General features: G+C 72.8%; 50 protein-coding genes and 1 pseudogene (1 of these 51 only partly in view). 32 read left to right on the plus strand and 19 right to left on the minus strand.

Annotation, left to right across the window (positions count from 1 at the left end; all coding sequences use genetic code 11):
* A partial coding sequence (locus tag HHX41_RS40780) for an RICIN domain-containing protein (protein WP_259401167.1) occupies positions 1-764 on the plus strand: 764 nt, incomplete at its 5' end.
* A gap of 62 nt (positions 765-826) precedes the next feature.
* Here HHX41_RS40780 and HHX41_RS20635 read toward each other — a convergent pair.
* Positions 827-2,059, minus strand: a complete 1,233-nt coding sequence (locus HHX41_RS20635; protein WP_259401168.1) for a PP2C family protein-serine/threonine phosphatase — start codon at positions 2,057-2,059, stop codon at positions 827-829.
* A gap of 134 nt (positions 2,060-2,193) precedes the next feature.
* Positions 2,194-2,892 carry a class I SAM-dependent methyltransferase gene (locus HHX41_RS20640; RefSeq protein WP_182907299.1) on the minus strand — a complete coding sequence of 233 codons (699 nt, stop codon included), beginning with the start codon at positions 2,890-2,892 and terminating at the stop codon, positions 2,194-2,196.
* A 188-nt stretch (positions 2,893-3,080) separates the two neighbouring features.
* Between HHX41_RS20640 and HHX41_RS20645 the strand changes: the two genes are divergently transcribed.
* Positions 3,081-3,278 (plus strand): hypothetical protein, encoded by a 198-nt coding sequence (locus HHX41_RS20645; RefSeq protein ID WP_169988421.1) that lies wholly within the window; start codon positions 3,081-3,083, stop codon positions 3,276-3,278.
* Here the strand turns inward: HHX41_RS20645 and HHX41_RS20650 are convergent.
* Together HHX41_RS20650 and HHX41_RS20655 are read right to left on the minus strand one after the other, a co-directional pair.
* Positions 3,275-3,412 carry a hypothetical protein gene (locus HHX41_RS20650; protein ID WP_169988419.1) on the minus strand — a complete coding sequence of 46 codons (138 nt, stop codon included), beginning with the start codon at positions 3,410-3,412 and terminating at the stop codon, positions 3,275-3,277. The genes HHX41_RS20645 and HHX41_RS20650 overlap by 4 nt on opposite strands.
* Before the next feature lie 41 nt (positions 3,413-3,453).
* Entirely contained in the window at positions 3,454-4,233 is a 780-nt protein-coding gene (locus tag HHX41_RS20655) for an IclR family transcriptional regulator (protein ID WP_182907301.1), read from the minus strand.
* Positions 4,234-4,506: 273 nt separating this feature from the next.
* On the opposite strand from HHX41_RS20655, the gene HHX41_RS20660 reads away from it, so the two are divergent.
* Together HHX41_RS20660 and glpK are read left to right on the plus strand one after the other, a co-directional pair.
* Positions 4,507-5,343 carry an MIP/aquaporin family protein gene (locus HHX41_RS20660; protein WP_182907302.1) on the plus strand — a complete coding sequence of 279 codons (837 nt, stop codon included), beginning with the start codon at positions 4,507-4,509 and terminating at the stop codon, positions 5,341-5,343.
* A gap of 69 nt (positions 5,344-5,412) precedes the next feature.
* Positions 5,413-6,930, plus strand: a complete 1,518-nt coding sequence (gene glpK, locus HHX41_RS20665) for a glycerol kinase GlpK (RefSeq protein ID WP_182907303.1) — start codon at positions 5,413-5,415, stop codon at positions 6,928-6,930.
* Between the two features lie 228 nt (positions 6,931-7,158).
* Here the strand turns inward: glpK and cpt are convergent, their stop codons facing one another.
* Genes cpt through HHX41_RS20680 form a run of 3 tightly spaced genes read right to left on the minus strand, consistent with a single transcriptional unit; the run spans position 7,159 to position 9,611 of the window.
* Positions 7,159-7,695: a chloramphenicol phosphotransferase CPT gene (cpt, locus tag HHX41_RS20670; protein ID WP_182907304.1), complete on the minus strand. Its 537-nt coding sequence runs from the start codon at positions 7,693-7,695 to the stop codon at positions 7,159-7,161.
* Between the two features lie 60 nt (positions 7,696-7,755).
* Positions 7,756-8,433, minus strand: a complete 678-nt coding sequence (locus HHX41_RS20675) for an HAD hydrolase-like protein (protein WP_182907305.1) — start codon at positions 8,431-8,433, stop codon at positions 7,756-7,758.
* 35 nt (positions 8,434-8,468) lie between these two features.
* Positions 8,469-9,611 carry an ROK family protein gene (locus HHX41_RS20680; RefSeq protein ID WP_220504287.1) on the minus strand — a complete coding sequence of 381 codons (1,143 nt, stop codon included), beginning with the start codon at positions 9,609-9,611 and terminating at the stop codon, positions 8,469-8,471.
* 104 nt (positions 9,612-9,715) lie between these two features.
* Between HHX41_RS20680 and HHX41_RS20685 the strand changes: the two genes are divergently transcribed.
* From HHX41_RS20685 to HHX41_RS20715, 7 genes are all read left to right on the plus strand, one after another.
* The gene (locus HHX41_RS20685; RefSeq protein ID WP_169988408.1) at positions 9,716-10,444 is read left to right on the plus strand and encodes an amino acid ABC transporter ATP-binding protein; all 729 of its coding nucleotides are present in this window, start codon (positions 9,716-9,718) and stop codon (positions 10,442-10,444) included.
* Between the two features lie 22 nt (positions 10,445-10,466).
* The gene (locus HHX41_RS20690; RefSeq protein WP_169988407.1) at positions 10,467-11,396 is read left to right on the plus strand and encodes a glutamate ABC transporter substrate-binding protein; all 930 of its coding nucleotides are present in this window, start codon (positions 10,467-10,469) and stop codon (positions 11,394-11,396) included.
* A complete protein-coding gene (locus HHX41_RS20695; RefSeq protein ID WP_169988405.1) occupies positions 11,396-12,040 on the plus strand; it encodes an amino acid ABC transporter permease in 645 nt (214 codons plus the stop codon). The genes HHX41_RS20690 and HHX41_RS20695 overlap by 1 nt, the downstream gene beginning before the upstream one ends.
* Positions 12,037-12,867 (plus strand): amino acid ABC transporter permease, encoded by an 831-nt coding sequence (locus HHX41_RS20700; RefSeq protein WP_169988404.1) that lies wholly within the window; start codon positions 12,037-12,039, stop codon positions 12,865-12,867. The genes HHX41_RS20695 and HHX41_RS20700 overlap by 4 nt, the downstream gene beginning before the upstream one ends.
* Complete coding sequence (locus tag HHX41_RS20705; RefSeq protein ID WP_310742102.1) at positions 12,854-13,804, plus strand: asparaginase; 951 nt, start codon at positions 12,854-12,856, stop codon at positions 13,802-13,804. The genes HHX41_RS20700 and HHX41_RS20705 overlap by 14 nt, the downstream gene beginning before the upstream one ends.
* Positions 13,805-13,815: 11 nt before the next feature.
* A complete protein-coding gene (locus HHX41_RS20710; RefSeq protein WP_182907307.1) occupies positions 13,816-14,562 on the plus strand; it encodes a copper homeostasis protein CutC in 747 nt (248 codons plus the stop codon).
* A gap of 65 nt (positions 14,563-14,627) precedes the next feature.
* Positions 14,628-15,344, plus strand: coding sequence for an alpha/beta hydrolase (locus tag HHX41_RS20715; RefSeq protein ID WP_182907308.1), 717 nt, complete (start codon positions 14,628-14,630; stop codon positions 15,342-15,344).
* Positions 15,345-15,355: 11 nt separating this feature from the next.
* Here HHX41_RS20715 and HHX41_RS40785 read toward each other — a convergent pair whose 3' ends face one another.
* The 3 genes from HHX41_RS40785 to HHX41_RS20730 form a co-directional block, all read right to left on the minus strand.
* Positions 15,356-16,750 carry a lectin gene (locus tag HHX41_RS40785; protein ID WP_182907309.1) on the minus strand — a complete coding sequence of 465 codons (1,395 nt, stop codon included), beginning with the start codon at positions 16,748-16,750 and terminating at the stop codon, positions 15,356-15,358.
* 207 nt (positions 16,751-16,957) lie between these two features.
* Positions 16,958-18,625 carry an MBL fold metallo-hydrolase gene (locus tag HHX41_RS20725; protein ID WP_182907310.1) on the minus strand — a complete coding sequence of 556 codons (1,668 nt, stop codon included), beginning with the start codon at positions 18,623-18,625 and terminating at the stop codon, positions 16,958-16,960.
* 26 nt (positions 18,626-18,651) lie between these two features.
* Positions 18,652-20,115 (minus strand): MFS transporter, encoded by a 1,464-nt coding sequence (locus HHX41_RS20730; protein WP_182907311.1) that lies wholly within the window; start codon positions 20,113-20,115, stop codon positions 18,652-18,654.
* Positions 20,116-20,192: 77 nt separating this feature from the next.
* Between HHX41_RS20730 and HHX41_RS20735 the strand changes: the two genes are divergently transcribed.
* The 3 genes and pseudogenes from HHX41_RS20735 to HHX41_RS20745 all read left to right on the plus strand — a co-directional run.
* Positions 20,193-20,858, plus strand: a complete 666-nt coding sequence (locus HHX41_RS20735) for a helix-turn-helix domain-containing protein (protein ID WP_182907312.1) — start codon at positions 20,193-20,195, stop codon at positions 20,856-20,858.
* A 116-nt stretch (positions 20,859-20,974) separates the two neighbouring features.
* Positions 20,975-23,662, plus strand: coding sequence for an exo 1,3/1,4-beta-D-glucan glucohydrolase (locus HHX41_RS20740; protein ID WP_182907313.1), 2,688 nt, complete (start codon positions 20,975-20,977; stop codon positions 23,660-23,662).
* A 103-nt stretch (positions 23,663-23,765) separates the two neighbouring features.
* Positions 23,766-24,995 (plus strand): annotated as a pseudogene (locus HHX41_RS20745) (acyltransferase family protein); the annotation flags it as partial.
* Between the two features lie 96 nt (positions 24,996-25,091).
* On the opposite strand, the gene HHX41_RS20750 reads toward HHX41_RS20745, so the two are convergent.
* A complete protein-coding gene (locus tag HHX41_RS20750) occupies positions 25,092-26,276 on the minus strand; it encodes an MFS transporter (RefSeq protein WP_310742103.1) in 1,185 nt (394 codons plus the stop codon).
* A gap of 20 nt (positions 26,277-26,296) precedes the next feature.
* A complete protein-coding gene (locus tag HHX41_RS20755) occupies positions 26,297-27,487 on the minus strand; it encodes a monooxygenase (protein ID WP_182907315.1) in 1,191 nt (396 codons plus the stop codon).
* A 245-nt stretch (positions 27,488-27,732) separates the two neighbouring features.
* On the opposite strand from HHX41_RS20755, the gene HHX41_RS20760 reads away from it, so the two are divergent.
* On the plus strand, positions 27,733-29,448 hold the full coding sequence (locus HHX41_RS20760; RefSeq protein WP_182907316.1) for a DEAD/DEAH box helicase: 1,716 nt from the start codon (positions 27,733-27,735) through the stop codon (positions 29,446-29,448).
* A gap of 108 nt (positions 29,449-29,556) precedes the next feature.
* Here the strand turns inward: HHX41_RS20760 and HHX41_RS20765 are convergent, their stop codons facing one another.
* Positions 29,557-31,194 carry a GH39 family glycosyl hydrolase gene (locus HHX41_RS20765; RefSeq protein ID WP_182907317.1) on the minus strand — a complete coding sequence of 546 codons (1,638 nt, stop codon included), beginning with the start codon at positions 31,192-31,194 and terminating at the stop codon, positions 29,557-29,559.
* 265 nt (positions 31,195-31,459) lie between these two features.
* Between HHX41_RS20765 and HHX41_RS20770 the strand changes: the two genes are divergently transcribed.
* Complete coding sequence (locus tag HHX41_RS20770) at positions 31,460-32,470, plus strand: LacI family DNA-binding transcriptional regulator (RefSeq protein WP_259401170.1); 1,011 nt, start codon at positions 31,460-31,462, stop codon at positions 32,468-32,470.
* On the opposite strand, the gene HHX41_RS20775 is transcribed toward HHX41_RS20770, so the two are convergent.
* Complete coding sequence (locus tag HHX41_RS20775) at positions 32,430-34,331, minus strand: bifunctional copper resistance protein CopD/cytochrome c oxidase assembly protein (protein ID WP_182907319.1); 1,902 nt, start codon at positions 34,329-34,331, stop codon at positions 32,430-32,432. The genes HHX41_RS20770 and HHX41_RS20775 overlap by 41 nt on opposite strands.
* Before the next feature lie 978 nt (positions 34,332-35,309).
* On the opposite strand from HHX41_RS20775, the gene HHX41_RS20780 reads away from it, so the two are divergent.
* The 3 genes from HHX41_RS20780 (at position 35,310) to HHX41_RS20790 (ending at position 38,685) form a co-directional block, all read left to right on the plus strand.
* Positions 35,310-37,070 (plus strand): lectin, encoded by a 1,761-nt coding sequence (locus tag HHX41_RS20780; protein ID WP_259401171.1) that lies wholly within the window; start codon positions 35,310-35,312, stop codon positions 37,068-37,070.
* A gap of 181 nt (positions 37,071-37,251) precedes the next feature.
* A complete protein-coding gene (locus HHX41_RS20785) occupies positions 37,252-37,845 on the plus strand; it encodes an MFS transporter (RefSeq protein ID WP_182907320.1) in 594 nt (197 codons plus the stop codon).
* A 102-nt stretch (positions 37,846-37,947) separates the two neighbouring features.
* Complete coding sequence (locus HHX41_RS20790; protein ID WP_182907321.1) at positions 37,948-38,685, plus strand: YcnI family protein; 738 nt, start codon at positions 37,948-37,950, stop codon at positions 38,683-38,685.
* A 121-nt stretch (positions 38,686-38,806) separates the two neighbouring features.
* Here the strand turns inward: HHX41_RS20790 and HHX41_RS20795 are convergent, their stop codons facing one another.
* The 4 genes from HHX41_RS20795 to HHX41_RS20810 form a co-directional block, all read right to left on the minus strand.
* Positions 38,807-40,009, minus strand: coding sequence for a Dyp-type peroxidase (locus tag HHX41_RS20795; RefSeq protein ID WP_182907322.1), 1,203 nt, complete (start codon positions 40,007-40,009; stop codon positions 38,807-38,809).
* Complete coding sequence (locus tag HHX41_RS20800) at positions 40,002-40,541, minus strand: copper chaperone PCu(A)C (RefSeq protein WP_182907323.1); 540 nt, start codon at positions 40,539-40,541, stop codon at positions 40,002-40,004. Before HHX41_RS20800 ends, HHX41_RS20795 begins: the two co-directional genes overlap by 8 nt.
* Before the next feature lie 186 nt (positions 40,542-40,727).
* Positions 40,728-41,291 carry an MFS transporter gene (locus tag HHX41_RS20805; protein ID WP_182907324.1) on the minus strand — a complete coding sequence of 188 codons (564 nt, stop codon included), beginning with the start codon at positions 41,289-41,291 and terminating at the stop codon, positions 40,728-40,730.
* A gap of 133 nt (positions 41,292-41,424) precedes the next feature.
* A complete protein-coding gene (locus HHX41_RS20810; protein ID WP_182907325.1) occupies positions 41,425-42,372 on the minus strand; it encodes an AraC family transcriptional regulator in 948 nt (315 codons plus the stop codon).
* 96 nt (positions 42,373-42,468) lie between these two features.
* Here HHX41_RS20810 and HHX41_RS20815 point away from each other — a divergent pair, with 96 nt between their 5' ends.
* The 11 genes from HHX41_RS20815 (at position 42,469) to HHX41_RS20865 (ending at position 54,185) form a co-directional block, all read left to right on the plus strand.
* Complete coding sequence (locus HHX41_RS20815; RefSeq protein WP_182907326.1) at positions 42,469-43,419, plus strand: SDR family NAD(P)-dependent oxidoreductase; 951 nt, start codon at positions 42,469-42,471, stop codon at positions 43,417-43,419.
* A 118-nt stretch (positions 43,420-43,537) separates the two neighbouring features.
* The gene (locus HHX41_RS20820; RefSeq protein ID WP_169988364.1) at positions 43,538-44,287 is read left to right on the plus strand and encodes an SDR family oxidoreductase; all 750 of its coding nucleotides are present in this window, start codon (positions 43,538-43,540) and stop codon (positions 44,285-44,287) included.
* A 99-nt stretch (positions 44,288-44,386) separates the two neighbouring features.
* Positions 44,387-44,611 (plus strand): hypothetical protein, encoded by a 225-nt coding sequence (locus HHX41_RS20825; protein WP_169988362.1) that lies wholly within the window; start codon positions 44,387-44,389, stop codon positions 44,609-44,611.
* Between the two features lie 85 nt (positions 44,612-44,696).
* Complete coding sequence (locus HHX41_RS20830) at positions 44,697-45,701, plus strand: BadF/BadG/BcrA/BcrD ATPase family protein (RefSeq protein WP_310742104.1); 1,005 nt, start codon at positions 44,697-44,699, stop codon at positions 45,699-45,701.
* 147 nt (positions 45,702-45,848) lie between these two features.
* On the plus strand, positions 45,849-47,318 hold the full coding sequence (locus tag HHX41_RS20835; RefSeq protein ID WP_182907328.1) for a glycoside hydrolase family 3 protein: 1,470 nt from the start codon (positions 45,849-45,851) through the stop codon (positions 47,316-47,318).
* A gap of 149 nt (positions 47,319-47,467) precedes the next feature.
* Entirely contained in the window at positions 47,468-49,288 is a 1,821-nt protein-coding gene (locus HHX41_RS20840) for an ABC transporter substrate-binding protein (protein WP_182907329.1), read from the plus strand.
* Positions 49,285-50,319: an ABC transporter permease gene (locus HHX41_RS20845; protein WP_169988355.1), complete on the plus strand. Its 1,035-nt coding sequence runs from the start codon at positions 49,285-49,287 to the stop codon at positions 50,317-50,319. Before HHX41_RS20840 ends, HHX41_RS20845 begins: the two co-directional genes overlap by 4 nt.
* Entirely contained in the window at positions 50,316-51,248 is a 933-nt protein-coding gene (locus HHX41_RS20850) for an ABC transporter permease (RefSeq protein ID WP_249350840.1), read from the plus strand. Before HHX41_RS20845 ends, HHX41_RS20850 begins: the two co-directional genes overlap by 4 nt.
* A gap of 5 nt (positions 51,249-51,253) precedes the next feature.
* Complete coding sequence (locus HHX41_RS20855; RefSeq protein WP_249350839.1) at positions 51,254-52,297, plus strand: ABC transporter ATP-binding protein; 1,044 nt, start codon at positions 51,254-51,256, stop codon at positions 52,295-52,297.
* Complete coding sequence (locus HHX41_RS20860) at positions 52,294-53,313, plus strand: ABC transporter ATP-binding protein (RefSeq protein ID WP_182907330.1); 1,020 nt, start codon at positions 52,294-52,296, stop codon at positions 53,311-53,313. Before HHX41_RS20855 ends, HHX41_RS20860 begins: the two co-directional genes overlap by 4 nt.
* Positions 53,310-54,185, plus strand: a complete 876-nt coding sequence (locus HHX41_RS20865; RefSeq protein WP_182907331.1) for a GNAT family N-acetyltransferase — start codon at positions 53,310-53,312, stop codon at positions 54,183-54,185. Before HHX41_RS20860 ends, HHX41_RS20865 begins: the two co-directional genes overlap by 4 nt.
* A gap of 2 nt (positions 54,186-54,187) precedes the next feature.
* Here the strand turns inward: HHX41_RS20865 and HHX41_RS20870 are convergent, their stop codons facing one another.
* Positions 54,188-55,294, minus strand: a complete 1,107-nt coding sequence (locus HHX41_RS20870) for an exo-beta-N-acetylmuramidase NamZ domain-containing protein (RefSeq protein WP_182907332.1) — start codon at positions 55,292-55,294, stop codon at positions 54,188-54,190.
* Positions 55,295-55,323: 29 nt separating this feature from the next.
* Between HHX41_RS20870 and murQ the strand changes: the two genes are divergently transcribed.
* The gene (gene murQ / locus HHX41_RS20875; protein ID WP_182907333.1) at positions 55,324-56,226 is read left to right on the plus strand and encodes an N-acetylmuramic acid 6-phosphate etherase; all 903 of its coding nucleotides are present in this window, start codon (positions 55,324-55,326) and stop codon (positions 56,224-56,226) included.
* Between the two features lie 4 nt (positions 56,227-56,230).
* Positions 56,231-57,147, plus strand: the 5' portion of a protein-coding gene (locus HHX41_RS20880; RefSeq protein ID WP_182907334.1) for a serine hydrolase. Its footprint extends 109 nt past the window's final position; 917 of the gene's 1,026 nt are visible here — the first part of the coding sequence; it begins with the start codon at positions 56,231-56,233; its stop codon lies off the right edge, out of view.

The raw sequence follows: 57,147 nt of genomic DNA on the forward strand, positions 1-57,147 counted from the left end.
GGGCGATGTACCCCGGCTACACCGGCCGCTACCCCCGCATGCAGCTGTGGCACGGCACCACCGACACCACCCTCGCCTACCCGAACTTCGGCGAGGAGATCAAACAGTGGACCAACCTGAACGGGCTGAGCCAGACCCCGTCCTTCACCGATTACCCGCAGTCGTCGTGGACCCGCACCCGCTACGGCAACACCGGCACCCAGGCCACCGTCGAAGGCATCAGCATCTCCGGCGTCGGCCACCAGCTGCCGATGAACGGCCAGATCGCCTACGCCATCTCCTTCCTCGGCCTCGACGGCACCACGCCGTCGTCGTCCCCCAGCCCGTCACCCGTCGGTAGCCCGTCCCCCAGCCCGACCGTGACCCCGACCTCCGGCGGCGGTAGCGGGCCGATCAAGGGGACGAGCTCCGGCCGGTGCCTGGACGTGACCGGCGCGAGCACCGCGGACGGCACGCAGGTGCAGCTGTGGGACTGCAACGGCCAGACCAACCAGACCTGGACGTCCACCTCCGCGGGCGAGATCCGGGTGTACGGCAACAAGTGCCTAGACGCGGCCGGCACCGGCAACGGGGCCAAGGTCCAGATCTACAGCTGCTGGGGGGGCGACAACCAGAAGTGGCGCGTCAACTCCGACGGCAGCATCCAGGGCGTCCAGTCCGGGCTGTGCCTCGACGCCGTCGGAGCCGGCACCGGCAACGGCACCAAGATCCAGCTGTACTCCTGCCACGGCGGCACCAACCAGAAGTGGACCTGGAACAGATAGGCCACACCCCGCGAGCCTCCGGTGCGGCACGTCCCGCACCGGAGGTCTCCCTCCGATCGCGCTCAGGCGCTGAGCTTCTCGTGCGCGCTGCCGTGCCACTCGACGAGCAGCACGGTGGCGTCGTCGTGCAGCCGGTTGTCGTGATACTCCATCACGGTCCGGATCAGGCGGCGCAGCGTCTCGGGCACCGGCAACCCGGCGGCGTTCTGCTTGATCATGAACTCGACGAACCGGCCCAGGCCGAACTCTCCGCTGTCGGGGCTGCGCATCTCGGTGATGCCGTCGGTGTACAGCAGGATCCGGTCGCCGGGCTCCAGCTGCTCGCGGCAGAGCGTGACGGGCAGGCCGAGGTCGAGCCCCATCGGGTGCGCCGGCGGGCAGTTCAGGGTGGAGGTCCAGCGGCCGTGGCGGATCAGCACCGGCGCGTGGTGGCCGCGGTTGACCCAGGTGAACACGCCGGTCCCGAGGTCGAGGTCGCCGACGACCGCGGTCACGAAGCGGTCGCCCCGGCCGAACTCGTCGATCAGAATTCTCTCGATCGCCTCGCTGTTGCGCACCAGGTCCATGTCCTGCCGGCGGTGGTTGCGGCAGGCGGCCACGGCGAGGTTGGCGGTCAGCCCGGCCGACACGTCGTGACCCATCGCGTCGAAGATCCCGACGTGCGCGACGGCGCCGGAGGTGGAGTAGTCGAAGGCGTCGCCGCCGATCTCGTACGCCGGTTCCAGCACGGCGCCGATCGTCACCGCCGGCGTGGCGAAGGTCAGCGGCGGCATCAGGTTCCACTGCATCTCCGCCGCCACGTGCATCGGGCGGCTCCGGACGAGACGCGCGTGCCAGTCGCTGAACGAGCGCTTGCTCACGATTATCAACGCCATGAGGGACGCCACGTGCCGCATGCGCTCCTCGAGTCCGTCGTCCTCCGATCCGGGGGCCATATGGAGCACGCCGAGACGCTCGGTGCCGTCCAGCAGGGGGACCCACCACTGCCCCGGGGCGTCGCCCTCCGGGCCGCCCCGTAGCGTGCGCACCTCCTGGAGGGCACGCCCGGCGAGCGTGGTGTCGATCTTGAGCTCCTCCGGCTGGGCGTCCTCCTCGCCGGGGGCGCACAAACGGCGCAGGACGGTCTGCTGCAGGTCGGCGAGGTAGACGCCGATCTCCTCGAAGCCCACTTCGCGTTTGTAGCGGCCGATCAGCGACGGGATGTCCTCGAACGCCATCAGATGGCTGTCCTCCAGCATCCCGGCCAGGGCGCGCAGCAGCCCCCGGTCCCGGGAATCGGGGATGCCCTGCTCCATCTGTCCACCCCCGTGGTCGCACACCATCTACCCACGATGCTGCACAACTCGTGGAGCGAACCGGATCGGGAGAACATCTTGAGCAAGGCATTACCTCACTCCCCAGCGGCAGGCCCTCACGAACCGGCGCCCGCTCAGTCGAAGAAGCGGGCCAGCCGCCGCTCCCCGCCGGGCTCCCGGCCGCCCTTCGCCGGGACCAGGTCCGCGAAGACCGTGGACTCGTCGCGCGTCACCAGCAGTGGATACCAGCACCGGCCCGCGTCGTCGGGACGGCACAGGTGCTTGAACGTCTGCACGTCGATCAGCCGGACGTGCGTGGGGTCGGCCACCGCGTTGACGTGCCGCCACCAGGGCGCGAGGACGTGCAGCACGCCACCGGGCCGCAGGACGCGGTGGCACTCGCGCAGCAGGGGCAGAAAGTCGGCCAGGTGCTCCAGCACGTGCACCACGAAGACCTGGTCCACCGACTCGTCCGCCAGCGGCACCCCGCGCGCCAGGTCGGCCAGCACGTCCACCGCCGGGCCGGGGTGAAGGTCGACGCCGAGATTGTCGCGGTGCTGCTTGGTGCCGCCGCAGCCGAGGTCGACGACCCGGGGCATGACGCCCGAGACCCGCACCCTGTCCCACACCGCCAGCACCCCCGCCAGACGGCCGAGGCGCTCGCGTAGCACGGCGAGATCGTCGGCGGCCCGCACGTCGCCCTCGACGTGCGCCACCCCGCCGTCGAAGCGGACCCGCATGTCCAGGCCGCGCAGGCGGGAATCGTGCGCCAGCAGGTCCGCCGCCGCCTCCTCCAGGTCCCGGTCGACCAGGTCACGCCGCCGCCTGTCCATCCCGTCCACTCCTCGCCGCTCGGATCACCTGTCGTCTACCCGGGGGAGGCCGGGCCGTACGCATGAGGGGCCTTTGCGAGGATGAATGAAGGCCGTACGACGGGGGCAGGTGAGCGGTCATGCGCGATCCGCGGACCGGGGGGACCGGCGGACAGCGGAGAGGACACGTGGGAGGAGACGCGGACGTGGTGGCGGACAGATCCGGAGCGCGCGACGCGAGGGGCACCTCGCCGGAGCCGCTGACGCCCGAGCCGGACGACGGCGGCCTGGAGGAGATGATCGGCGGTGCGTCCGACCTCGAGACGCCGGCCGCCGAGACGCCGCCGGCGACCGGCGAGGAGTCGGCGATGCCCGAGCCCGAGCCCGACATCGGCCCGACATCCTAGGTCCGGTCCGGCGTCCCGCGACGAGGCGTGGCGGCGGGCTTGATCCAGTCGAGGGCGCGCTCGGCCGCCCGCCGCCGGTTGTAGTTCTCGCGCCGCCGGGGGTCCATCCCCGGTGTGACATGACGCTGGGTCACGGCGGCCTGCCACCGGGCGGATGCGTGTGGGGCGGGGAGGGTCACCAGCGGGAGGCGCCGAGGTCGCGGGAGACGGCCCGCGCCGCGTCGCGCACATAGCCCACCAGCTCGGGACGGGGACGCCGGGTGGAGTCGCAGATCCGCTCGGTGGCGCCGGAGATGCCCATCGCGCCCACCACGCGTCCCCCGTACCCCCGGATCGGGGCCGCCACCCCCGCCTCGCCCATGCCCGTCTCGTCGGCGTCGGACGCCCAGCCGTGCTCGCGCACGGCCGCGAGCACGCGGGACATCTCCCTCTGCGTACGCACGGTGCGGCGGGTGAACTGCTCCAGCTCCCCGCCCCGCACCGCGTCCTGGAGGGCGGCGGCCGCGTTGGCGTCGTAGGCGAGCAGCACCTTGCCGATCGCCGTGGCGTGCATGGGCAGGAGCATGCCGACGTCGAGCGTCTGCAGGCTGTCGTCGGGCCGGAAGACGTGATGGACCACCAGGACCTTGCCCTGGAGGTGGGTGCCGATCCGCACCGCCTCGCCGCTGCGCGCGGCCAGGGCGTCGGCCCAGTTGATCGCCCGCGAGCGGAGCTCGTTCACGTCGAGGTAGCTGGCGCCCAGGTGTAGCAGCGCGGCGCCGAGCTGGTACTTGCCGGTCGCCTCGTCCTGCTCGACGAAGCCGACGAGCTGGAGGGTGCGCAGGATGCCGTGCGCCGTGCCGCGGGCCAGCCCCAGGGAGTTCGCGATCTCGGTGAGGCCGAGCCGCCCCGATCCCTGGGCGAGGAGCCGCAGGACGGCGGCGGCGCGCTCGATGGACTGGACCGGACCCGGCACGCCCCGGATCCTAGCCGCGTCGGCGGATGTTCGACACTGCCGACATTCCGCCGAGCTCTACTAAGCGTCTCCCGTCGCCGGACGGGCCTGCGCGAGTCGTGAGGTTTCGCGTCATGCCGGAGGAGCGTACGGCGATCCGAGTGTGACCAGTGTGTTCGACAATGCCGACGATCTTTCGTTGACGCTTCCTTGGAGGGCGTTTAACGTCCGGACAACGGGCGGCGCTCACATCCGGCATTTCGGAGACGTGACGGGCATTGTCAAGGAGGAGACATGGCGGAAGGGCGAGGCGAACGGCGGCTGCTCAATCCATTCGCGGGTGAGCTCGCGGCCGAGTTCGCGGGCACGGCGATCCTCATCCTGTTCGGTGTCGGCGTCGTGGCCCAGGTGACGGCCGGAGGCATCGGCGACCACGACAGCATCGCGTGGGCGTGGGGGCTGGGGGTGACCCTCGGCGTCTACACGGCCGCCCGTCTCAGCGGCGCCCACCTCAACCCGGCCGTCACGGTCGCCCTCGCCGTCTTCAAGGGCTTCTCCTGGCGCAAGGTCCTGCCGTACGCGCTGGCGCAGACGGCGGGCGCCTTCGTGGCGGCGCTGCTCGTGCGGTGGAACTACGCCGAGGTCCTGGCCAAGGTGGACCCCGGGCACACGATCAAGACGCAGGGGGTCTTCTCCACCCTCCCCGGCAACGGCACGCTGCCGGTCACCCAGTGGGGTGCGCTGCGCGACCAGATCATCGGCACGGCGATCCTGCTGTTCCTGATCTTCGCGATCTCCGACGAGCGCAACTCGGCGCCGCTCGCCAACCTCGCGCCGGTCATCGTCGGCCTGCTCGTGGTCGCGATCGGCATGGCGTGGGGGACCGACGCCGGCTACGCCATCAACCCCGCTCGTGACTTCGGCCCGCGCCTCGCCTCGTTCTTCACGGGGTACGGCTCGGCGTTCCGCGACCAGTACGGTGGGCTCTACTTCTGGGTGCCGATCATCGGCCCGCTGGTCGGCGGCGTCGTCGGCGCCGGGCTCTACCAGCTCCTGGTCGCCCGATTCCTGCCGCGTACGGACGCGCCCGAGCCCGGCCGTACGCCGGAGCCCGCCGCGCAGGCCGGCTGATCACCCCCAGGCCGAGACCAGCAACGCCCGGCTCACCCGAGCTCACACGAGACGAGAGGCGTAACGAGAATGGCAGACTACGTCGGCGCGGTCGACCAGGGGACGACCAGCACCCGCTTTATGATCTTCGACCACGGCGGCAACGAGGTCGCCCGCCACCAGCTGGAACACCAGCAGATCCTGCCGCAGGCGGGCTGGGTCGAGCACAACCCGACCGAGATCTGGGAGCGCACCCGGGCGGTCGTCGAGACCGCGATGCGGACCGCGGGCCTGCAGGCCTCCGATCTCGTGGCGCTCGGCATCACCAACCAGCGCGAGACCACCGTCGTCTGGGACCGGCGGACCGGCCGCCCGTACTACAACGCCATCGTCTGGCAGGACACCCGCACCGACCGCATCGCCTCCGCCCTGGAGCGGGAGGGCAAGGGCGAGGTTATCCGGCGCAAGGCCGGCCTGCCGCCCGCCACCTACTTCTCCGGCGGCAAGATCCAGTGGATCCTGGAGAACGTTCCCGGTGTCCGCGAGGCCGCCGAGCGCGGTGACGCGATCTTCGGCAACACCGACACCTGGCTGCTGTGGAACCTGACGGGCGGCGTCGACGGCGGCGTCCACGTCACCGACCCCACCAACGCCAGCCGCACGATGCTGATGAACCTGGAGACGCTCGACTGGGACGACGAGCTGCTGTCGTTCTTCGGCGTCCCCCGCCGGATGCTCCCCGAGATCCGTCCCTCCTCCAACCCCGACCTGTACGGCGTGACCCGCGCGGGCGGCCCGCTCGGCGGGGAGGTCCCCCTCGCGGGCGACCTCGGCGACCAGCAGGCCGCGACCGTCGGCCAGGTGTGCTTCGAGCCCGGCACGGCCAAGAACACCTACGGCACCGGCAACTTCCTGCTGCTCAACACCGGAACCGAGCTCGTGCGCTCCCAGCACGGCCTGCTCACCACGGTCTGCTACCAGTTCGGCTCGGCCGAGCCCGTGTACGCCCTCGAGGGATCGATCGCGGTCACCGGCTCGGCCGTGCAGTGGCTGCGCGACCAGCTCGGCATCATCTCCGGGGCGTCGCAGAGTGAGGCGCTCGCCCGGCAGGTCGAGGACAACGGCGGCGTCTACTTCGTGCCCGCCTTCTCCGGCCTGTTCGCGCCCTACTGGCGCTCCGACGCCCGGGGGGCCATCGTCGGCCTGTCCCGCTACAACACCAACGCCCACCTGGCCCGCGCCACGCTCGAGTCGATCTGCTACCAGACCAAGGACGTGGTCGGCGCGATGGAGCAGGACTCCGGCGTCGTCCTCGACGTGCTGCGGGTGGACGGCGGCGTGACGGCCAACGAGCTGTGCATGCAGCTGCAGGCCGACATCCTCGGCGTCCCGGTGTCGCGTCCGGTGGTCGCCGAGACCACCGCGCTCGGCGCCGCGTACGCCGCCGGGCTCGCCGTCGGCTTCTGGAAGTCCACCGACGACCTCAAGCGGAACTGGCACGAGGACCGCCGCTGGGAGCCCACCTGGAGCGACGAGCGGCGCGAGCGCGGTTACGCCGGATGGCGCAAGGCCGTCCAGCGGACGCTCGACTGGGTCGACGTCGACTGACCTGCCTGAAGGGGCGTGGAGGCCGACCTGGCGGCGCGGCGCGAGCGGGACGACGCCGCGGCCGACGCCGTACGCCTCGCGGCGGCGACTCCGGCGCGGCACGCGGCCTAGGTGGCCGTTCCACGTGGACTCGGCGGTCCCGGCCCGTTCGCCGTTCAGGTCGAGACCGCCGTGGCGGTCAAGGTCACGGTCACGAGGGCGCGGGCCGTCGCCGGAGGCGGCACCGGCCTACGTCGTCACACGAGCGGCGATGATCTTCGCGCACGTCAGGGAGGCGGTGTGCGTGGTGTCCACTTCCAGGTCGTAGACCACACCTTCGTGAACCATCTTCGCCTGCGTCGCGGCCATTCCCGCGATCCGGTCCCCGCGGGCCCTCTCACGCTCGGTGGCGACCGCGCTGTCACACCTGACGCCGACCCACAGGACGTCCAGTCCGCCGAGAACGCGCTGCCAGCGTCGCTGGGTCGCCGCCGCGCCGAGGAAGACGTCGTCGATGATCACCGGGGCTCCGGCGCGGACCATCGCCGCGATCCCCTCCATCCACGCCGACTGCAGCGCCATGAACTCCGGGCCGACGTCCACCGCGCCGTCGGGGGCGAACTCGATCCCCGCATCCGTGGCCTGCATGGACCGGGGCATCGCCTCGATGAGCGAGTCGACCCCGAAGGCGAGCCACGGGCGCGGCAGGACGGCCTGCAGGTGCCGCACGATCTCGGACTTGCCCGCGCTCGATCCGCCGTTGAGCACGATCACCTGAGTCGTCACGGCGTCCACGGTAGAGGCCCGGTCACCGATACGCGAAGCCGTTTTCCGGCTGACGCCGTGCTACGACGCCACGCCTGCCGGAGGATCGCCCGCCGCCGTCCGCGTGAGCACGTCGAGAAGGCGCGCGGGGGTGTCCGCGACGGCGATGACGCCGGGGGCGGCGAACTCGGCCGCGTCGCCGAACCCCCACGTCACCGCGACGCACCGCACGCCGCACTCGGCCGCGCCGGCGACGTCCTCGCCGCGGTCACCGATCATGACGGCCGCCTCGGGCGGGGCGCCGAGGACGTCGAGCGCGTGGCGGATGACGTCCGCCTTGTGCCGCCGGGACCCGTCCAGCGTCGCCCCGGCCACGTACGCGAAGAAGCCGTCGAGCCCGAAGTGGACCAGGATCTTCTCGGCGTAGACGGCCGGCTTCGACGTCGCCACCGCCAGGGTCCAGCCGCCGGCGACGAGAGCCTCCAGCACGGCGGGGATTCCGGCGATGACCTCGTTCTCGTACATGCCGCCCGCGGTGTAGCGCTCGCGGTACGCGTGGACGGCGTCGGCGACCCGGTCCCGCGGCACGCCGAGCCGCAGGAATCCGTCCTGGAGAGGAGGGCCGATCATGGCGCGGAGCCGCCCGTGCTCCACCTCCGCGACGCCGGCCGCGGACAGGGCGTGCCGCATCGAGGCGACGATGCCTGCCTCGGGATCGGTCAGCGTGCCGTCGAGGTCGAAGAGGCAGTACCGGGTCACGTGAGGGGCGTCCCTTCGGGGTCGGATGAACGAGCTCAGGCGAGCACGGCGTCGAGCAGCAGGGATCCGGCGCCGAGCAGGGCGGCGTCGGGGCCCGACCGGGTGGTGGAGATCTCCAGGTCGCGGGTGGCCAGCGGCAGGCATCGCTCGTACACCGCCGCGCGGATCGACGCGATCAGCGGCTCGGCCGGCGACAGGCTGCCGCCGACCACGATCGCGTCGGGATTGATGAAGTTGACCAGTACGGTGAGCACCTCGCCGATGAGCCGCCCGGCGTTGCGTACGAGGGCGGTGGCCTCGGGCACCCCGTTCTCGACCAGCGCGACGACGTCGGCCGGCCGGCGGACCTCGATGCCCTGCTCGCCCAGCACGCTCATGAGGGCCGCGCCGCTGGCGTAGGCCTCCAGGCAGTCGTCATGGCCGCAGGAGCAGGTGACCGACGAGTCGCTCCTGACCCGTACGTGGCTGATGTCCCCGGCCGCGCCACGCCCCCGGTGCAGCGCGCCGTTCACGATCACACCGCAGCCGATGCCGCTGCCGGCCTTGAGCACCATCAGCGTCTCGCACTTCGGCCACGCCCTGGCCTCCCCGGCCGCCATCAGGTTGGCGTCGTTCTCCACCAGCACCGGCAGGTCGAAGTGCGCGGCGAGGCGGTCCGCGACGGGGAAGTTGTTCCAGCCGGGCATGCGCGAGGGCGCGACGACCCGGCCGGTCGCCGGGTCGACGGGCCCGGGGACGCCGGTGCCGACGCCGCGCAGCGGGACCCCGGGCGGGGCGTGCGCGGCCAGCAGGTCCTCGAACGCGGCGGCCATCCAGTCGATGGTCGCCTCGGGGCCCTCCAGGATGTCGCAGGGGCGCTCCTCGACCACCAGCGGGGTGCCGCTGAGGTCGAGGAGGCCGAGTCGCGCGTGGTGCGCGCCGAGGTCGGCGACCGCGAGCAGTCCCGCGCCGGGGCTGAGCCGCAGCCGCCGGGGTCGCCGGCCGCCGCGCGAGGTGCCCGCGCCCTCCTCCACCAGCAGCCCGCTGCCGATCAGTTCCTCGACGCGCAGCGAGACGCTGGAGGCCGCCAGGCCGGACAGACGGGCGAGCTCGGCCCGCGATTCGGCGTGGCCCGCGGCGACGAGGCGCAGAAGGTCGCCCTGCGCCCCCCGCACCGGCAACCTCTCTTTGCCTGGCATGGAGGAAGGAATACCACGTCTTGACTTTCTGCGCCATCGCGTTGACTTCGCCCAGAATCATCCATTACGGTCCGGCCTATCTTCGATTTCGAAGGAAGTTGGCGATGATTCGGGTACGAGGCCTCAACAAGTGGTTCGGTGAGCACCATGTGCTGCACGACGTCGATCTCGACGTGGCGCGCGGCGAGGTCGTGGTGGTGATCGGCCCCTCCGGGTCCGGCAAGTCGACGCTGTGCCGGTGCCTCAACCGGCTGGAGGCGGCGGACTCGGGCGAGATCCTCGTCGACGGCGTCCCCGTGCCCGAGGAGGGCCGCGCGCTGGCCCGGCTGCGGGCCGACGTGGGGATGGTCTTCCAGAACTTCAACCTCTTCCAGCACAAGACCGTGCTGGAGAACGTGATGCTCGCGCCGATGAAGGTGCGCGGCGTGAGCCGTGCCGAGGCCGAGCGGACCGCCCACGAGCTGCTGGCCCGGGTCGGCATCGCGGAGCAGGCCGGCAAGCAGCCCGCGCGGCTGTCGGGCGGCCAGCAGCAGCGCGCCGCCATCGCCCGCGCGCTCGCCATGCGGCCCAAGGCCATGCTCTTCGACGAGCCCACCTCGGCGCTCGACCCGGAGATGGTCGGCGAGGTCCTCGACGTGATGACGGGACTGGCCGCCGACGGCATGACCATGGTCGTCGTCACCCACGAGATGGGGTTCGCGCGCCGCGCGGCCGACCGCGTGGTGTTCATGGACGGCGGCCGGATCGTCGAGACGGGAGAGCCGAACGCCTTCTTCGACTCGCCCAGCACCGATCGGGCCAGGGACTTCCTGGCCAAGGTACTCACGCACTGATCGCAAAGGATGGTGGACCCCGATGGTGTCCATTAAGCGGGTGGCCGCTGTCGCCGCCGTGGCGATGGCCGGCCTGACGGCCTGTGCCGGAACGGACTCGGCGAGCTCCGCCGTGCCGGGCGCGGCCCCGAGCGAGGGCGGCGGGAGCGGCGTGCTCGCCGACGCGCCGGTGGCCGCCGCCGCGGACATCCTGCCCGGCTCGACGATGGAGAAGATCAAGCAGCGCGGCGAGCTGATCGTCGGGGGCTCGCTCGACGCGCCGCTGCTGTCCCAGCAGAACCCCGCGACCGGCGAGGTGGAGGGCTTCGACGCCGACCTCGGCAAGGCGCTGGCCAAGTACATCATCGGGCAGCCGAAGGTGAAGATCGTCAACTCGGCGTCCGAGACCCGCGAGGCGCTGCTGAGCAACGGCACCGTGGACGTGGTCTTCCAGACCTACACGATCACGCCGGAGCGGGCCGAGCAGGTCTCCTTCGCCGGGCCGTACTACTCCTCGGGTCTGTCCATCGCGGTCAAGAAGGGCACGACGGGGATCTCCTCGCCGCAGGACCTGAACGGCAAGACCGTCATCGCCGGGGCCAACACCCCGGCGATCCCCGCGATCAAGAAGCTCGCGCCGCAGGCGAAGATCATCACGTTCGGCGGCGACCCCGAGTGCGTCCAGGCGCTCAAGCAGGACCGCGGCGTCGCCTACGTCCAGGACGAGACGCTGCTCGTCGCCGACGCCAAGAAGGACCCCGAGCTGCAGGTCGTGAGCAAGCCGTTCACCCAGGACCCGTACGGCATCGGCCTCAAGCACGGCGACGACCAGTTCAAGTCGTTCGTCAACGACTGGCTGAAGAAGATCCAGGCCAACGGGGTCTGGCAGGGCATCTGGAAGAACTCCCTCGGCACCGTCGTGCAGGGTGAGGCCCCGACGCCGCCCGAGATCGGGTCGGTGCCGGGTTCCTGATGTCGGCGCTGCTTGATCACCTGCCCGAGTTCTGGCAGGGGCTGGTCGTGACCCTCCAGATGACCGCGGCGTCGTTCGTCGGCGCCGCGGCCGTGGGGCTCGTGATCGTGGCGATGCGGGTCGGGCCGGTCCCGGTGCTGCGCACGGTCGCGACCGTCTACGTCGAGACCCTGCAGAACCTCCCACTGCTCGTGCTGCTCGTGCTCGCGGTCTTCGGCCTGCCCGAGATCGGGCTCAAGGCCGGCCTGACCACCACCGCCATCGTGGTCATCGCGCTGTACGAGGGCGCCTACATCGCCGAGGCCCTCCGCTCGGGCGTCAACGCGATCTCCTCGGGCCAGGGCGAGGCCGCCCGGGCGCTGGGGCTGACGTTCGGCCAGTCGCTGCGGCACGTCGTGCTGCCGCAGGCGCTGCGCACGGTCGTACAGCCGATCGGCAACATCTTCATCGCGCTCACGATGAACACCTCGCTCGCGGCGGCCGTGGGCGTGGTCGAGCTGACCGCCGCCGCCAACCGGGTGAACCTGCTGGAGGCGCAGCCCATCCCGATCTTCGTCGGAGCGGGCCTGGCGTACGCGGCGGTCGCCGCCTGCGCCGGGTTCGTGACCGGGCGGCTCGAACGGCGGCTGGCGGTGGCGCGGTGAGCAACCTGCTGTTCGACGAGCCGGGCCCGCGCGCCCGCCGCCGCATCCGCCTCGCCACCGTCGCGGGCGTGCTGGTGCTGCTCGCCCTGGTGGCCCTGGCCGTGCGCCAGTTCGCCGCCAATGGGCAGCTCGCCGCCGAGCGCTGGCAGCCGTACGCGACCTGGCCGATGTGGCGCTACCTGCTCGGGGGGCTGTGGTCCACCGCGCTGGCCGCCGTCGTGTCCGCCGCGATCGCGATGGCGGGCGGGCTCGCCCTCGCGCTCGGGCGGCTGTCGCGGCGCCGCGCCGTCCGCCTGCCGGCCGCCGCGTACGTCGAGGCCGTGCGGACGATCCCGGCGCTGCTGCTGGTCTACCTCGTGCTGTTCGCGCTGCCGAGGTACGGCCTGGACCTCCCGCTGTTCTGGAAGCTCGTGGTGCCGCTGGCCGTGTCCAACGCGGCGGCGTTCGCCGAGATCTTCCGGGCCGGGGTCATGTCCGTCGAGCGGGGGCAAGGGGAGGCCGCCCTCGCCCTCGGGCTCACCCACGGGCAGTCGATGCGGCTGGTCGTGCTGCCGCAGGCGGCCCGCCGGGTGCTGCCGTCGATCGTCAGCCAGTCGGTGGGCCTGCTGAAGGACACCTCTCTGGGCTTCGTCGTCAGCTACGCCGAGCTGCTCTACAGCGGCAAGGTCCTCGCCAACTACAACGGCCTGCTCATCCAGACGTACATCGTCGTCGCGCTGGTCTACCTCGTGGTCAACGCGTCGCTGTCCGCGCTCGCCCGTTCCCTCGACCGCTCCGTGGCGGGCAGGGGTGGGCCGCGCAGGAGGATCATCCGTGTCCCTCGCTGAATACGCCCCGCTCGCGGAGGTCGTGCGCTCCGGTTTCGTGGAGAGCGTCCACTTCGGCAGCGCGGTCGCGCTCTCGGCCGGCGGCGAGGTCGCCGTCGCGCGCGGCCCGGTGCACGCGCCGGTGCTGCCCCGCTCGTCGGCCAAGCCGTTCCAGGCCCTCGCCTGCCTGCTCGCCGGGGCCCACCTGCAGGGCCCCGCGCTCGCGATCGCCGCGGGCAGCCACACGGGCGAGGACTTCCACGTGCGGCTCGTGGCCGAGATCCTCGGCGACGCCGGGCTCGGCTTCGGCGACCTGCGCTGCCCGGCCGACTGGCCGGAGGACGAGGCCGCCCGGCAGGCCCTGGTCAGGGCGGGCCTCGGGCCGTCGCGTGAGCGGATGAACTGCTCGGGCAAGCACGCCGCGATGCTCGCCGCCGCCGTCGCCGCGGGCGCGCCCACCGCCGGCTATCTCGACACCGGCCACTTCGTGCAGGAGCGGGTCAGGTCGGTGGTGGAGGATCTGTCGGGGGAGAAGGCCGCCCACGTCGCCGTCGACGGATGCGGCGCGCCGCTGTTCGGGATCTCGCTGACGGGCCTGGCCCGCGCCGTACGCGCCTTGGCCGTGTCCGCGCCGGGGACGCCGCCGCGCGCGGTCGCCGACGCCATGCGGGCCCACCCCGAGTACGTCGGCGGGACCGGACACGTGAACACCCGGCTGATGCGGGCGCTGCCCGGCGCCGTGGTGAAGGGCGGCGCCGAGGGAGTGCTGGTCGTGGCGCTCGCCACCGGGCACGCGGCGGCCGTCAAGGCGATCGACGGCGGCCCCCGGGCGACGACCGCCGTCGCGCTCGCCGCCCTGCGGGCCGCGGGCGCGGACGTCTCGGCGGCGGCCGAGTTCACGACCGTTCCGGTGCTGGGCGGGGGAGTCCCGGTCGGCGAGATTCACGCGACGTTCTGATGGGGGAGAGCATGAGCCTGACGTACGAGATCTGCATCGACAGCACGGCCGGGGCGCTGGCGGCCGAGCGCGCGGGCGCGCACCGCGTGGAGTTGTGCGCCGCGTTGTTCGAGGGCGGCCTGACGCCCACCCTCGGCACGGTCGAGGCCACGCTGGCGGCGGTCTCGTCGATCCGGGTCCACGTGATCATCCGGCCTCGTGGGGGCGACTTCGTCTACGACGAGCACGAGGTCGCGGCCATGGTCCGCGACGTGGCGGCGGTGCGCGACGCCGGGGCGCAGGGCGTCGTGATCGGGGCGCTCACGCCGGCGGGGGAGGTGGACACCGAGGTGTCCAAGCGCCTGATCGACGCGGCCGGAGGGCTGTCTGTCACCTTCCACCGGGCCTTCGACATGACGGCCGACCCGTTCGCCGCGCTGGAGACGCTGGCAGGACTGGGGGTCGACCGGGTGCTCACCTCCGGACAGGACAGCTCCGCCCTGGAGGGCGCGCCGCTGATCGCCGACCTCGTCCGGCGGGCCGGCGACGGGCTTGTCGTCATGCCCGGCGGCGGCATCACCCCGCGCAACGTGAGCCGGGTGGTCGAGGCGACCGGGGCACGGGAGATCCACTTCGCCGCCCTCGTGGACGAGCCCAGCCCGGCCGTCCACCGCAACCCGTACCCCTTCATGGGCGGCGAACTGCGCCAGCCCGAGTACGTCCGCAAGGTCACCTCGCCGGCCCTGGTCGCGGAGGTGATCACCGCCGCCCGCGGCTGAAGCCGGGCCGCATCGCGGTGACCCGCGGGCAGGAGGGGTAGACCCGTGGGCGGGGGGTGAGGCCGATGGCCACGCCGGAGCGGAGCCGGCCCCATCCGGGGCCCGAGGAGGGCGTGCGGCACGGCCGGTTGTCCGCCCGCCCGGTGGCCGTCGCACGGGCGGCGTCCCCTCCCGAACCGGGGGTGCACCGCCTGGACGGGCGCGCCCTGCTCTCCGTGCCGCCCGCCCCGGCGGCCGGGCCGTCCCCGCTCGCCGTCGTGCTGCACGGCGCGGGTGGCACCGCGGAGCAGGCGCTGGAGTGGCTGCTTCCCCAGGCCGGGGATCTCGGCGTGCTGCTGCTCGCGCCGCAGTCCGTCTCCGCCACTTGGGACGTCATCGTCGGCGGGTACGGCGCGGACGTCTCCAGGATCGACGCCGCGCTGGAGGAGGCGTTCTCCCGCGTGGCCGTCGACGTTGGCGCGGTGGCCGTGGCCGGTTTCTCCGACGGCGCCTCCTACGCGCTGTCGCTGGGGGTGGCCAACGGCGACCTGTTCCAGGCCGTGCTCGCGTTCTCGCCGGGATTCATGGCCCCGATGATCCGGCACGGCCGTCCCCGAATCTTCGTCTCGCACGGCGCCTCCGACCGGGTGCTGCCGATCGACGTGTGCAGCAGACGGCTCGTCCCCGAGCTGAGGGAGAGCGGTTACGAGGTGACGTACGAGGAGTTCCGCGGCGGGCACCAGGTGCCGCTGCAGACGGCCGCCGCGGCCGTCCGCTGGTGGATCGGAGGCTCGCCGTCCTGACTCCGCGAGTCTCAGACGCGGGTCCACCTCTGGTTCGCGCCGCCGTTGCACGTCCAGATCTGCACCTTGGCGCCGTTGGCCGTCTGGTTGCCGTTCACGTCCAGGCACAGGCCCGACTGGACGCCGACGACGGTGCCGGTGGAGTTGACCGTCCACTTCTGGTTGGCGCCGCCGTTGCAGTCCCAGATGCCCACCGGGGAGCCCGCCGTGGTCCGCTGGTCGAACACGTCCAGGCACTTGGTCCCGCCGAAGGTGCGTAGCTCCCCGGAGGAGGTGAGGGACCACTTCTGGCCCGCGCCGCCGTTGCAGTCGTAGATCTGCGCGGTCGAGCCGTTGGCGGCGGCGCCGCCGGCGACGTCGAGGCAGCGTCCCGACTGGCCGCCGACGAGTGTGAAGCTCTGCGGGGCCGGCGCGGCCGCCCAGGTGCCGGTCGCCGTGTCGATGGTCCAGGAGTCGTAGAACGCGTTCATCGAGGCGGTGGCGCCGTTGATCGTGAGCGGCAGCCAGACGGGCGTCGAGCTGTTCAGGTCATTGGGGTTCCACCGGTCGCCGACGTAGACGTAGGTGGTGCCCGACGAACCCGAGACGGGCACGACGGAGGAGGTCTGGGAGTCGAACGTGCGGCTGCCGCCGGGGGCGAACGTGGTGAACCCGCTCCACGGCCCGGACAGGGAGGTCGCGGTGGCGTAGACGTTGTCGTTGGTGGACCAGCCCGTCAGGTGCGAGGCGAACAGGAAGTACCGTCCGTTCACCTTGACCATCGCCGGGGACTCCAGGTCGGCGAGCACCGCGGTCGTGCTCACGGCCTGGGTGTAGTCGGCGGAGAGCCGGTCGATGCGCAGGCCGTGGCTGCGGTCCTCGGTCAGCAGGTACGCCGTGCCGTCGTCGTCCTTGAACAGGCCCAGGTCCCGGCTCTCGAACCCCAGCGGACGCGAGGAGCCGCGGTAGGTGTACGACCCGCACGGCGTCGGGCTGGTGGCCACGCCCGCCCGCGCGTCGCCGTAGGAGGAGTTGTCGATGTGCACCCACATCACGTACTGCCCGGTCGTGGAGTTGTAGATCACCTTCGGCCGCTCCACGATGCGCCCGGCCGCGAGGTCGCCGCTGCTCTGCCGGCTCAGCGCGTTGCCCACCCGGGTCCAGGTGGCCATATCGGTGGAGGAGTAGCAGGCGACCGCGGTGAACGTGGCGCCGGCGGTCTTGTCCTCGCCGACCATGTAGTAGGTCGAACCGACCTTGAACACGCCGGCGCCGTGGGCCTGCAACCGGTTGCCCGCCGTGTCGTACCACAGGACACCGGGGCGGAGCGTCGCGGCGGCGGCGAACCCCGGGGCGGGCGCGAGCAGCCCGGCGATCATCAGGACGGCTGTGCCGAGGGCCGTGAACCACGCGCGTATGCGTCTCATGGGTGCCTCACCTGGGTGGACGCGGCTTCGGGCGTCCCCGGACCATAGACACGGTCCGGGGGCGGAGGCAATGCCCGGCTCTTCGCGTCGGCTGTCCCACCCGCGGTGACCTCGGCCTCGGCCGTCCTCCGCGGCCGGACGACCCGAAACTTTCACCAGGCGGTGCCGCCGGCCCGGCATCGAAGGTGCCCGGGAGGATGTCGCCCGTCACTCGGCCGGTTCCAGTTCCAGACCGGCGAGTGAGGCGTAGTGCATGAACTTGAACGGGTTGAGCAGCTGGTTCCGCGCGACCATCGACTCCAGCAGGCTCTGCCGCAGGCCGACGAGTCCGGGAGCGCCGGCGTGGCTGAGCAGTCCCAGGTCGACGACGTGCAGGGCCAGCGGATGCCGGCCGCGCCGGGCGAGCTCGAGGCCCGCCGTGACGAAGGCCGCCGCGCTCCGGCCGCCCAGCAGGTCCAGCGCGCCCGACAGCTCGGCGGACGTGAAGAGCTCGACACCCTCGCCGCTTCGGTGCCAGTAGCCGGTCCGCTGGCGGTGCACGCGCTGGACGAAGTTGTCGCGGGTGACCAGGTAGGGCATGACCGCCGCGGGATGGTCCCTGAGAACGTCCGGCAGGTGGTCGAGTCGCAGGATCTCGGCGAGTGTCAGGCCGTCCGAGATCCCGGCCGTGATGACCCGCTCCAGGTCGCGCAGTGCCGCCAGCAGCCCGGGAAAGGCCTCGATGGGGTAGTTCTCGGTCAGCGCCGGGTGCCCGTGGACGAGCGTGCGCGGCCGCAGGTCGATGACCGCCCGCATGGCGTCGAACAGGCCCTGCGGTGAGCCTTCCGCGAGGGTCGGCGAGCCGAGGTAGGGCATGCACATGTCGCCGACGAAGGCCACTTCCAGATTCGGGAGGTGGATGACCAGCCCGTCCTCGGTCTCTCCTCCCGCGATCGGGATGAGTGTGAAGTCCACGCCGCCGATTGTCAGCTTCTCCACGGCGTCCACCAGCCGGCCGGGGGCGACGTGGGCCTGACGGCCGTGGCCGCGCGGCAGGTAGTAGCCGAGCGGCGGCGGACCGGAGTTCTGGAGCGCGAGCTCGCGGGGGAAGTTCGCCTGGGCGATCACCGTGGCGCCGTCGGCCGTGAGGGCGTCGAGGCCGCCGACATGGTCCAGATGGGCGTGCGTGAGGATCACGTGGGTGACGGGCAGCTCGGTGATCTCGCGGAGTTCGCGGAGCGCCGCGGCCGCGTGCTCGGGCGTACTGGCGGCGTCGACGGCGACCACTCCGGTGCCGGTGACGACGAAGCCCACGTCGGCGAAGTCGTAGCCCTGCGCCACGTGAACGCCCGGTGCGTGTTCGACCAGGCGCGGGGGGACGAAGCGGAACCCGTCCTCGGGATTCGCCCAGTAGTCGGTGATCAGGTGACCGGCCCGGTCGCGGGCCCGCGCGGCGTCCTCGGCGCGCCCGAGCAGGTCGTACGCGCGTGACAGCGCCGCGTGGACGGGCCGCATGAAGCCCGGCGGGAACTGGTCCTTCACCATGAGGACGAACTCCAGATCCGCGACCACGGTCTCCGCGCGGCCCGCGCACCCGGGCAGGCCGGCCAGCGAGATCCCGCGGTAGTAGTGGGGGAGCCCGAGGTCCAGCATGGTGGCGGCGTCGAGCTTGGCGATCGCCGCCTCGGCCTGGCCGTCCAACCGGGACTGGAAGGCGCCGGCGAGCGCCAGCAGGAGCCCGTCGCCCGGCGTCCGGGACGACAGCTCCGCGAAGAATTCGAACCCTTCCGCGTCGAGCCCGGCAGCCGTGAACTGGCTGGCCAGCACGATTCTGATGCGCCGGTCGGCGTTCGGCCACGTGGCGACCCGGGAGAGCGCCGCGATCTCTTCGTTCATGTCTCTTCTCCGATCTGATCGCGCTGTCAGCGCGCCGGGTGCCGGTCGGCGCCGCCGGGCCGCCGGATGAGTGCGAGTGCGAGGGCGGCGCCGGCCGCCGAAGCGATCATGAACCAGCGGACGTCGTCGTGAGCGCTGATCACGGTGGCCGCGGTCGGGGTGCCGAAGACGGCGACGAAGGCGGCGACGCCGAGGGCCGAACCGATCTGGCGGAACATGGTCTGCGCGCCGATTCCGGTGGCCAGCGTCTGCGGCGCCAGGGTGGAGGTCGCCGCGATCGTGAACGCGGGCAGGGCGAGGCCCACTCCGCCGCCGCCGACGAGCATGGCGGGGAAGAACAGCGACCAGTAGGCGGGTTCCACGCCGATGAACGCGACCCACATCACCGATCCGATCCCGAACAGCAGGGCGCCCGCACCGCCCACGAGCCCGGGGCCGACGCGCTGCGCGAGCCTGCCGGCGAACGGCGCGCACACGGCGGCCGCGACGGGGCCGGGGGTCAGCGCCAGCCCGGCCCGCAGGATCGAGTAGTGCCAGGTTCCGGTGAGGAAGAGCACGTTGGCGAGCAGCATCGCCGAGAACGCGGCCGAGAACAGGGCCGCTGACAGAGCGGACAGCGCGAACGCCGGGACGCGCACGATGCTCAGCTCCAGGACCGGGGCGCGGTGCCGCCGGGAGCGCGCGGCGAACACGGCCGCGAGCACGACGGCGGCGGCGAAGCAGCCGATCACCCGTCCGTCCCAGTTCCACGCGTGCCCCTGGACGAGGCCGAGAGTGGCGAGGGAGACAGCGGCGATCAGGACGAGGGTGCCGAGACCGTCGGGCAGCGGCGGGCGGGCGGGGTCGCGGATCTCGGGCAGCACGCGGTACGCGCCGACGAGCACGATCGCGGTCAGGGGGACGTTGACGATGAAGATCCAGTGCCAGCTGAACTGGGTGAGGAGCCCGCCCAGTGACGGGCCCGAGGCGGCGCCGACCGCGCCCAGGGCGGACCAGACGCCGATCGCGGCCGCCCGGCTCCGCGGTGGGATGGAGGGCAGCAGGAGGCCGAGCGAGGTCGGGGTGATCGCGGCGGCTCCGGCCCCCTGCAGGATGCGGGCGGCGACGAGGAACCCGAGGGACGGCGAGGCCGCGCACAGGGCCGAACCCAGGCCGAACGCGAACAACCCGGCGGTGAAGACCCGCCGCCGGCCGACGACGTCGCCGAGTTTCCCCGCAGGCACGAGCAGCGCGGCGAAGACGATCGCGTAGGCGTTCAGGACCCAGGACACCCCGGCCACGGTGGAGTCCGTGAAGTCGGCCTGGATCGCCGGAAGCGCGATGTTGACGATGAACACATCGAGCGTGGAGACGAACACGGCCAGCGCCAGCACGGCGAAGACGGCACGCGGGTCACCGGCGCCCTGTGGCGGAGTGAAGGGGGGCGGAGTGAGGGGAGGCGGCCCGGGAGACGCGCTCGCGGCGACCGCCTGCCTGTCGAGATTGGTCATGACGAACTTCTAAAGCGATAAGACAAGAAAGTCAAGTAAGTGCGTGATGCTTTCAAGTCCATTGATAGGCTGTGGTCATGCGCTCCTATGGTCAGTACTGCTCCGTGGCCAAAGCACTCGACGTCGTCGGCGATCGGTGGACGCTGTTGATCGTGCGTGAGCTCCTGTCCCGTGGTCCGTGCCGCTACACGGACCTGCGCTCCGGACTGCCGGGAATCGCCACCAACCTGCTCGCGGACCGCCTGCGCGAGCTGGAGGCCGCCGGTCTCGTGGAACGCGAGGACGCCCCGCCGCCTGTCGCCACCACCTTGTTCCGGCTCACCGACCGGGGTGCCGAACTGGCGCCGGTGATCGACGCGCTCGGCCGCTGGGGCGTACCCCTGATGCGCGACCACCGGGCCGACGACGCCTTCCGCGGCCAGTGGCTGCGCCTGCCTGTGCGGATGTTCCTCGCCGACCACGAGCCCGATCGGCCCGCGTCCTCGATCCAGATCCATGCCGGGGACCAGGCCGTGGTGATCGACGCCGACGCCGGCCGGGTCTCGCTTCGCCTGGGCGCCGACCCGGACGCCGACGCCACCGTCACCGGCCCGCCGCCGCGCATCCTCGCCCTCCTCAGCGGCAGCCTCGATCTCGCCGACGCCGAGGAACAGGGCCTGCGGGTCGCCGGGTCCCATGAGGCCATCCGGCGTGTCCTGCCCCGCGCCGGAACCGCCGCCGGTGAGCCTGAAGTCACTCCATAAGACCCACCGGGATTGGAGAGCGCTCTCTTGACCGATGGGCCTTACGGGGTGACGATCTGCGCAACACGCCCGTAACACCCGAACTGGTCCTCGTGGCCCATCGAGAACGGACGTTCATGCGCAGAGTCATCACCCGATCGCCCCGGCGCGTCCTCGCCGCCCTGGCCGGTCTCGCCCTGCTGCCGGGCGCCGTGGCGGCGGCGACCCCCGGCGAGCCGTCCGGGAAGCCGCCCGTGGAGTCACCCGCGAAGTCACCCGGCAAGCCCCCGGCCCGGCCGGTGCTCGGCACGCCGGAGATGGACCACGGCTGCGCCCGGATCGACAGGCGCCTGCCCGCGCTGCCCGACTGGCCGGCCGTCAGGAGCGAGATCAAGCGGAACCCGGCCGACGAGAAGCGCATCGCGAAGACCGTCGCGGGGATGACCCTGGCCGAGAAAGTGGGCCAGATGACCCAGCCGGAGATCGCCGCGATCACCCCCGAGGAGGTCGGCCGGTACGGCATCGGCTCGGTGCTCAACGGCGGCGGATCCTGGCCGGGCCGGGACAAGCACGCCTCCCCGCAGGACTGGCTGACCCTCGCCGACGCCTACTGGCAGGCGTCGGTGAACACCCGCACCAAGATCCCCGTGATCTGGGGCATCGACGCCGTGCACGGCAACAACAACGTCTTCGGCGCGACGCTCTTCCCGCACAACATCGGCCTCGGCGCCGCGCACGACCCCTGCCTGCTGCGTGACATCGGCGCCGCCACCGCCGCTCAGGTCCGGGCGACCGGGCAGGACTGGGCCTTCGCGCCGACCCTCGCCGTCGTCAGGGACGACCGCTGGGGCCGCACGTACGAGGGCTTCTCCGAGGACCCGCGCATCACCCGCGCGTACGGCTACGAGGTCGTCCGCGGCCTGCAGGGCGGCGACTCCCGGGGGCTGGGCCGCCGGGGCGTCATCGCCACGGCCAAGCACTTCATCGGCGACGGCGGCACGCTCAAGGGGCAGGACCAGGGGGTCAACCCGTCGTCCGAGGCCGAAATGATCAACATCCACGGCCAGGGCTACTACGGCGCGCTCGCCGCCGGGGCGCAGACCGTCATGGCGTCCTTCAACAGCTGGACCAACGAGGACCTCGGCATCACCGAGGGCAAGGCGCACGGCAGCAGGAAGCTGCTCACCGAGGTGCTCAAGCAGAAGATGGGCTTCGACGGCGTCGTCGTCTCCGACTGGAACGGCATCGGCCAGGTCGACGGCTGCACGAACTCGAACTGCGCCCGGGCGATCAACGCCGGCATCGACGTCGTCATGGTGCCGAACGACTGGAGGGCGTTCATCTCCACCACGGTCGCCCAGGTCGAGGCGGGGGAGATCCCGATGTCCCGCATCGACGACGCGGTGACGCGCATCCTCCGGGTGAAGCTGCGCGCGGGCCTGTTCGAGGCGCCCAAGCCCTCCGCGCGTCCCGGCGCGGGCTCGCAGCAGGCTCTCCAGGCGCGGGCGCTGGCCAGGAAGGCGGTGCGGGAGTCGCAGGTCCTGCTGAAGAACAACCGCAAGGTCCTCCCGCTCTCCCCCCGATCCAAGGTGCTGGTGGTGGGCAAGAGCGCCGACAGCATGCCGAACCAGACCGGCGGCTGGAGCCTCACCTGGCAGGGCACCGGCAACACCAACGCGGACTTCCCCAACGGCACGACCATCCTCGGCGGGCTGCGGGAGGTCCTCGGCGCGGCCAACGTGACCTTCAGTGAGACCGCCGACGGCGTGGACCCGAAGGCGTACGACGCGGTGGTCGCGGTGATCGGCGAGACGCCGTACGCCGAGGGCGTGGGCGACCTCGGGCGGCGCTCGCTGGAGGCCGCCAAGCTCTACCCCGGCGACCTCGCGGTGCTCGACAAGGTCTCCGGCAAGGGCGCGCCGGTCGTCACCGTCTACGTCGCCGGGCGCCCGCTGCACGTGAACAAGGAGCTCAACCGCTCCGACGCGTTCGTGGTCGCCTGGCTGCCCGGCACCGAGGGCGGCGGCGTGGCCGACCTGCTGGTCAGGAGCCGCGAGAGCGGCTCCGGCTATACGGGCACGCTGTCGTACTCGTGGCCGAGGAGCGCCTGTCAGACGCCGCTGAATCCCGGGCAGGAGGGTTACGACCCGCTCTTCCCCGCCGGGTACGGCCTGCGCTACGGCCAGACCGGGTCGGTCGGCGCGCTCGACGAGACCTCGCCCGAGTTCGGCTGCGGCGGCACGGGCGGCGGCGGCACCGCGACCGAGGACCTGGAGATCTACAACCGGCAGGACGTCGCGCCGTACAAGAGCCTGATCGGCTCGGCCGAGAACTGGAGCGGCACGGAGATCGGCGCGGACGGCGAGGCGGCGCACTCGGAGATCACCGTCGTCCCGGCGGACGTGAACGTCCAGGGCGACGGGCTGAAGGTGACCTGGAACGGCACCGGGGCGGCGCAGATCTACATGCAGGACCCGGCGGGAGGCGGCGACCTGCGCGGCTACCTGAACGCCGACGCCGCGCTGGTCTTCGACACGATCGTCCATCAGCCGCCCGCGGCCCGCACGGTCGTCAGCGCGCACTGCGTCTACCCGTGCTTGGCCGAGGTCGTGGCGACGTCGCTGTTCCAGCGGCTGCCCGTGGGCGCGAAGGCGACCGTCAAGATCCCGGTGTCCTGCTTCGCGCCCAACCTGGACTTCGAGAACGTCAACACGCCGTTCCTCGTGTACACGGACGGCGCGTTCTCCGCGTCGTTCGCGAACGTCCGGTGGGTGCCGGGCGCGGCCAAGGACGCCGACGCGCGCGACTGCGCGGACCTGACGTAGCGGCACGACCGGGAGCGCTCATCGGGGGTGGCCCGCCGTCCCTGATGAGCGCCGTTCGGCGGACACTCACGATTCTCCAAGACTGACACACTAGCCTGACCGGATGTCCGTCGATGTTGTGGAAACGCGCCGGAGCGAGGTCAGGCAGGAGGCCACGTCCGCACGGCTGCGGCCGCCGGCCCCGGCGCCGCGGCAGGGATGGCTGGACGCGCTGCGCGGCATGGCCGCGCTCGTCGTGGTGTTCGAGCACTGCCTGGACGCGTTGTTCCCCGAGGTGCGCGCGGGTGTCAGCCCGTGGTTCAACTTCGGCCAGTACGGCGTGCTGGTGTTCTTCCTCGTCAGCGGATACGTGGTGCCGGTCTCGCTGGAACGGCGCGGCAGCGTCGGCGGGTTCTGGATCAACCGGGTCTTCCGCCTGTATCCCCTGTGGTTCGTCGCGGCGGCGGCCGGGACGGTGTTCGGTGCCCAGGGCGTGTACTCCCCGTTGCCGCGTCAGCTGGCGGACGACCCGGGCACCGCGGTCCTGGCGCACCTCACGATGCTGCAGGACCTCCTCCAGGTGCCCGGCGTCGTCAACGTGTTCTGGACGCTGTCGTACGAGATGGTCTTCTACCTCCTCGTGACGGCGATGTTCGTGGCTGGTGTGCATCGTGCGGGCACGGCCGGTGTGCACCGCGCGAGCGCGACCGGCATGCTCGCCTTCGCCGTGGCGGCCGTCACCGTGGGCGGCCTGCTTCCGGCGGGCGCGCTGTCGCGCGGCGCGGGCACCGCCCAGGTCGTGATGATCACGGCGGTCGTGCTGCTCGCGGCGGCCGCGTCGCTGGCGGCCGGCGGGCGGTGGCGCGTGTGCGGCACCGCGGCCGCGGCCGTGCTGGCTCTCGTGCTGCTCGGCGCCAACAGCCGGATCGGGGCCTGGCAGAGTCTCGCCATCATCGCCACGATGTTCGCCGGCACCGTGCTCTACCGGCTCGACCGGGGACAACTGCGCTGGAGGACGAGCGGGTGGGCGCTGGCGTGCGTGCCGGTCGCGTCCGTGGGCGCCGCATGGGCCTTCGGGCCCGGCTGGGGCATGCCCGGAGACCAGGCGCTGGCGTTCACAGTGGGCTGGTCCACCGCCGTCGCCGCGGCGTGGGCGACCTTCCTGGCCGCCCGTCTTCTGCGGCACCGGCCGATGCCCCGCGCCCTCGTGTGGCTCGGCCTGATCAGCTACTCCGTCTACCTGCTGCATCCGCTCGCCGTGCAGGTGCTCCGGCGGCTGACCATGGACCCGGGCCGGTTCTCCCTCGCCGAACGCCTGGCCATGGCCGTCCTGCTGCTGGCCGTGGTGCTCGCCTGCTCCGCCCTGACCCACCGGTTCGTCGAACGCCCGGCCCAGGCCCTGGGCCGCCGCCTGGCGGGCGTTCGAGCCGCGTCTGCCGTGGGGCGGCGGCTACTTTCCGTGCGGGGCCGGCCGGATGTCCCGGCGCGCCCGCGCGGCCGAGGGCGCGAGCCTGCCCGCGCCCAGCAGGACCGCCAGCAGCAGGACGGTGACCAGCGCGAACGAGGCGGGCAGCCCGGTCAGCGTGGCGATCCCGCCGATCGTGCTCGGCGCGAGGAAACCCGACGCGTAGCTGACCGTGGCCGCTCCCGCGACGCCTTCGCTCGGTGAGGGCGCGGCGTTGCCGGCCGCCGCGAACACCAGCGGGATGACCACCGCGATCCCCACACCGATCAGCATGAACCCGGCGGTCGCCGGCGCCGGGGTGCGGGAGACGACGACGAGCAGCCCGCCGAGCGACGCCAGCGCCGCGCCGCCGCGCACGGTCGCCACCGGCCCCAGCCGCCGCACCACCGCGTCACCGCACAACCGCCCCGCGGCCATCATGCAGGCGAAGGCGGTGTACGCCGCGGCGCCCACCGCCTGGGACGCGCCGGCGACCTGGCGGAGATAGACCGCGCACCAGTCCTGGGCCGCGGCCTCGCCGAACACCGCGCAGAAGCCCACCAGCCCGATGAGCAGCACTCCGCGCGGCGGCAGCACGAAGTGGGGCGGGGCGGGCGCGTCCTCGGCCGCCCGCACGTCGAGCAGCAGCGGCCCCACGGCCAGGGCCACGAGGAACAGCACGACCGCCGCCCCGGCGAGATGGAGGCGGGCGTCGACGCCCGCGCTCGCGGCCAGCGTGCCCACCGCACCGCCCGACAGTGTGCCCACGCTCCACATCCCGTGCAGCCCGGACATGATCGACCGGCCGAGCCGCTGCTCGACCTCCACCCCCTGGGCGTTCATCGCGACGTCGGCCATGCCGGCCACCCCGCCGTACAGCAGGAGCGCCGCGCACAGCAGGGGGAGGTCCGGGGCCAGCGGGGGCAGGACGAGGACCAGGCACCACAGGCCGATCGAGACGCGGGTGACGGCCCGCCCGCCGAAGCGGTGCGTGATGCGGCCCGCGGTCGGCATCGCGAGGACGGAGCCGGCCGCGGGCGCGAGCAGGGCGAGACCGAGGGCGCCGGGCCCGGCCCCGACGTGGTCCTGGATCCAGGGGATGCGGGAGGCGAAGCCGCCGGTCACGGCCCCGTGCAGGGCGAAGACGGCCGACACCGCGAACCTGGCCCGTCCCAGCTCCCGAAGATCCACGATCACACGTTATGCCTCGTTCACGCCTTCGGCGACCACACCAGCAGCCCCAGGCACATCTCGTCGCTGGTGCCCTCGCCCCAGACCACGTACCGGGGCGCCTGCCCGTGCAGCGCGGGAAGCATGGCGCGCAGCCCCGCGTCGTGCGTGCAGGTCACCCGGAGCGTGTCGCCGGCCTTGATCTGCAGCGGCCGGGCCAGCGGGCGGATCGCCTGGTCGTCGAAGTTGTACGCGGGGATGTCGAGGATGGTCCTCGCGTCCGGGGTGCCCGGGTTGAGGTCGACCTTGATGGCGCGGCCGAGCAGGTGCATGTGCCCGGCGGTGGCGTACAGCGTCGCGTCCTTCCGGACGGGCATGTCGCAGTGCTGTGTCGGGCCGGGCCGCGGGGGCTCGCCCTGCCCGCACATCCGGGTCAGGCCGTCGACCATGTGCCGCGCCTGCTCGCCGAACCGGTGGGCCACGTTCTCGACGGCCGCCTCACGATCGCACAACGGCCCCGACTCCTCGGCCGTGCAGGGCAGTTCGATCGGCCCCGCGATCAGCCCCGTCTCCAGTGGGGCCAGGTCGCTCGCGCCGTCGGCGAGCCGGAGCCGGATGCCGGACCTGTCCGTGCCGTCGGCGCCGCCCAGCAGGTTGTAGTGGATCTGCAGCACCATCTGGCTGCCCGCCGGGAGGGGGTACCCGACCTTCTGCCGCAGCAGCGTCTCGTCGACGCCGGGAGCCCAGGAGCCGACCCACGCGCCGTTCTCGATCCCGGCGTCGCCGAAGCAGGTCCAGCCCTCGCCCGGCGTCGCGGCGTCCGCCCTGCGCGCCGCCTCCGCCTCCTTGGGCCCGACCCGGAAGACGATCGCGTGGTGCACGATGTCGGTGTTCTGCGGGAGGAACTGACTGCCGGTCAGGAACGCGGACCCCGTGAGCCCGGGATCGACCAGGAAACAGCGGTACTCGTCGGTGCCGCCCGAGGGCGCCGAGGGCCGGTAGGGCTGCGGGAGCGTCAGCGTCACGAACCGTTCGCCCGCCCGCAGCGGCGCCGCCGCCGCGGCCGGCTTGGCGGTGCCGTGACCGGCGTGGCCGCTGTGCGCGGCGGATGCGGTGGAGGCGCCGGGAGTGCGCCCGGGCGCCGCGTCGCCGCACGACGCGACGAGAAGGGCGGCGGCGAGCGCGACCGCGGCGCCGCCCGCCCACCGTGTGAACCGTGCCTTTCCTTGCATGGATCGCCTCCTGCCTCTCGGGGGACCCTTTCAGGCTTCCTTGCCGGGGTGGTCACGTCGACCGACTTCAGATGTAAACCTCTCCTACGACCCCGGCAGTAGGGACGTACGCCGGAAGGGCTACGGGGAGGAGCGCGCCGAGTGCCGGAGGCGGCGTTCGGGGTAAGGGCGGAAAGACCGTAAGGTCGTCCAGTGCACAGTCGCCCCGCCAGGAGCGAAACCAGGAGCAGGACCAGGAGCAGGACATGGCCGTGAACGAGATCGACGAGGGACCCGAATTCGCCGATTTGGCACTGATTCCCGAGCTCCTCAAGGCCCTGTCCGGCCTCGGCTACGAGGAGCCCACGCCGATCCAGCGGGAGGCGATCCCGCCGTTGCTGGAGGGCCGCGACCTGCTCGGCCAGGCGGCGACCGGCACGGGCAAGACGGCCGCGTTCGCCCTGCCCATGCTCCAGCGGCTGCACAGCGCCCACCCCCTGGGCATGGAGGACGGCGGGGGGGAGCCCGCCGGGCTCGTGCTCGTGCCGACCCGTGAGCTGGCCGTCCAGGTCTCGGAGGCCATGCACCGCTACGGCCGCGACCTCGGCGCTCGGGTGCTGCCGATCTACGGCGGCCAGCCGATCGGGCGGCAGTTGCGGGCGCTGGAGCGCGGCGTGGACGTCGTCGTCGCCACGCCGGGCCGGGCGCTCGACCACATCGGCAGGGGCACCCTGCCGCTGAAGGGCCTGCGGATGATCGTCCTCGACGAGGCCGACGAGATGCTCGACATGGGCTTCGCCGACGACATCGAGGCGATCCTCCAGGACACCCCGGAGGACCGGCAGACCGTGCTGTTCTCCGCGACCATGCCGCCGCGCATCGACGGGATCGCCCGCCGCCACCTGCGCGAGCCGGTGCGGATCAGGATCGAGCGGGAGGCGCCCGCCGCCGGCGAGGCGCCGCTCATCCGGCAGAGCGCCTACATCGTGTCGCGGGCCTACAAGCCGGCGGCGCTGGGCCGGGTGCTCGACGTGGAGGCCCCCACTGCGGCGATCGTCTTCTGCCGTACGCGTGAGGAGGTCGACCAGCTCACCGAGACCATGAACGGCCGGGGTTACCGCGCCGAGGCCCTGCACGGCGGCATGGGGCAGGAGCAGCGCGACCGGGTCATGAGCCGGTTGCGCAGCGGGACCGCCGACCTGCTCGTCGCGACCGACGTGGCCGCCCGCGGCCTCGACATCGAGCAGCTCACCCACGTCATCAACTACGACGTGCCGTCCGCCCCCGAGTCGTACGTGCACCGCATCGGCCGGGTGGGCCGGGCCGGTCGCGAGGGCGTCGCGATCACGCTCGCCGAGCCGCGCGAGCACCGCATGCTCAAGACCATCGAGCGCGTCACCCGCAGCAGGATCACGGTCGAGAAGGTGCCGACGGTCGCCGACCTGCGCGCCCGGCGTCTGGAGCTGACCCGGGCCGCGCTGCAGGAGAGCCTGATGGAGGACGGCGACCTCGACCGCTTCCGTGTGGTGGTCGAGACGCTCGCCGACGAGTTCGACCTGGTCGCCATCGCGCTCGCGGCGGTCAAGCTCGCCCACGAGTCCACCGGCGCCGCCGCCGACGAGGAGGAGATCCCCGAGGTCGCGCCGCGCGCCCAGCGGCCCGAGCGCGGGCCGCGCGACGACAGGCACGGCCGCGACGACCGGCGCGGGCGGCGCGGCGGCGGCGCGATGAGCCGCGTCTTCGTCGGCGCGGGCCGCAGCGCGGGCGTGCGCCCCCAGGACATCGTCGGCGCGATCACCGGGGAGACCCGGGTCAGCGGGCGTGAGATCGGGGCGATCGAGATCGCCGACCGGTTCACCCTGGTAGAGATCCCGGACGGCGCCGTGGACGAGGTGGTGTCGGCGCTGCGCCGCACCACGATCAAGGGCAAGAAGCCGATCGTGCGCAGGGACCGCGACGACGCCCCGCGCGGCCGTCGCTGACCCTTCTCGCAGGGCGCCGCCGGACCCGGGCGACGGCCGTCCTCACCGGACGGCCGTCTTCCGGGCGTCGTGCGCTCTCCGGCGCCGCCGCCGGGGCGGTTCGTGCGGTCAGGCCGACTGCCGCAACGACATCACGGCCCACGGCGCGAGTTCGACGTCGAGGTCGAGCACACCGGTGCCGGGGACGGTCAGCGTGAACCTGAGGAGCGAGTCGGCGACCCCGCGCAGGTGCTCGCTCTCGGCGCGGGACGGGTTGAGAGGGCACCCGAGCCGATACCAGGCCTCGGCGGCGTTCCCGTGCTCCCAGTCCACGATCTCGACGAGGAACATGGTGCCGGGCTCCAGACCGCCGATCGAGTGGCGGATCCTCCGGCTCGGCCCCACCTCGGCCAGCGCGCGTGCCGCCGCGTACGAACTCTGCGCCCGGACACCTCGCAGGGCCATGTCCTCCGGGTAGTTGAAGAACACCGCCGACACGGCCGAGGTCCGGCTGTCGCGGGTCACGACCCCGTCGGGTGTCGCGAGGAGCAGCCGGTCGCCGAGCCGCGCGAGCATCGTGAACGCGTGGAAGGTGGGCTTGTGGACGCCCCACTCGTTCACCAGGCCGAACCCGCCGTGAAAGGGTCCGATCCCGGCGCCTCCCTCCTCGAACACGTCGGTGAAGGTCCAGTAGGAGATCGAGTCGGCGAGGGCGGCGCACCGCAGGTACGCCCGGGTGATGAAGGCCGCCGCGAACGGCGTGTCGTGGATGAAGTCACGCGATGACGGCGACGTCGACCACTCCGTGATGTGGATCTCCGCGTCGGGATACGCGCTGTTCTTCACGAGCTCGCGGAGCAGGGTGAGGTCGTCGAACGTCGCGTCGGCGTACCGGGTGATCTGCACCGCCTCGCCGTCGGCGGCGAAGGCGAAGTCGGTGGGGTAGGTGTGGGTCGAGACGAAGTCGACCGGGAGGTCGCGCTTGGCGCACCAGGCGAGGAAGTCCTCGATCCACACGGGGCGCCAGTCGAGCGCGTCCACGTCGGCCGCCGCGGCCGTCGCGTGGGTCGCGGAGCGGTCCTCGACCTCGCCTTTGTAGCGGTCGTCGGGCACGAAGACGCTCGTCGCGGGCCCGCCCACCTTCAACGCGGGGTCGATCTTCTTGATCGCCGTCACGGTCTGCTCGTAAAGCTCGAAGTACTCGGTCTTCGTCCCGGTCCAGAAGTGGGGAACCAGGTTCGGCTCGTTCCACACCTCGAACCGCCACTCCCGCACCTCGTCGAGGCCGTACCGGCCGATCCAGTGCTCGACCGTCCTCGTGACCAGCTCGACCCAGCGCGCCATGTCCTTGGGCGGGCTGCAGTGGGCGCCCCACCAGAACACCGTGTCCGTCACCGTCGCGAGCTCGCGCGGCATGAAACCCAGCTCGACGAATGGACGGACGCCGTGGTCCACGATGAAGTCGAACACCTTGTCCACGTAGCTGAACGTGTACACGGGCGAGGCGAGGGGTGCGTCAGGGCCGAAACCGCCGCCGTAGCTCTCCCGGTACACGAACATGTCGTCGTGGAAGACGCCGTGAAAGCGGACGTACTGGAACCCGCACGCGGCGACGGCCTCGGCGAACTGCTGCTGCCAGTCCGCACGCAGTGCCTCGTTCGCCCGTCCGGCGCCGACGCACCTGGCCCAGAGGTGCGGGAACGCCCTCTCGTCGCACGGCTCTCCGTCGATCCGCAACCGGGGGCCGGACACGCCGTCACTCGTCATGGTCTCACTTCTTCGGTGATCCGGGGGTGGGAGATCGCGGGAGAGCCGCACGAGCGTCTCTTCTCGTCCGATTGGGTCTCGAAAATATTTCGCAACTTGTTCGTTATGCCAGGACATTAGGGGCGTACCTGGGCAGTGTCAACGGGTGGACACGGGCCAGATGTCGCGGCGCGACCGACGAAAATCACGCGTGGTAGATTCGAAACAATTTCGAAGCCCGGAAGGAGCCCTGATGGTACGGCGAGGTCGTTCCGAGCGAGCCACCTTGGCGGATGTCGCCCGACTGGCCGGCGTCTCGCCCACGACCGCGTCGAAGGTCCTCAACGGGCGCAGCGACGTGGGGCCGAACACGCGTGAGCGTGTCCTCGCGGTCATGGCCGAGATCGGCTACAAGCCGACGGCGGCACGTCACGAGCGAGCACGAAACCGGGCCCTCGTCACCATGCTCGACTTCGTGGAGTCCCGTTACGCCGGAACGGTGCTCCAGGGGATACTCGTGGCCGCGACCTCCGCGCAGGCCGAGCTCCTCCTCCGTCTGCCGCCCGACGAGCCGATCAGCACGAGCGGCACGGCGGCCCGTGCCTGGATGGAGGAGCAGAAGGAGTCCGGCGTCGCCGGTCTCATCGCGCTCGCCGTCGCCGTGCCCGACGCGGTGCTCCTCGCCGCGGAGGATCTGGAGGTGCCCGTCGTGTCGATCGACCCGATCGACACGACCGAATCACGTGTCGTCAGCATCGGCTCCACCAACTGGGCGGGCGGTCGCTCGGCGACCGAGCACGTCATCAAGCTCGGCCATCGCAGGATCGCCTGGATCGGCGGCCCGCCGGGCTCCGCCCCCTCGCTGGAACGCTTCCACGGGTACCAGGCCGCGCTCGACTCGGCCGGACTCACGCCGGACCGCGCGCTGATCCGCCACGAGGCGTTCTCCGTCGAGGCGGGCCTGCGGCACGGCCGCGAGATCCTCGCGCTCGACGAGCGGCCGACCGCGATCGTCGCGGGCAACGACGAGATCGCCGTCGGCGTCCTCGCCGCGGCCAAGGAACTGCACATCACCGTCCCGGGCGAGCTGTCGGTCACCGGGTTCGACGACACCCCGCAGACCGAATGGACCACACCCCGGCTCACCTCGGTCCGGCAGCCTCTCGTCGGCATGGGCCGGATGGCCGTCGAGACCGTCCTCGGCATGGCGGACGGCGTCCAGCCCGCCTCCCGGCACCTCCAGCTGGCGACGACCCTCAGCGTCCGCGACTCGACGGGTCCCGTCCCGTCGTCCTGATCCGTCCCGGTCCGGACACCGCGTCGCGTCGCGCCGCGCGCGCGTGGACGAGCACCAGCACGAGCAGGCCCGCGAGGACGGCGACGGTCGCGCCCGTGCCGAGCGACGCCCCCAGCCGCTGGTCGGCCGCCCGGTCCGGCGCCCACGGCAGTTCCAGCGCCGCGTACCACTCCGGCGCCTGCGACGGCCCCGCCAGCACCGCGAGCCCCGTCCACGCGCGTACGGCGATCGCCCCCACGAGCATCCAGACGCGGACCTGCGGCCGGGTCGCATGCGGAAGCGGGTCCACACCGGCCGTCACCGCGAGGAAGAGCACCGCGGTGACCGTCACCACCGCCTGCGCGGCCAGCCGCAGGGCGAGGCTCGGCTGGGCGTGCCCGAACAGGCCCGTCAGGTACAGCACCGGGTACGGCAGCGCGTACAGGGCCAGGACCGTCACCGGATGGGACAGCGCGCGGCCGGCCGGGCCGGCGAGGGGCTCGGATCCCGGGTGGACCCGCCGCCACAGCGTCACCGGGGCTCCGAAGACGAGCAGGACGGGCCCCACGGCGCCGAGCAGCGCGTACTGCGCCGCGTGCGCGGAGAACACCGCGGGCGCGTAGGCCGCCACTCCTCCCGACGTGGCGTAGCCGAGCACGACCAGGCCGGCGACCCAGGACGCGGTGCGTCCGGCCGGCCACCTCTCGCCGTTCCCCGGTGACGCGGCGCGCGACAGCCGCCGCACGCCGGACAGGTACGCGGCGAGGGCCGCGGCCAGCAGGAGCAGCGCGATCGGGTCGGGCCGCACCTCGGTGGCGAGCGTGCCCGGGGTGAGGGCGGGCAGGGCGTATCCCAGGGCGTCGTGCTGGTGCACGGCCGTCTCCGTGGGCGGCGGGGGCGTGCGGCCCAGCGCCACGGCCAGGCCCAGGGCGCCGGCCATCACCGCGATCTCGCCGCAGGCGAGACGGAGGAACGGCGCGCGGGCCCCGCCGGACTCCAGCGCCCCGATGGTCCTGCGGCGGTGCCGCCACCCGAACCAGCCGAGCACGGCCAGCGCGGCGACCTTGGCCAGCACGAGCAGGCCGTACCTCGACTGCCAGAGCAGGGGCAGCGAGCCGAGCCTGACCCAGGCGTTGAGCGCGCCGGACGCCCCGACGGCGGCGAAGCAGCCCAGCGCGAGCGTGCTGAAGCGGCGCACGGCGACGGTGAGCCCGGGCGTGGCGCGCAGGTGCGCCACGAGGGCGTACAGACCGCCGATCCACATCGCGACGGCCGCGACGTGCGCCATCAGGCTGAGGACGGCGAGGTTGTGGTCGGCGGCCGAGGCCGAGTGGCCCACGTACGCCGGGGGCAGCACCGCGAGGACCGCCACCGCGAGCAGCGCGGGCCGCAGCAGTGTGGACCGGTGCTGGGGGCCGTGCGGCAGGAGCGACCCGGCGGCGACCGCCAGGGCCGCGACCGTCACCGTCAGGAACGCCTGTCCCTGCGGGATGTAGAGGAGGAAGGCGGGCAGCGCGCCCGAGCGCAGCGCGTCGACCGGGGGCAGCCCGAGGAAGTCCGACAGCGTCAGGATCTCGGTGACCGCCGCGCTCGCCGCCCAGCCGAGCGCCCACGCCCCGGCCGCCCGCATGACGGCCCTGCCGCTCGCGGGGGCGAGGACGACGGCGGCCAGCAGGGCCCCGACCGTGGCGGCGGCGCAGGCGTCGTGCACGAGGCGCGCGACCGGCAGGCCCCAGGTGGTCAGGGCGCCGGGGGAGGGCAGCCCCTGGATCGCCGGTTGCGGCCTGCCGCCGCCGAACCACAGGGCGAGCGCCAGCACGGCGAACGCCGTCGCGGCGACGGCGGGAACGACCACGCCGCGGTGGCGCTGGGGAGGTGTCATCGTCGTCCTCGGCTCGGCACCGTTGATCGAATGCGAGTATGGCCCAAAGGCTCTCCGCGTGGGAGCCCCGGGGGTGGGGACCGGAGCCGTCTCCGCATCCGGGCGACGTTCAGCGGTCCCGGCCGCGGGCACCCGGCGCGGACGGCACAGGGAAGGGCGCACTCCCCCCCCACAGAGGCCGGGCGCGAAACAACCGTTTTCGGCAGTCGACTACCGGCGTGTCAGCGGTGACGTCTCGGCATGCTCTCGTTCCTCTCGTCAGGTGTGGGCCCGTAGGTGAGAAGCCCGTGTGATGGGCGCGGTCTCGCGGGGTCGGATGCGAGACGCTGCGCTGATCGCGGAAGGGTTCGATCCTCCTTGTACGTCCGGCGCGACATTGTTAGCGTTAACAAATCACGGCAGAGGTGTGCTCCTCTCCCTGAGGTGACTGAAGGCGCTGGTGCAGCGGAGCAAATACGACGCGGCGAGCACCGTCAAGTGATCCGCCCGGGGCCGTCCTCCGTGTTTCCGCCCGGCAGGACTCCCAGCTGCTCCGATCCGGCCGCGATTACCTGCTCCGTCGGCCGCGGAGCCCGCTGAAAGTTTCAGCGGCCGGAGCGCGGGTGAGGGCCCGGTCCACCGGCGTCCTGGAGCCGCGCGACTCGGGGCGTCAGGACGAATCGATTCGCCAATGGTCTTGACACTGCTCGCGGAGGTTTTCCACACTGAGGGCGCGTTCGGCTTCCTCCTGCCGGGGTCGGTGATGAGCGGCAGGGGCCGGCGGCGACGCCGGTCGCGTCAGGCGTTCCGCCGCACACTGAATCTTCGGGTGCCTCCGGCTTCCTCCTCGTCGTACAGCCATGTCGGCATCCGCTGTCGGCCCATGTCGGCTCTGACTCGGGCGGGTGGTCCCGCCGCTTCCTTCTCCGGGGACCGGCCGCGCCGGGCACTCGTCGAGCACCCCACCAGAGTGAGCATCCCCACCAGAAGGAGAAACGCATGCGATTACGCGAATCCGCCCGGCGACGGTCCTCCGGGCACACCCCGGATGGCCGTTCCCCCCGCCTCCGGCGGCTACGGCGGCTGGTCGTCGCCGTGCACCTCGCGATCGCGACGATGGTCCCGGCGGGGTGGGCGGTCGCGGACGGCGCCGCGGCCACCACGACGGGAACGGCCGCCGCGGCCGCCGCGGCCGTGGCGACGGTGGCGACTCCGCCGATGGGCTGGGCGTCGTGGAACACCTTCGCGGCCCAGATCAACTACAACGTGATCAAAGCCCAGGTGGACGCGATGGTGTCCTCGGGGATGAAGGACGCCGGCTACGAGTACGTCAACATCGACGAGGGCTGGTGGCAGGGGACGCGCGACGCGTCCGGCAATATCACGGTCGACCAGTCGGAGTGGCCGGGCGGGATGAAGGCGATCGCCGACTACATCCACAGCAAGGGGCTGAAGGCGGGCATCTACACCGACGCCGGGCGCAACGGCTGTGGCTACTACTACCCGACCGGCCGCCCGGCCGCGCCGAACAGCGGCAGCGAGGGCCACTACGACCAGGACTTCCTGCAGTTCTCCCGGTGGGGCTTCGACTTCGTGAAGGTCGACTGGTGCGGCGGCCAGGCCGAGGGGCTCAACGCCCGCACCGCCTACCAGGCGATCAGCGCCGCCATCGACCGCGCCACCGCGCAGACCGGACGGCCGATGGTGCTGTCGGTCTGCAACTGGGGCGCCCAGAGCCCGTGGGACTGGGCACCGGCCATCTCCACCATGTGGCGCACCAGCGGGGACATCATCTACTGGGGCGAGAACGCCTCGATGGACCGGGTGCTGGCCAACTTCGACTCCGCCCAGCACCCGAACGCGCAGACCCCCGGCCACTACAACGACCCCGACATGCTCGTCGTCGGCATGAACGGCTTCTCCGCGGCGCAGAACCGTACGCACATGGGCCTGTGGGCGATCTCCGGGGCGCCGTTGCTGGCCGGGAACAACATCGCCACGATGAGCGCGGAGACCCGGGCGATCCTGACCAACCGGGAGGTGCTCGCGGTCGACCAGGATCCGCTCGGACGTCAGGGCGTGAAGGTCGCCGAGGACCAGAGCGGACGCCAGGTCTACGGCAAGGTTCTGTCCGGCACCGGCCGGCGGGCGGTGCTCCTGCTCAACCGGACCACCTCCTCCGCGTCCATCACCGCCCGCTGGTCGGACCTCGGCCTGAGCGGGGCCGCCACCGTGCGGAACCTGTGGACCGGGACCGACATCGGCACGTTCGACGGCGGCTACACCACGACCGTGCCCGCCCGCGAAGCGGTCCTGCTCACCGTCACCGGGAGCGGCGCCACCCCGTCCGCCGGCCCGTCGCCCACGCCCACCGGGACAGGCGCGATCAAGGGGGTGGGGTCGGGCCGGTGCCTGGACGTCAGTGGCGCCTCGCAGGCCAACGGCGCGCAGGTGCAGCTCTGGGACTGCAACGGCCAGGCGAACCAGCGGTGGACGCCGACCGGTTCGGGTGAGCTGCGGGTCTACGGCACCAAGTGCCTGGACGTGTACAACCGGGGCACCGCGGACGGCAGCAACGTGGTGATCTGGGACTGCAACGGCCAGAGCAACCAGCAGTGGCGGCTCAACGCCGACGGCACCATCACCGCCGTCGGCGCGAACAAGTGCCTGGACGCCTACAACAACGGCACCGCCAACGGCACCAAGCTCGTCATCTGGACGTGCAACGGCCAGGCCAACCAGCGCTGGACCCGCCTCTGACCTCTCGCCGCATGCCTGCGCCGGGACGGCGCTGTCCGTCCCGGCGCAGGCCGCGCCGCGGTAGCGGCGGGCCGGGGCACAGAGCGCCCACTCCCGAGGTCAATGGGCCTTCTCCTGGTGTGCGGAAGATCGCAGAGGGGACCGGCCCGAGATCGCCCGGGTGTGAGACAATCCCGGCGACATGCGCGCCTCACTCTCCTTCCGGCTCGCGCGGTCGGTTGCCTTCTCGGCCGTCTGCGTGCTCCTGGCCGTCGGCGCGCACCGGTTCGCCGGCGGAGGGGGGCCGGCGCCTGCCGCGCTCCTCACGGGCGTGCTCGTGGTGGCGGCGGGGGCGGCAGTCGCGGCGGGCCGGGAACGGTCGCCCCAGGCGATCGTCGGCCTGCTGCTCGGGGCCCAGGCCTTCCTGCACTTCCTCTTCGACGTCACGGCCTCCGCCGCCGAGGCGGGGCATCCCACGTGGCACGGCGGCCTGAGCGCGCAGACCGGCATGCTCACCGCCCACCTCACCGCGGGGCTGCTCACCGGATGGTGGCTGGCGCGCGGCGAGGAAGCCCTGTGGTCCGTGCTGCGGGGGATCGGCGCCAGGGTGGTGCGCTGCCTGCGGGCGGTGGCCGCCTTGGTGACCGCGCTGTCGGCACTGCTGGGAGCGGACCTCGCGGCCGCCCGGCGTCCTCACCGGCGCCCGGCGCCCGATGCCGGGCGCGTTCCGCACGCCGCGGGCGTGCTGCGGCACGCGGTCGTCCGCCGCGGCCCACCGGTTCTTCCCGTCTTCTGAGCTTCACGCGCGGGCGGCGCGTATCTCCCAGGGGATCGGTCTCTCCCCTTCTGGGACACGCTCGCGCGCCTTCGTAACCTCGCAGACGACTGGAGAACCCCCATGACCTCGTATGTCCGTCGCGCGGCCGCCGTCACCGCCGGTGCCCTCGCGCTCACCCTCGGCCTCGCCGTGCCCGCCCTCGCCCACGTCACCGTCAACCCCGGCACCGCCGTCCAGGGCGGCTGGACCAAGATCGCCTTCCGTGTCCCCAACGAGCGCGACAACGCCTCGACCACCAAGGTGGAGGTCGAGTTCCCCACCGACCACCCGCTGCCGTTCGTCTCGGTCCGCCCGGTCCCCGGCTGGGACGTCAAGCTCACCCGCGGCAAGCTGCCCAAGCCCGTCGTGTCGGACGCCGGCGACACGATCACCGAGTCGGTACTGAAGATCACCTGGTCCGGCGGCAAGATCGAGTCCGGCCAGTTCCAGGAGTTCGAGGCCTCGGTCGGGCCGCTGCCTAAGAACGTGGACGCGCTCACCTTCCCCACGGTGCAGACCTACTCCGGCGGTGAGAAGGTCAAGTGGGCGGATGCGCCGAAGGCCGACGGCTCCGAGCCCGAACACCCCGCGCCGGTGCTCAAGCTCGTCACCGCCGAGGAGGGTGAGGACGACCATGGCGTCGCCGCCTCCGCCTCGCCTGTCGCCGCCGCCGCCCCCACGGTGGCGGCCGCCGCGGACGATGACGACGACGAGGGCGGGGACACCACCCCGGCCCTGGTGCTCGGCGGCATCGGCCTGGTCGCCGGCCTGGTCGGGGCCGGCGCCGGCCTGACCGCCCTGCGCCGTTCGCGCGGCTGAGACGGCCGCACCGAGGCGCCTGCGCTCCGGGCGTGAGGCGCCTCCCGTCCGGAGCGGGAGACCCTGCCGGGCCTTCCGCTCCGGACGGCCGGATCCGGACAGCAGGATCAGGACGGCCGGATCAGGACAGCAGGGTCTCGCCGATCCAGCCGTCCGAGGAGCATCCGGGTGGTATGGCGAAGACGGCCGACCCGATGGGGGTCGTCCACTGGTTCAGCAGATCCATCTCCGCCAGCCGCGCCTGGATCGGGACGAACTGCCGTGCCACGTCGGCCTGGTAGGACGCGAACAGCAGGCCGGCGTCCTGCCGTCCCTCCGGGCTGAGTCCGGCCTCGTAGTTGTATGCCCGGCGCAGGATCCGCATGCCCGGGTCGGCCGTCCGGGCGCGGCGGATGTGCGCGAACTCGGAGATCACCGGCAGGCCCGACGGGCCGAGCTCGGCGAAGTCGGGCTCGTCGGTCTCGGCCCGGCCGGTCAGGGGCGCACCGTTGTCCAGCCGCCGCCCGACGCTGAACTCCTTGGCCGCCCGGTCCGCGGCGTCCCACTTCTCCAGGTCCATTCGGATGCGCCGCAGCACCAGCGTGGTGCCGCCGCGCAGCCACCCGTCGCGCACCCACACGGCCCGCTCGAAGTCCGCCGAGCCCGGCGTGAGGTTGACGGTGCCGTCGAGCTGGCCCATCAGGTTGCGCTGGGTCGTGCCCGGCGCCCGGACCTGCGGGCTCTGCCGGAAGCCGTGCTGGGTCCAGCGTATGGTCGCGAAGGAACGGGCGTCCCTGACGAGCACGCGCAGCGCGTGCGCCAGCGTGACGCGGTCCTCCGCGCACACCTGGACCAGTAGATCGCCGCCGCTCCAGCGAGGCTGCAAAGCGTCGATCTTGAAGGCCGGCAGCGGCCGTGGCGCCAGGTGCCCGGCCCCCGCCGCCTCCAACAGCCCGGCGCCGAACCCGAAGGTGACGGTGAGCCGCGCGGGCAGCAGCGCCAGTTCGGCGTCGGTGTCGGCGAGGGCGGGCTCGCCCCGGGTGAGCCGCCGCGCGTCGTCGGTCAGCAGCCGCATCAGGCGTGTCAGCGCGACTCGCCCGGTTTTCGGCCGCAGGTCGAACCCGGCGAACACCGCGAACGTCTGCGGAGAGGTCGCGACGCCCGCCTGGTGGACGCCGTGGAAGGGTTCGACGGCGTCACCACCGGGAAGAGGCGCGGACCCGGCCGCCGCGGACCCGGCCCCACCGGGCACGGCGCAGGCCGCCGCGGCGGCGGCGACGGCCCCTCCCGCGAGCAGGCCGCGCCGGGTCAGCCGCCGTCCCGCCCGGGACTCGCGCTCACTCATGGGGGGCGTAGGACTCGTTGGCACCGGCGAAGTCCTTGGCCACCGCCGTGAAGGACACCGTCCTGCCGTCCTTCAGGGTGATCGTGAAGGGCACCTCGGCCCCGGGCTCGATCGCCGTGCGGACGTCCATGAGCATGATGTGGTCGCCGCCGGGCTGGAGCACGTGCCGCCCGCCCGCGGGGATCACGAACCCGCCCTGCTTGCGGCGCATCGTCGTGGCGCCGCCGTCTCCGGCGACCTCGTGCAGTTCCACGGACGGGGAGACAGGGGTGCTCGCCCCGACGACGGTGACCGCCTCGCGGGTGGTGTTGACGAGCGTGCCGAAGGCGGCGCTCATGCCGGAACGGGCCGTCTTCACCCACGGATCGGCGATCGACAGCGGGGCGGCGGCCGTCGTGGCGGACGCGGAGACGGGGGCCTGCGCCGCCGCCGGCGAAGCGGCGGTGGTGCCGGCCGGTGCGGCGCAGGCGGCCGCGGCGAGGAGGGCGGCGAGCGCCGCCGGGAGGACGCGGTGAACGGTCGTGCTGGTCATGCGGAAGCCTTCTCTCGGTCGTCCGGCGGGCACGCGGGCGCGTCCCGTGGGCCGGGCCGGGCGCGGCTGAGACACGGGCCGGGCGCGGCTGAGGAACGGGGCACGCGCGTGGGCATGCTCCGCCGGAAAAGATCATGATCACGTCCCGGGCCGTACGCGGCCGGGAGCGGGATGAGGAGCGCCGTCTCAGACGGACGGACGGAGAAGGCGGGGCGGGCCGCGCCGGGTGACGCTGTGGCGCGGCGCGACGGAGCGGGGGACAAGCGGCTCGTCCGGATGCGGCGACGCCAGGGGCGCGAACACGGGCGGCGCCGGATCGGCCGCGATCCGCGCGAGGCGTACGGCCAGCCGCCGCAGCAGCGCCCACAGGGCGGCCTCGCCCCTGGCCAGCCACAGCGACGTCAGCACCACCGCCCAGCCGTGGGCGATGAGCATCCCCAAGCCGGGTCCGGCGTGCGCGTGCCCGGCCAGGAGGTGCCCGGTCGCGACGTCCACGGTGGACGGGGACGACAGGGCGAACAGCACGTGCAACGCGGCCTGCAGGGCCGCGAGCAGGGGCAGGATCGCGCGCAGCGTCCGCTCCCCGCCGGACAGGGGCAGCGCGGCGGCGAACACCGCCGGCAGGCCCAGCGCGAGCGCGCCGGGGGTCACCTCGCCGCCGCTGAACAGGTGCGCCAGCACGCCCAGACCGAGGCACACCGCGGTGAAGGCGGCGGCTCGGGCGAGACGGAGAGGCGATGTCAGCGGCATGGCACTGCCAATATCGCATGCCCCGCGCCCGGTCCCCGTTCCGGGACGCCGTGTCGCCCGCGGGCGACGCCGGTTCAGCCGGCTCACGGCGCCCTGCTCGGGGACGGCTCAAGGCGCCTGGCTCGGGGACGGGTCACGGCGCCTGGCTCGGGGACGGCTCAGGGAGCCGGGCGCCCGCACTTCGCCGGCGATACTCGCGCGGCGAGCTGCCGGTGATCCGCTTGAACGCGGTGCTGAGGGCGCTTTCCGAGCTGTAGCCGACGGCGTGGGCGATCGTGGCGAGCGTGTCGCCGCCGTCGCGCAGGCGCCGGGAGGCGAGCTCGATCCGCCACCGGGTGAGGTAGTCCAGGGGGCCGAGACCGACCGTGTCCTTGAACCGCGCGGCGAGGGTGGACCGGGACACCGCACCGGTCCGTGCCAGCTCCGCGACGGTCCATGGATGGGCGGGCCGCGCGTGCACGGACCGCAGTGCCGCCGCGACCACGGGGTCGGCGAGACCGGCGAGCCAGCCCGACACCGCGCGGGGCTCCCGGGCCAGGTGCAGACGCAGGATGTGGATGAGCATGACCACGGCGAGATGCTCGGCCGCGAGCGTCGAGCCGATGGCGCGCCCCCGCAGCTCGGCGTCGATCTGGTCGAGGGCCCACCGCACCGCGCTCGCCTCGCCGGTTTCCGCGGGCACGTGGATAACCGGCGGCAGCCCGTCGAGCAGGAGCGAGCGTGCCCGGTCGCCGAACGAGAAGCGGCCGCCGACGAGGAGCGTGTCCGCGCCGTCGCCGACGAGCGCGAGGCCGTCCCGGGCCGCCGTCCACAACGGCCCGGCGTCGACCGGGACGGCATGCGGGTCGCTGAAGAGCGTGAAGACGAGCGGGCGCGTGAGCAGGAAACAGTCGCCCTCCGCCAGGGAGATCGGCGCGTCGAGGCCCTCGACGTCCAGGAGGCACCGGCCGCGCCGGACGGCGTTGAACTTCACGCCGTCCGGCGGCTCGAAACGCACGGCCCAGCTGCCGCCCGCCGACATGCCCGTGGACAGGTGCGCCCTGGTGCCCAGCAGCGCGAGCACGTCTTCGAGCGGATCCATCGGCTTCTCCGGCGCGATCGGGTAAATGGACGATCGATAAAGTATGCCGGACTTTCCGCTATAGATGATCCGAATCCGGCGCTCTAGCGTGACGGCATGAACAGCGAACAGACTCGTCTCACCACTCCGTTCCACTCCCACGCCACCGCGGCCGAGGTCATCGAAGGGGTGGATCTGTCCGGGCGGCGCGTCGTCGTCACCGGCGGCGCCTCCGGCATCGGCGCGGAAACCGTCCGCGTCCTGGCCGGGGCCGGGGCGGAGGTCACCATCGCCACCCGCGACCCGGCCGCGGCGGCGCCTATCGCCGCGAGCCTCGCCGGCGCGCCGGGAACCGTCCGGTCCGCAGCGCTCGACCTGGCCGATCTGTCGTCTGTCGCGGCGTTCGTGCGGGAGTGGCGCGGCCCGCTCGATGTGCTGGTCGCCAACGCCGGGGTCATGGCGCTCCCGGTGCGCCAAATTACCGCGCAGGGCTGGGAGATGCAGCTCGCGACGAACTATCTCGGACATTTCGCCCTCGCCGTGGGCCTGTACGGCAGTCTGCGGGCGGCGGGCCGGGCGCGGATCGTCGTCGTCAGCTCCGGCGCCCATCGCGAGACGCCGTTCGACTTCGACGACCCGCAGTTCGAGCGCCGGCCGTACCACCCGTGGACGGCCTACGGGCAGTCCAAGACGGCGGACGTCCTGCTGGCGGTGGGCGCGCGCCGGTGGGCTGCCGACGGGATCACGGCGAACGCGCTCAACCCCGGCTGGATATCGACGAACCTCCAGCGCAACATGGACGAGGCGACCATGCGCGAGATGGGCGCGATCGACGAGAACGGCGAGATCGTACCCCGGCCCTACCTCAAGACGGTCGCCCAGGGCGCGGCGGCATCGGTGCTGCTGGCGGCCTCGCCCCTGGTGGAAGGCGTGACCGGGCGCTACTTCGAGGACAACCAGGAGGCCCCGCCCGCCGCCCCCGGGATCGCCGGCGGAGTGGCGGCCCACGCGCTCGACAGGGACGCGGCGGACCGGCTGTGGGACTACGGAAGCGCCGCGCTCGGCTGAGGAGCCGGGCGGCTCTTCGGAGCATCGGTGTCACAGACGCGGGGCCTGTCCGGTCATAGGTGTCGTACGCCCGTCGGAGGACGGGCAGTCACCAGGAGAGCATCGCGGAGGTACGGCAATGAAGATCGTGGTCGTCGGCGGCAGTGGGCTGATCGGGAGCAAGGTCGTCGACAGGCTCGGCGGTCAGGGGCATGAGGCGGTGGTGGCCACTCCCCGGACGGGTGTGAACACCGTCACGGGGGAGGGCCTGGCCGAGGTGCTCAAGGGCGCCTCGGTGGTGGTCGACGTGTCGAACTCCCCGTCCTTCGAGGACACCGCGGTGATGGAGTTCTTCACCGCATCCACCCGCAACCTGCTGGCCGCGGAGACCGAGGCGGGAGTGGGCCATCACGTCGCGCTGTCGATCGTCGGAACGTCCCGTCTGCCCGAGAACGGTTACTTCCGGGCCAAGCACGCGCAGGAGGAACTGATCGTCGCCTCCGCGATCCCCCACACGATCGTGTACGCGACGCAGTTCTTCGAGTTCGTCGGCGGCATCGCCGACACGGCCACCGAAGGGGACACCGTCCGTGTGGCGCCGGTGCTGTTCCAGCCGATCGCGGCCGCGGACGTCTCCGAGGCGGTGGCCAGGGTCGCGGTGAGGCCGCCCGCCGGCGGGGTCGAGATCGCCGGTCCGGACCGTCTCAGGTTCGACGAGGTGGTCCGGCGGGTCCTCGAGGCCCGCCGCGACCCCCGCCGGGTGGTCGGCGACCCGGACGCGCGCTATTTCGGCTCGAAGCTGCAGGAGGGCAGCCTGGTCCCCGAGGGCGACGCCGACCTCGGCCCCACGCGGTTCGCCGACTGGCTCAAGGAGCACACGGCGGAGTAGGGCCCGCCCGGCGTCCGGCGGGAGGCGCGGGAGCGGCATAGGAATTGGGCCGTTTGGGCACTTCAAGAGGTATCGGGGGCGTGTTCGATGGGGGGAACCATGGCTGTATCGGCGGACCTGGCGAAGCTGCTCGACCGCGAGTACGAGGACAAGACCCTGGACGAGCTCCTCAAGGCGCCGGTGGATGCGCTGGCCGGGGTGAGCGCGGAGGACGCGGAGCTGCTGAAGAAGGCCTTCCACATCAAGACCGTCGGAGACCTCGGCCGCAACAAGTTCTTCCGGGCGGCCACCGCGCTCGTCGATCTCACCGACAGCGGGAAATAATCGGGTCTCCCGCCCTACCGACGGCCGTTGTAGAAGATTTCCATCGCCTTGTAGGTTGATGGAAAGTGCCTACAAAGGAGCGGCCGTGGGGGCTCTGTTCGTCGGTGTGGACGGGGGAGGCACCAGTACGCGCTGCGTCGTGGTCACGGAATCGGGCGAGATCGCCGGGCGTGGACTGGCCGGCGGCGCCAACGCGATCTCGGTCCCCGATCCGGCGGCCAATCTGCGCGCCGCGCTGCTCGGCGCGCTGGAGGGCCTGGACCGCGCGCGGGTCGCGGGCGGCGTGTTCGGCCTGGCCGGGGCGGCCCGCGCGGCGGAGCCGGCGGAGCGGGCCTGGCGGGAGGCCGGGCTCGCCGGGCGGCCGGCGGTGGTCGCCGACGTGCTCGTCGCCTTCACCGGCGCCACCGACGAGCCGGACGGCGCGGTCCTGGTGGCCGGCACCGGCGCGATCGGCGCGCGTGTCCGCGACCGCCGGGTCGTGCGGCGGGCCGACGGCCTCGGCTGGCTCCTGGGCGACGAGGGTTCGGGCGTGTGGCTGGGCCGCCGGGCCGCCGCCGCGGCGCTGAACGCGATCGACGGCCGGGGCGCGTCCACCGTGCTGGTCGCCCGGGTGGCCGAGGCCGTCCTGGGCGCCGGGGCGGCCGGCGAGGACGACGGGCCCGCGCTCGCCCAGGCCTTGGTCTCGGTCGTGTACGCGCGGGTGGCCGAGCGCGGTCCCGCCTGGCTCGGCACGCTCGCGCCCGTGGTGGACACCGCCGCCCGCGAGGGCGACGAGGTGGCCCGCGGCGTCGTCGCCGAGGCGGCCCGCAGGCTGTGCCGTACGGCACGGGTCGTCACCGGGGAGGCCGCCCACGACAGGGGAGCACGGGCGGCGGGAGGCGGAGGGCCGCTGGTGCTCGCGGGGTCGCTGCTGACCGAGCCGACCGAGCTCGCCCACCTGGTCAGGGCCGAGCTGGGCAGGCGGGCCACGCTGGTGCGAGCCCGGGACGCCGCGGCGGGCGCCGCCGCGCTCGCGGTGCGGGCGGCCCTGCCCGGCGACCCCCGCGCCGCCGAGGCGCACCGCGCGCTGATCGGGCAGGGGGGCGCATGAGCGAGCGGAGCGAGCGAGTCAGTAGGCACTGTGCGAGCGGAGCGAGCGAGTCGGTACGCACTGTGCGAGCGAAACGAGTGGATCAAGAAACACCGCCTGCACGCCTCCGGCACGACCTGACGCCGAGCCGCCGGACGGGGAGGCGGCATGAGTGAGGGCGAGCTGGACCGGATGGCGATGGCGGTGCTCCAGCCCGGGTTCGAGGGCACGGAGCCGCCCGCGTGGCTGCGGCGGGCGCTCGCGGAGGGCCTCGGCGGCGTGGTCCTGTTCGCCCGCAACGTCGCCGGCCTGGAGGGGACGGCCGCCCTGGCCGCGGGGCTGCGCCGGGAGCGGCCGGACGTGGTCGTCGCGGTGGACGAGGAGGGCGGTTCCGTCACCCGTCTGGAGGCCGCCGGCGGCAGTTCGTGGCCGGGCAACATGGCGCTGGGCGTCGCCGGCGACGAGGCGCTGACCCGCCGGGTGGCGCGGCAGATCGGCCGGATGGTCGCCGCCGCCGGCGTCACCCTCGACTACGCCCCCGTGGTGGACGTCAACGCCGACCCCCGTAACCCCGTCATCGGCGTGCGTTCCTTCGGCTCCGACCCCGACGAGGTCGGCCGCCACGGCGCCGCCTGGATCGAGGGACTGCAGAGCGCCGGGGTGGCCGCCTGCGCCAAGCACTTCCCCGGTCACGGTGACACCGTGACCGACTCCCACCTGGCACTGCCCGCCGTACGTGCCTCCCGTGAGGTGATAGAACGGCGCGACCTGCCGCCGTTCCGGGCCGCGATCGCGGCCGGGGTGCGCGCCGTGATGTGCGGGCACCTGCTCGTCCCCGCCGTCGACGCGCTCCCCGCGACGCTGAGCCGGGCGGTGCTGACCGGCCTGCTGCGGGAGGAACTGGGGTTCGAGGGGCTCGTGGTGACCGACGCGATCGAGATGCGGGCGGTCGCCGCCCTGCACCCGCCCGGCGAGATCGCGGTCCGCGCGCTGGCCGCCGGGGCCGACGCGATCTGCGTCGGGGTGTCCTCGGCCAGGGGGGAGAGCGTGTACGCGCTGCGCGACGCGATCACCGGCGCGGTCCGCGAGGGCCGGCTGGCGGAGGAGCGCCTGGCCGAGGCGGCGGGCCGGGTGCGGGACCTGGCCGCGTGGTACGACGCGCAGGCGGAGGCCAGGAAGGCGGTGGCCCGCGACGCCGACGAGGGCCTCGGCCTGGCGGCGGCGACGGCGGCGCTGCGCGCGACCCCCGCGGAGCCTCCGGGGCCGCTCACGCGGGCGCCGCTGGTGGTGCACATGGCGGCGCGCCCCAGTCAGGCCGTCGGCCGGGCGACCCCTCTCACCCTGGGGGAGGCGCTCGGCGAGCTCCTGCCCGGGACCGTGACGGCGCAGGTGCATGACGACGGGCGGCTGCCGGATCTGCGCGACACCGGGGGCCCGCTCGTGATCGCCGTCCACGACGCCGTGCGGCACGCCTGGATGCGGCGGCTCCTGGAGGAGGCGCTGCGGGCCCGCCCGGACGCGATCGTGGTGGAGACCGGGGTGCCGGGGCCGCCCGCCGGGCGGCTGTACCTCGCCACCCACGGCAGCTCCACGGCCTCCGCGCGGGCGGCGGCCCGCTGGCTCGCCGGAGCCGTCTGACCCGCCTGCCGGCCCCTGGAACAGGACATATTCCCAGGTAGCAGGCTCGGGTAAAAATTAACTCCACCGACGCGTCTGCCCGTGGAAAAAATTGACGGCGTCGCGAGGGCGCCCGTATTGTCCAGGCAATCGGGAACCAGGAGCAGCCCATGAAGCGACTCGCGGCGATCGTGGCTCTGGCGTCGATCGTCACAGCCACCGCCTGCGGCACTACCGGTACGACGGACACCGCCCAACAGGGCGGCGGCGTGTACACCACGATCGACGGCAGCAAGCAGATCAACGCAAGCGCGCCGATCAACCCGTTCAACCCCGTCGGATCGGTCTTCTCGGGATACAACGGCATGGCGCTGGCGTGGCCCAAGAACGACCCCACCGATCCCAACCAGTTCTACCCGGCCATCGCCAGGAGCTGGAGCATGTCCCCGGACCGGTCGGAGGTCGTCATCCACCTGCAGCCGGACGCCAGGTGGTCCGACGGCAAGCCGGTGACCAGCGAGGACGTGCGCGTCTCGATCGGTCTCGCCTACACCCAGGGCGGCACGGCCTACGCGCTCGACCCGAAGGCGGCGGGCGCCGCCGCCGACATCCAGGTCGTCGACCCCAAGACGGTCCGGGTGACCCAGGGCGCCAACCGCAGCTCGACGTTCCTCGCCAACCTGCTGTCGACCGTGGTCGTGCCCGCGCACGTGTTCGGGAAGCTGCTGCCGGCCGACTTCTGGCAGACGCTCAAGGTCGCCCAGCACGGCCAGGGCGCGGCGGCCGAGAAGGCGAAGAACCAGATCACCGGCCTGGCGGAGAAGGTCATCGCCTTCGACCCCGGCCACGACGTGTCGGCCGGGCCGTTCGTGCTGGAGCGGGTGAACCCGGGTGCGGCGCTGCTCAAGCGCAACCCCTACTTCTACGCCCGGCAGAACATCGCGCCGGCCAAGGTGAAGATCCTGAACTACACCGGCAACGAGCAGATCTGGAACTACCTGATCGCCGGCCGGCTGGACAACGCCCCCTTCACCTCCGTGCCCACCGCCGTCATGGAGCGGATCCGCGACGCCGGGGGCAGCAAGGTGGTCAAGGGCTACTCGCCGGTGGCCGTGTCCCTCGCGTTCAACCAGTCGCACAAGCCGTACGACAACGTGCACGTGCGGCGGGCGATGGCCTACCTGATCGACCGCGCCCAGGTCACGAAGATCGCCTCGCCGGAGGGCGGCACTCCCGCCGCCACCACCTCGGGCATCCACGCCAAGGCGGCCCGTGCCTGGCTCGGCGACGCGTTCGACACCCTGGAGCGGTACCGGGTCGACTCCGCCAAGGCCGACGCCGAGCTGAAGGCGGCGGGCATGACCAAGCGGGGCGGCCGGTGGGCCATGCCGGACGGCAGCCCGTGGAAGGTCCGCATCCACGTGCCCGCGTCGTTCTCCGACTGGGTCGCCGCGGGCAAGTCGATCAGCAGCCAGCTCAGCGACCACGGCATCGACGCGAGCGTGGTCACCGCGGCCGACTACACGCTCTATCTTGGAGAGCTGGCCGAAGGCAAGTACGACCTCGGGTTCTGGCTGATCGGCCTCGGCCCCTCGCCGTACAACATCTTCCAGCGGCTGTTCGGGCAGGCGAACGGCTGGCAGATGTTCGGCGGCCGGCTGCGGCACGTCGCGCCGGGCACCGAGGGCAACTGGATGGGCGGGCCGGAGAAGGTCGACGCCGGCACCGCCGGCACGGTCGACCCCGGCGACCTGACCAGCAGGCTGAACTTCGCGTCCCAGGACGAGCAGAAGCGCATCGTCGGCGTCCTGGCCAAGGTCGCCAACGAGCAGCTTCCGGTCGTCCAGCTGTGGGACTACGTGAACACCCAGTTCGTGAACACCTCCCGGTACACGGCGTTCCCGCCCGACGACGACGAGTCCCTGCGGCTGTCGTCCGGCGTGTGGATGCAGCTCGGGATGATCAGGAAAGCGGAGAAGGGGCAGGCATGACGCACGCGGTCCCGGGGCGTCCCCGGGTGGGCGCCATCGCCAGGAAGGTCGGCGGCCATCTGGTCCGCGGCCTGGCGATGATCTGGGTCGTCGCCACGATCAGCTTCGTCATCATCCGGGAGATCCCCGGCAACCCCGTGCTGGGGCAGTACGAGAGCCTGATCCAGAAGGGCATGTCGCCCGAGCAGGCCGAGCGGGCCACGGCCGTCCTGTACGGCTTCCTGCCCACCGGCAACCTGTGGGAGCAGTACGTCGGCTACATGGGCTCGCTGCTCCACCTCGACCTCGGGCGTTCGCTCAGCACGCCCGGCGTGGAGGTGACCACGCTCATCGGCCACGCGGCCCGGTGGACCGTGCTGCCGGTGCTCGCCGGCACGCTGCTGAGCTTCCTGCTCGGCGTCACCATGGGCGTCTACGCCGCGATCAAGCGGTCCGGCAAGCTCGGCGACATGCTCGCGCTGTCCGGCTCGCTGCTGCACGGCGTGCCCGTGTACGTCATCGGCCTGCTGCTCACCGCGATCTTCGCCACGCTGTGGCCGATCATGCCGTCGGGCGGGCCGGTGGACGTCGAGTTCGTCCCCGGGTTCAACGCCGGCTACATCGGCTCGCTGGTCCACCACGCCGTGCTGCCGGTCGTCACGTACACGTTGGCCAGCTACGGCGGATGGATCCTCGCGATGAAGTCCAACGTGGTCGCCGTGCTCGGCGACGACTTCATCCTCGCGGCCGAGCTGCGCGGCCTGCGGCGCGGCTTCGTGTTCCGGTATCTCGCGCGCAACGCGATCCTGCCGCTGTTCACGATCCTCGCCCTGTCGATCGGCATGCTGTTCGGCGGCTCGATCTTCATCGAGCAGATCTTCAACTACCCGGGCCTCGGCCTGCTGCTCGTCAACAGCATCAGCAGCCGCGACTACGCCCTGATGGGCGGCACCTTCCTGGTGATCACGGTGGGCATCGTCGTCGCCAACATCGCCGCCGACCTGCTGTACACGGTGATCGACCCGCGGGTCAGGAGCGGAGGCGCGGCATGACCGTCATCGTCAGCCCGGAAGGGGCGATGAGTCCCGAGGCCGGGCCACCCGGGACCACCCGGGCCACGCTGCGGCGCAACTTCTGGCGCGGGGTGTGGCGGGTGCTGCGGCGCAAGCCCAGCCGCATGGCGGGTGTGGTCATCGTCGCCCTGTTCGCGCTCATGGGCGTGGCCGGGCCGCTGCTCTACCCCGCCCAGCTGCCGCGCGACGACGACGCGCTGTACGCGCCGCCCAGCCTGGCCCACCCCTTCGGCACCGACTTCGAGGGCACCGACGTGCTCGCGCTGGTCGTCACCGGCGCGCGCTACGTGCTGCTGACCGGCCTGGCCACGGCCGTCATCACGGTCGCGCTCGGCACGCTCATCGGGCTGGTCGCGGGCTTCCACCGCGGCCGGTGGGACACGCTGCTCATGCGGCTGACCGACATGAACCTCGCGATCCCCGGCCTGCCGCTGCTGCTCGTGCTGTCCACGGTGTGGAAGTTCGAGAGCCCACTGGAGATGGGCCTGGTGCTCGGAGTGCTCGGCTGGGGCGGCATCGCCCGCGCCGTGCGGTCGCAGACGCTGTCGCTGCGCGAGCGCGGCTTCATCGAGGCGGCCCGCGGCCTCGGCCTGCCGACGCGGCACATCATCGGCCGCGAACTGCTGCCGAGCATGGCGCCGTACATCGCGATGAACATGCTCATCGCCGTCACCGGCGCGGTGTACGCCCAGGTGGGCCTGTTCTTCCTCGGCGTGCTGCCGTTCGAGTCGAGCAACTGGGGCGTGATGCTGAACCTCGCGGTCTTCAACGGCGGGGCGCTCACCACCCCGGCCGCGCTCCCGTACCTGATGGCCCCGCTGATCGCGATCCTGCTGCTCACCCTGGGCATCGTGCTGATCGTGGACGCGATGGACGAGATCTTCAACCCCCGGTTGCGGGAGGAGTAGCCCCTATGACCGCTCACACGGCCGCACCTCACATGGCGGCACGTGACATGGAAGCACCGGGGGTCCGGATCCGAGACCTCACGGTCGTCTACAAGACGCCGTCGGGCGAACTGCCCGCCGTACGCGGCGTCGACATCGCCCTCGCCCCCGGCACGATCACCGGCGTCGTCGGCGAGTCGGGCTCGGGCAAGTCGACACTCGCGCTCTCCCTGCTCAACGCGGTGCAGCCGCCCGGCAGGATCGCGGCGGGCAGCGTCGAGATCGACGGCCTCGGCGACGTGCTGACGCTGCGGGGCGAGGACCTGCGCCGCGCCCGCGGCCGCCAGGTCGGGTACGTCTTCCAGGCCGCGCAGAACTCGCTGAACCCGCTCAAGACCATCGGCAAGCAGCTGCTCGACCTCGGCCGCTCCCACGACGTGGAGGACCTGCGGGCGCTGGTGCGGGACGCCAAAGACCTGCTCGCCCGCATGGGCATGGACGGCGCCCGGGTGCTCGACTCCTACCAGCACGAGCTGTCGGGCGGCATGCGCCAGCGGGTCGGCATCATGCTCGCGCTCGTCCTGAACGCCAAAGTCGTCGTTCTGGACGAGCCGACCACCGCCCTCGACATGATCACGCAGGCCACGATCCTGCGGATCATCCGCGAGGTCCACGAGGAGCGGGCGCTCACCACGCTGGTGATCACGCACGACGTGGGCGCCGTCGCCGAGGTCGCCGACAGCCTCGCCGTCATGTACGGCGGACGCGTGGTCGAGCACGGCCCGGTGACCGAGGTGCTCGGCGACGCCCGACACCCGTACACGCAGGGACTGATCAGGGCGATCCCGCGCCTGACGGGCGACCTGTCGCTGGCACGGGCGCTGCCCGGCCGCCCGCCGACGCTCGGGACGCTGCCCAAGCAGGGCTGCGTGTTCCGCGAGCGCTGCGAGCGGCGCATGGATGTGTGCGAGACCGACGAGCCGATGTCCGTCAACCGGGACGGCCGCACCGTCGCCTGCCACGCCACCGACCGCCACCTCACGCTGGTCAAGCGGAAGGAGTTCGTGTGATCACGGGAACCGGGATCACCAAGATCTTCAAGCAGCGCGGCGGGGTGCTCGGCGCCCGCGAGGTGCCCGCGCTGCGCGGCGTGGACTTCGCCATCGCCAAGGGCGGCGCCGCCTCGTTCATCGGCGAGTCGGGCAGCGGCAAGACCACCCTCGGCCGGATCATCGCCGGGCTGGAGACCCACGACGCCGGTGAGATCGTCATCGACGGCGTGCCGATGTCGCCGCTGAGCCACCGCGCGCGGCAGCCGTACTTCCGCCGGGTCCAGCTCATCCACCAGGACCCCTACTCGGCGCTGAACCCCACCCGGACGATCCACCAGACGCTGGAGGCGCCGCTGCGGCTGCGTGCCAAGCAGACGGGCCGCCCGAGGTCGTGGGTCGACGGGCGGGCCGAGGAACTGCTGGCGATGGTCGGCATCGACCCCGGCTACGTGCTCCCGCGCTACCCCCACCAGCTGTCGGGCGGCATGCGCCAGCGCGTGGTGATCGCCCGCGCGCTCACCATGGACCCCGAGGTCCTCGTCGCCGACGAGGCCGTCTCGATGATCGACGTGTCGCTGCGCCTCGGCATCCTCGCGCTGCTGAAGGACCTGCGCGAGCGGCTCGGCGTGGGCGTGCTGTTCATCACCCACGACATCGCCACCGCCCGCTACGTCGGCGACGACGGCGAGCTGTACGTGCTCTACCGCGGCCAGGTCGTCGAGCGGGGCGCCACCGAGAAGATCATCGCAGACCCGGTCCACCCGTACACGCAGTCGCTGCTGTCGGCGATCCCGGTGCTGCACGGCCTGGAACGGCCGGGCGCGGAGCGGGTCGTGCCGCGGGAGATGCAGCGGGAGGGGCTGCCCGACGGCGGGTGCCTGTTCGCGCGGCGCTGCCCGTTCAGCACCGAACGCTGCGAGAGCGAGATGCCCGTGCTGGGCCGCGACGGCGGGCCCGGAACGGAGACCGAGCAGGAGCACGCCTGCTTCCATCCCGAGCGGCGCGGCGTGATCCCGGTGGGGGTGGGCGAGTGACGCACATCGCCCCCGTAGCCGTCGACGACCGCGTGGCGGATGTCGCGGCCGCCGCTCTCTGGGCGGACGCCGCGGACGCCCCGCTGGTCGTCCGGCGGCTGGCCGCCCCGCCGCCGGAGCGCCGGTGGACCGTCCTGGCCACGCCGGGCCGCGAGGGAGTGGTATTCACCTCGATCGGCGCGGACGGCGCGGGCCACGTCGACCTGATCGCCGTGGACCCCGCCGCCCAGGGCCGGGGGATCGGGCGGACGCTGGTCGGCGCGGCCGAGGAGTGGATGCGGGCGCACGGCGCCGCCGAGTCGAGGTTCGCCGGCAACCCGCCCTGCTACGCCTGGCCCGGCATCGACGTGCGCTACACCCCGGCGGCCTGCCTGGCCGAGCGCCTGGGGTACGAGCAGTATCGCGTCGCCTGGAACATGACGGCCCGCCTGCCGGCCCGCTACGACGAGGCCGAGCACGAGGCCGACCTGGTGAAGCTCGCCGCCGCCGGGGTCACGGTCGCGGCCGCCGCCGACCGCGCGAGGATCGCGGCGTTCGTGCGCGAGCAGTGGAACGACAAGTGGGCCTGGGAGGCCGAGCAGGCGACCGGCCTGCACTATGCCTTCCGCGACGGGGCCGAGCGCGACGGGGAGATCCTCGGCTTCGCCGCCTGGGGCGCCCGGCCGCTGTGGTTCGGCCCGATGGGCACGGCCGAGGCCGCCCGCGGGCTCGGCGTGGGCCGGGTGCTGCTGCGCCGCTGCCTCGCCGACCAGGCCGCGGCGGGGCAGACCTCCACGCAGATCGGCTGGGTCGGCCCGCTCCGCTTCTACTCCCGGGCGGTGGGCGCCCGCGCCGAGCGGGTCTTCTGGCTCTACCGCCGCGCGCTGGACTGATGTCAGCCGTACAGCAGTTCGCCTCGGGGCGGGCCCGGCGGGGGGCACAGCTCCCGGGGGTCGCGGCCCGCCTCCAGGTGCTCGCGCAGCGACGCCGAGCCCCACAGCAGGTCGAGGAACGGCTCGCAGCGGAACTCGCCCGGATAGAGGGTGCGCAGCGCGTGCAGGACGGACACGCCCGTGAGCACCGGCAGGAAGGCCCGCCGGTCGGTCACGTGCAGCTGCGCGCCGCGCACCACGACGCCCGCGTGCCTGCCGAACGTCGGGGTGAACCACGTGTCGCGGAAGCGCACGCCGGGCAGGCCGGCATCGTTCAGCGCCGCGGCGAACCGGCCGTCCGCGTACGGCGCGCCGACCAGCTCGAACGGCCGGGTCGTGCCACGGCCCTCGGCCGCGTTCACACCCTCCAGCAGCCCGGTGCCGGGATAGACCAGGGCGGTGTCGAGGGTCGGCATGTTGGCCGACGGCATCACCCAGGGCAGCCCGGTGCGGTCGAACTGCCACTCCCTGCGCCAGCCCTCCATCGGCACGACCTCCAGCTCGGCGCCGAGCGCGCGGTTGACGGTCGACGCGATCTCGCCGGGCGTGAGGCCGTGCCGTACGGGCAGGGCGGCGCGGCCGACGAAGCTCGCGAAGGCCGGGTCGAGCACCGGGCCCTCGGCCACCGCGCCGCCGATCGGGTTGGGCCGGTCGAGCACGGTGAACCGCAGCCCGAGCCGGGCCGCCGAGCCCATCAGGTCGTACATCGTCCAGACGTAGGTGTAGAAACGCGCGCCCACGTCGCACAGGTCGAAGACGAGCGCCTCCACCCCGGACGACGCGACGAGCGCGTCCAGGTCGCCGCCCGACCGCTGGTAGGTGTCGAGCACGGGAAGACCGGTGACCGGGTCGACGGCGTCGCCCTCGCCGCCGCCCGCCTGGGCCGTGCCGCGCAGGCCGTGCTCGGGGCTGAACAGCGTGGTCACGGGCACCCCGGCGGCCAGCAGGGCCGGTGCGGCGGCGGTCAGATCGGGCAGGACTCCGGTGGGGTTGGTGACGAGGCCCACCCGCCCCCGCACGGCTTTCGGCGCGCTCACCAGCAGCTCAAGTCCCGTACGCACGCGATCCACGAAGCACTCCGAGCCGAGGAACCATGACCATGACCCAATCACTCGCCGCTCTCGCCACCGAACAGAGCGATCCCCGCTTCAGCGAAATCGACACGTTGCCGACGGAGGAGATCGCGCGGCTCATGAACGCCGCCGACGCCGCCGTCCCCGCCGCGGTGGGCCGGGCCGTCCCGGCGATCTCCGCGGCCGTCGACGCGATCGCCGCGCGGATGGCCGACGGGGGCAGGCTCCTCTACGTGGGCGCGGGCACCTCCGGGCGGCTCGCGGTGCTCGACGCATCCGAGTGCCCGCCGACCTTCGGCACGCACCCCGACCTGGTCCAGGGCATCATCGCGGGCGGCGAGGCCGCGCTGGTGCGGTCGGTCGAGGGCGCCGAGGACGACGCCGAGGCGGGCGCCGCCGTCATCCGGGGCAAGGCCGTCGGCCCTCGCGACTCCGTCGTGGGCATCTCCGCCAGCGGGCGCGCGCCGTACGTCGTCGCGGCGGTCGAGCAGGCCCGGCGGCTCGGCGCGCTGACCGTGGGCCTGGCCTGTAACACCGGCACCCCGCTCGCGCGGGCGGCCGACCACGCCGTCGAGGTCATCGTGGGACCCGAGGTGGTCACCGGCTCGACGCGGCTGAAGGCCGGCACGGCCCAGAAGCTGGTCCTCAACATGATCTCCACGATCACGATGATCAGGTCGGGCCGGACGTACGGGAACTTCATGGTCGACGTCGTGGCCAGCAACTCCAAGCTGGTCGACCGGGCGGCCCGCATCGTCTCCGACATCACCGGCACGCAGGTGCCGCGGGCCCGGGAGGTCCTGGAGAACGCCGGGCGGGACGTGAAGACGGCCGTCGTGATGATCGAGCGCGGCGTGGGCGCCGACGACGCCCGGGCGCTGCTCGCGGCGCACGGCAACCGCCTCGGCCCGGCCCTGCACAGTGCCTGACGGGGTGTCCGCGCTCGAAGACGTCCTGCGGGCCGCGGTGCCCGAGGTCGCCTCGGCGGCGGTCGCCGTGATCGCTCTGGACGGGCGCACGGTCGCCGGGGCCGCCGTGGGGGAGGCCGTGCGGTATGCCGATCCGTCCGGGGGCCTGCTGGCGGAGCGGCCGCCCGTGGCGGTGGACGCGCTCTTCGACATCGCCTCCCTGACCAAGATGTTCACCGCCGCGGTGCTGGTCTCGCTGGCCCAGGAGGGCGCGCTCGACCTCGACGAGCCGGTGGCCGCACGGCTGCCCCGGTTCTACGGGCACCGGCCCGGGATCACCGTCCGGCACCTGCTGACGCATTCGGCGGGCCTGCCCGCGAGCCGCCGGGTGGAGAAGGAGCCGGAGGAGACCCGCTGGGACCTCGTCCTGTCCACCCCGGTTCAGGGGCCGCCGGGCACGCACCTGTACTCGGACGTCGGCATGATCACGGCCGGGCGGGTGGCGGAGGCCGCCGGCGGGGCGCCGCTGGACGTGCTCGTGCGCGAGCGGGTCGCCGGGCCGCTCGGGCTCGGCGCCACGACGTACGGGCCGGTCGACCCGGGCCGCGCCGTGGCCACGGAGTTCAAGCGCGGCACGTGCGTCAGGGGCGAGGTGCACGACGAGACCGCCCACGCGCTGGGCGGCGTGGCCGGGCACGCGGGGCTGTTCTCCACCGCCGCCGACCTCGTGCGCTTCGGCGAGGCGCTGCGCACCGGCGGCGGCCCGATCCTGTCTCCCGAGTGGACCGCCGAGATGCTGCGCGACCAGGGGGTCGCGGGCGCCGTGTTCCGCCAGGGGCTCGGCGTGCGGATCGACGATCCCGCCATCGTCGGGCCGCTCACGGGCGCGTTCGGCCACTCGGGCTTCACCGGCACGTCGCTGGTCGTCGACCCCGCCCACCG

The organism is Microbispora sp. H13382, assembly GCF_014161445.1.
Taxonomy (GTDB): Bacteria; Actinomycetota; Actinomycetes; order Streptosporangiales; family Streptosporangiaceae; genus Microbispora.

Coding starts and splice junctions, on each gene's coding strand:
- HHX41_RS20635 (WP_259401168.1), bottom strand. CDS start 2,059: ATGGAGCAGGGCATCCCCGATTCCCGGGACCGGGGGCTGCTGCGCGCC.
- HHX41_RS20640 (WP_182907299.1), bottom strand. CDS start 2,892: ATGGACAGGCGGCGGCGTGACCTGGTCGACCGGGACCTGGAGGAGGCG.
- HHX41_RS20660 (WP_182907302.1), top strand. CDS start 4,507: ATGGCGGAAGGGCGAGGCGAACGGCGGCTGCTCAATCCATTCGCGGGT.
- glpK (WP_182907303.1), top strand. CDS start 5,413: ATGGCAGACTACGTCGGCGCGGTCGACCAGGGGACGACCAGCACCCGC.
- HHX41_RS20680 (WP_220504287.1), bottom strand. CDS start 9,611: ATGCCAGGCAAAGAGAGGTTGCCGGTGCGGGGGGCGCAGGGCGACCTT.
- HHX41_RS20685 (WP_169988408.1), top strand. CDS start 9,716: ATGATTCGGGTACGAGGCCTCAACAAGTGGTTCGGTGAGCACCATGTG.
- HHX41_RS20690 (WP_169988407.1), top strand. CDS start 10,467: ATGGTGTCCATTAAGCGGGTGGCCGCTGTCGCCGCCGTGGCGATGGCC.
- HHX41_RS20695 (WP_169988405.1), top strand. CDS start 11,396: ATGTCGGCGCTGCTTGATCACCTGCCCGAGTTCTGGCAGGGGCTGGTC.
- HHX41_RS20710 (WP_182907307.1), top strand. CDS start 13,816: ATGAGCCTGACGTACGAGATCTGCATCGACAGCACGGCCGGGGCGCTG.
- HHX41_RS20715 (WP_182907308.1), top strand. CDS start 14,628: ATGGCCACGCCGGAGCGGAGCCGGCCCCATCCGGGGCCCGAGGAGGGC.
- HHX41_RS40785 (WP_182907309.1), bottom strand. CDS start 16,750: ATGAGACGCATACGCGCGTGGTTCACGGCCCTCGGCACAGCCGTCCTG.
- HHX41_RS20725 (WP_182907310.1), bottom strand. CDS start 18,625: ATGAACGAAGAGATCGCGGCGCTCTCCCGGGTCGCCACGTGGCCGAAC.
- HHX41_RS20730 (WP_182907311.1), bottom strand. CDS start 20,115: ATGACCAATCTCGACAGGCAGGCGGTCGCCGCGAGCGCGTCTCCCGGG.
- HHX41_RS20735 (WP_182907312.1), top strand. CDS start 20,193: ATGCGCTCCTATGGTCAGTACTGCTCCGTGGCCAAAGCACTCGACGTC.
- HHX41_RS20740 (WP_182907313.1), top strand. CDS start 20,975: ATGCGCAGAGTCATCACCCGATCGCCCCGGCGCGTCCTCGCCGCCCTG.
- HHX41_RS20755 (WP_182907315.1), bottom strand. CDS start 27,487: ATGCAAGGAAAGGCACGGTTCACACGGTGGGCGGGCGGCGCCGCGGTC.
- HHX41_RS20760 (WP_182907316.1), top strand. CDS start 27,733: ATGGCCGTGAACGAGATCGACGAGGGACCCGAATTCGCCGATTTGGCA.
- HHX41_RS20765 (WP_182907317.1), bottom strand. CDS start 31,194: ATGACGAGTGACGGCGTGTCCGGCCCCCGGTTGCGGATCGACGGAGAG.
- HHX41_RS20775 (WP_182907319.1), bottom strand. CDS start 34,331: ATGACACCTCCCCAGCGCCACCGCGGCGTGGTCGTTCCCGCCGTCGCC.
- HHX41_RS20780 (WP_259401171.1), top strand. CDS start 35,310: ATGCGATTACGCGAATCCGCCCGGCGACGGTCCTCCGGGCACACCCCG.
- HHX41_RS20785 (WP_182907320.1), top strand. CDS start 37,252: ATGCGCGCCTCACTCTCCTTCCGGCTCGCGCGGTCGGTTGCCTTCTCG.
- HHX41_RS20790 (WP_182907321.1), top strand. CDS start 37,948: ATGACCTCGTATGTCCGTCGCGCGGCCGCCGTCACCGCCGGTGCCCTC.
- HHX41_RS20795 (WP_182907322.1), bottom strand. CDS start 40,009: ATGAGTGAGCGCGAGTCCCGGGCGGGACGGCGGCTGACCCGGCGCGGC.
- HHX41_RS20800 (WP_182907323.1), bottom strand. CDS start 40,541: ATGACCAGCACGACCGTTCACCGCGTCCTCCCGGCGGCGCTCGCCGCC.
- HHX41_RS20805 (WP_182907324.1), bottom strand. CDS start 41,291: ATGCCGCTGACATCGCCTCTCCGTCTCGCCCGAGCCGCCGCCTTCACC.
- HHX41_RS20810 (WP_182907325.1), bottom strand. CDS start 42,372: ATGGATCCGCTCGAAGACGTGCTCGCGCTGCTGGGCACCAGGGCGCAC.
- HHX41_RS20815 (WP_182907326.1), top strand. CDS start 42,469: ATGAACAGCGAACAGACTCGTCTCACCACTCCGTTCCACTCCCACGCC.
- HHX41_RS20820 (WP_169988364.1), top strand. CDS start 43,538: ATGAAGATCGTGGTCGTCGGCGGCAGTGGGCTGATCGGGAGCAAGGTC.
- HHX41_RS20825 (WP_169988362.1), top strand. CDS start 44,387: ATGGCTGTATCGGCGGACCTGGCGAAGCTGCTCGACCGCGAGTACGAG.
- HHX41_RS20835 (WP_182907328.1), top strand. CDS start 45,849: ATGAGTGAGGGCGAGCTGGACCGGATGGCGATGGCGGTGCTCCAGCCC.
- HHX41_RS20840 (WP_182907329.1), top strand. CDS start 47,468: ATGAAGCGACTCGCGGCGATCGTGGCTCTGGCGTCGATCGTCACAGCC.
- HHX41_RS20845 (WP_169988355.1), top strand. CDS start 49,285: ATGACGCACGCGGTCCCGGGGCGTCCCCGGGTGGGCGCCATCGCCAGG.
- HHX41_RS20850 (WP_249350840.1), top strand. CDS start 50,316: ATGACCGTCATCGTCAGCCCGGAAGGGGCGATGAGTCCCGAGGCCGGG.
- HHX41_RS20855 (WP_249350839.1), top strand. CDS start 51,254: ATGACCGCTCACACGGCCGCACCTCACATGGCGGCACGTGACATGGAA.
- murQ (WP_182907333.1), top strand. CDS start 55,324: ATGACCCAATCACTCGCCGCTCTCGCCACCGAACAGAGCGATCCCCGC.